Genomic DNA, 44,962 nt, shown 5'->3' on the forward strand with positions numbered 1-44,962 from the left:
GAAGCCGGATGGCTACACCCTGCTGATGGGCAACATCGGTACGCATTCGATCAACCCTACGCTGTACAAGACGGTCCCCTACAACGCCGTCAAGGACTTCGCCCCGGTGTCGCTGGTGGCGGAACTGCCACTGGTCATGGTGACCGCCAGCGGTAATGCCGCCAACACCGTGCCGCTGGCCATCGCGGCGGGCAAGCGCGAGCCGGGCAAGGTCACGTACGGCAGCTCCGGCAGCGGCAGCTCGATGCATCTTGCCGGCGCCGTCTTTGCCCGGCAGGCCGGCGTCGACATGCTGCACGTGGCCTACAAGGGGGGCGGCCCGGCCGTGGCGGACGTGATGGCGGGGCACGTGAACTATGCCTTTGCGACGCTCTACGAAACCATGGGCCTCATCAAAGGCGGCAAGCTCAGGCCCGTAGCCGTGACCAGCGACAAGCGCGCGCCACTCATGCCCGACGTGCCGACCGTGGCGGAAGCCGGGCTACCCGGCTACGACTCGATCTCGTGGATAGGCCTGTTGGCACCCGCCGGCACGTCGCCGGCGATCGTCGGCAAGATTGCGCAGGACGTGCGCACCGCATTGGCCGATCCGAAAGTAAAGCAAACACTCGCCGATCAGGGTGCGGTGCCGTCTGGCAGCACGCCAGAGGCGTTTGCCTCCGTGATGGCACGGGATACCACGCGCTATGCCAGGGTTATCCGCGAGCAGGGCATCAAGGCGGAATGATCAGCACAGGCAAAATCGAAGAGGAAACACCATGATCGCACTGCTTTCCCGGACCCTGAGTACGCTGCTGCCGGCCCTCGTCGTGGCGACATCGCCAGCGCTGTACGCTCAGACATTGGACGCCTCAGAGGAGCTCGCCGCCGCCAACGAAAGGCTTCACGCCGCCATGCTCGCACCCAACCCGGCACAGCTCGACGCCTTGCTGCATGCGCAGCTGACTTACGGCCACTCGTCGGCCAAGGTCGATACCAAGGACAGCCTCGTGAAGGCGCTCCTCACTGGCACCTCGAAATTCACACGCATTGACTTCACAGACCGAAAGATCGACGTGGTCGGCGAGGTCGCAACCATCCGATATACGTTCGACGCCGATACCCATCCCGCTGGCAAGCCCCCCACCACCGTGCATCTGCAAGTATTGTCGGTGTGGCTGCATCAGCCGTCGGGCTGGCAATTGCTCGCCAGGCAGGCGGTGAACCAGCCCAGGTAAAAGGTCGAAGCCGGTGACGCAAGGCGCAGCCAGGACGGACATTCCGCATCCGGCCCCGCCTGGCCGCACCGCCCTACCGCGACAGCGCTTCCGCCACCGCGCTGAATGCCCGGAACGTGATCGCGTTGTTGGCGGCGTTGCCGGCCACCGGATGCGAGGCGTAGCGCACGATCGTCAGTTCGGCTTGCGGGTCGATGTAGATGCGCTGGCCGTGGATGCCGGCGGCCTGGAACATGCCGTGGCTGTCGTGCGAGACCCACCACATGTCGCGGTAGCTCCAGCCCGGCAACACCGCTGCGCTGCCGGACCTGGCAAACAGCTCGCGGCTGCCGCCGCGGCGGATATCGGCCACCACCGATGCCGGGATGATCTGCTTGCCGTTGAAGCGCCCGTTGGCGCGGATGGTCTCGCCAAAGCGCGCGAGATCGCGCAGGGTGGTGTTCAGCCCGCCGCCGCCGGATTCGGTGCCGATGCTGTCGACGGTGAAATACGCGTCCTGCTCGGCGCCCATCGGCTGCCAGATCCGCTCGGACAGCAGCTTCGCCAGCGACTGGCCCGAGGCGCGGCGCACGATCCACGCCAGCACCTCGGCATTGACGGTCTTGTAGGCAAACGCGGCATCGTGGCTGCCGTCCTTCTGCAGCGTCTTCAGGAAGTCATAGAAGGTGCCGGGGCCGTTGTAGTTGGCCGGGCGCGCCAGCATGCCGCCGGCGCGCGCGTAGTCCCAGACCTCGGCCCTGGGATCGGCATAGTCCTCGGAGTAGCGCACGCCGATGGTCATGTCCATCACCTGACGCACCGTGGCATCGCCATACGCGGTACCGGCCATCTCCGGCAGGTAGCGCGTCACCGGCGCGGCCGGGTCTAGCTTGCCTTCCGCCGCCAGCATGGCGGCGAGCGTGCCGACGAACGACTTGGTCACCGACATCGCGATATGCGGCGTATGGCTGTCGAGCGCGCCGAAATAGCGCTCGTAGATGACCTTGCCCTGGTGCATCACCAGGATGCCGTCGGTATAGGTCAGCGCCAGCATCTCGTCGAAGGTGCGGCGGGTACCGTCGGCATCGGTGAACGGGATCGCGCCGATGGCCTGCTCAGCGCGCGGCAGCGTGCTGGCCGGGCCGGGTCCGCGCCATACCGATGCAGTCGGCCCCAGTTCGCGCACATGCGAAAACAGCCAGCGGTTGCGCGGAAACCGGTTGCCCCCCGGCACATGGGTGATGAGCTTGTCCGGCGGCGGCGGAAAGCCCTGCATCCAGCCCATGAGGTTCGGATCGGTGGCCAGCGCCGCCGCCACCGTCGTCGCCGGTACGGCGGCCGGAGGCGCTGCGCTGGCCGCGCTGGCGGCGGGCTGGCTCCACGCCGGCAGGCTTGCCGCGAACAGTGCCACGCCGGCCAGGCGGCACCATGGCCGCGGGGAATTGCGATGAGGCTTCAACGACATGCTGTCTCCTTGCATTTTTTTGGTCAGGGATCGCCGCCCTCGCCTCAGTCCACCGATGCCTGCGCGCCTTGCTGATGTGCGATCAGGGCCCTGGTGAGCTTGTCGATGCATAGATCCAGCGTCTTGACTTCGGCCTCGGTCAGCACCGACAGGAACATCTTCTCCAGCACGTCGCCACGCTGGTAGGTCTGCGCCACCAGGGCTTCGCCGGCCGGCGTCAGGTAAAGGTTCAGCTGCCGGGCATCGGCTTCGCCCACTTCACGACGCAGCAGGCCGCGCTTTGCCAGCGCGGTGACCAGCTTCGACGTCACCGTCTTTTCCAGCAGCACCAGTTCCATCAGCCGTGTCAGCGTCAAGCCCGGTTCCAGCCCGGCGAAACGGAGCACACGCAGTTCGCGCAGGCCGATGCCGAATTCCCGCTCGTAGAAGCCGGAGGCCGACTGTCTGGTCATGTCGCAGAGCCGGTTCAGGCGGAACGACATGAATTCGAGGATCGAATGGGTGGGGCTGGTTGCGTCGGGCATGGGGGCAATAGGCGGGGGCGGCCAAATGATTCTATGGGCAATAGTTTCCATTGGCAACTATATGAGCCAATAAATGCCCCTGCCGGGGCAACACGCGCGCAAGCGCGTTCAGTCGAGCAGATGTCCCATCCGCGTACGCTTGGTCGCCAGGTATTTCTCGTTTTCGGCGTTGGACGGCACGATGTGGCGCAGTTGCTCCGAGACGGTGATGCCGGCCTTCTCGAGCGCGGCTGCCTTCAGCGGGTTGTTGCTCATCAGGCGCACGGACTTGACGCCCCACTGGTGCAGCAGGTCGGCGGCAAAGGCATAGTTGCGGGCGTCGATGGCCTGGCCCAGGGCCAGGTTGGCGTCGACGGTGTCGAGGCCGCCGTCTTGCAGGCGGTAGGCCCGGATCTTTTCCGCCAGGCCGATGCCACGCCCTTCGTGGCCGCGCAGGTACAGCAGGATGCCGCGGCCCTCGGCGGCGATCTTTTCCATCGCGAGTTCGAGTTGCGGCCCGCAATCGCAGCGGCAGGAGCCAAACACGTCACCGGTAAGGCATTCGGAATGCATGCGGATCAGCACGTTGTCGCCCGCCACATCGCCCACGCTGAGGGCCAGGTGCTCGATGCCTGAATCGGCGCCCTTGAAGGCGTGCGCCGTGAAGTCGCCGAATCGCGTCGGCAGGCGCGCCGAGTCGATCAGCTCAATTTCTGTGTCGTTCATACCGGAATTCTTGGTCAAAAGGCGGGGGCGCAGCCCGGCACCGCCGACATTATGAGCGGAATCGGACATTCGCGCTGGAAATCCCCCGCCGGGCCTGGCTGCATGGGTGGTCGGCCAATTCCTACAAGCGCAAGCGCCGTCGACTTATGCAGCCGCTTCAAACGGGTCTCTAGACTCGGTTTACAGGACATGGGTCGTCCCCGGCGGGCACGGAAACAATGCGCAGCACCCGCCTCGCGGCACGGCCGCAGCAGGAGTTCGCCATGACAGCCAATCCATTGAGTGCCGAGGCCGCAGGCACCAAGCTCGCCGCATTGTTCGACACCAAGCTCGCGGCCAGCAGCGCCGCCGAGCGCGTTTGCTACGAGGCGCACCTGAAGCGGGGCCAAGTGCGGCTGGTGCACCCGTACGAGGCCCATTTCGGCCGCAAGCTCGAGCCCGAAAACGACGGCATCGTCCACACCGCGGTGCGCTCGCACCTGATCATGGCCGCGTTGGGCGCCATTGTCGGCCTCGCCGTGGTCGGCATCCTGCACCGGCAGGAAGTCGACGCGGTGATGCAGAGCCCGGGGCTGGCGGCCGGCGCCGCGATCTTCCTGGGAGTGATGTTCGGCATGCTGCTGGCGGGCCTGATGACCGCGCGGCCGGACCACCAGCTGGTGATCACGCCGGTACGCGAGGCCGTCCAGCATGGCCGCTGGGCGGTGCTGGTGCACCCCACCACGCCGCAGCAATGCAACGAGGCCCTGCGCGCGCTGCGCAACACCACCAGCGAAGTGCTCAGGACCGCCTGATCACGGCTCGACCGAGGTCTCGCGCTTGAGCGTGCGCAGCACGAAGGTCGAGTGGCTGTGGCGCAGCCCGGGCAGCTTGTACAGCTTGTGCCGCAGGAATTCCTCATAGCCCTGCGTGCCGGCCACCGCCACCTTGATCAGGTAGTCGTATTCGCCGGTCAGCAGGTAGGCCTCCATCACCTCCGGCAGTTCCGCCAGCGCCTTGCCGAAGCGGTACAGCATGTCGTCGTCGTGCCGCTCCAGCGTGACTTCGATCAGCACGGTATCGGGCAAGCCCAGCGCCTTCTGGTTCAGCAGCGCGGCGTAGCCCTCGATGACCCCACTTTCTTCCAGCGCGCGCACGCGGTTCCAGCACGGCGTGGCCGACAGGCCCACCTGCTCCGCCAGCCGCGCATTGGACAGGCGGCCGTCGCGCCGCAGTTCGCGCAGGATGCGGCGGTCGATGTCGTCGAGTTTGGGTGACTGTGCCATCAAGCACCATCCATTAGGAATAATCTTCCGCAGATTCTAGCAAATTAAGATGTATCAACTGACATTTGCCCGGATATGAAGAAAATCAGAAAGCCAATTCTTCGGCACCGCTGGTAAATTACCTGCATAGATCGACTGCCGGAAACGACACATGCCAGCCTCCCGCCCTCTCCCCACCCTGCGCCTGTCGCTGCGACTTGCCCCTGCCGACCTGTTCGGCGCCATGGAATGGGTGCTGGCCAATGCGCGCCGTACCGGACTGGCGCCGCAGCAGCTGAGCTTTGACGCCGCCCCGCAGGCCGTGATGCATGCCACGCTGACGGCAGATGATGCCGGCCTGCTGTGGCTGTTCCTGCGCCGCCTCGATAACGGCTTCGACGTGGAGTTGCTGGTGGCGGACGTCGAGGATCCGGACCATGACACGGTGGCGGAACCGGCGCCGCGCGCCGCCACTAGTCGCGACCGGCCCGCCGAACTGATGTTGACGGCTTGAATCGATCCGGGCGCCGCTACGCCGCCGGCGCCAGCAGCTCGATGCCGTCGAGTTGCGCCGCGCAGGTATCGCGCACGATCGCGACAAAATCCGCCACATAGGGCCGCCGCGCCATCGCCGTCGGCACGGTCGCATACAGTTCGCTCCATAGCCCCCTGGCGCCGATGCGCTTGGCCAGCACGTAGTCATGGTCGACGTAGTTCTTGACGCCCCAGTTGGGCAGCGCCGCCACGCCGCGGCGGCTCGCCACCAGTTGCAGCACCGCCACCGTCAGTTCGGCGGTGCGCCGCTCCAGGTGGATGCCGGCGGGTTCCAGCACCTCGCGGATCAGGTCGATGCGTGACTCGGGCACCGGGTAGGTAATCAGGGTTTCGCCGGCAAGATCCGCGGCTTCGATGCGGCGCTTGTTGCGCAGGCGGTGTTCGTTGGCGATCACCGCCAGGCTTTCAAAGCGGAACAGCGGCGCCACCTCCAGCCCGCGCCGCGCGGCCGGCTGCGAGCCGATCACCATGTCGGCGCGGCCGTTGCGCAGCAGCGCGATCGGATCGGCATGGAAGCCCGCGACCAGGTCCACTTCCACTTCGGGCCAGCGCCGGCGGAACTCGTCCATCACCGGCATCAGCCAGTCAAAGCACGTATGGCATTCCAGCACCACGCGCAGCTCGCCGCGGGTGTCGCCCTTGAGCCGTTCGATATCGCGCTCCGCCGCGCTGACCGCGGCCAGCACCTCGCGCGCCAGCGCCAGCAGGCGCTCGCCCGCCGGCGTAAAGCGCAGGCCCTGGCGCGTGCGGTCGAACAGCGGCAAGCCGTAGTGCGATTCGATCGCCTTGATCTGGTGCGACAGCGCTGACTGGCTGACATGCACGCGCTCGGCCGCGGTGGCCAGCTTGCCGGACTCGGCAATGGCAACCAGCGAACGCAAATGGCGGACTTCGATCATGCACGGCTCCCGCGTCGCCGTCGTTTGGTCCTGATATGAAATCGATTCATATATTGTTTAAAACTTGTCGCTTGATTCATTTTATGGGCAAACCGACACTGTGCGCCAGACTTCTACCGGAGCAACATCGATGGCACGCACCCATATCCTCGGCTTTCCCCGCATCGGCGAACGCCGTGAACTGAAATTCGCCCAGGAAGCGTTCTGGCGCGGCGAACGCTCGGAGGCCGAGCTGCGCACGGTGGCCGCCGAACTGCGCCGCCGCCACTGGCAGTTGCAGGCCGAGCGCGGCCTGGACACCGTCGCCACCGGCGACTTTGCCTGGTACGACCAGATGCTGAGCCTGACCGCGCTGCTGGGCGCGCTGCCGCGCCGCTTCGGCTTCGTTCCGGCGCAACTGACGCTGGCGCAGTATTTCGAGCTGGCCCGCGGCAACCGCGAGCAGCCGGCCATGGAAATGACCAAGTGGTTCGACACCAACTACCACTACCTGGTCCCGGAGCTGGACGCCGACACCACCTTCGACGGCGGACCACAATGGTTCTTCGAGGAAACCGATGAAGCGCTGGCGCTCGGGCTGCGCGCCCGCCCCGCGCTGATCGGCCCCGTGACCTACCTGTGGCTGTCGAAAAGCCATGTGCCCGGCTTCGACCGGCTGTCGCTGCTGCCGCGCCTGCTGCAGGCCTATCGCCGCATCCTGGGCCAGCTCAAGGCACGCGGCATCGAATGGGTGCAGATCGACGAGCCGGCGCTGTGCCTGGACCTGGAACCGGCCTGGCTCGATGCCTTCGACACGGCCTATGCCGCGCTGCATGAGGGTGGCCCGACGGCGCGCCCGAAGCTGCTGCTGGCGACTTACTTCGACACCGCCGCCGACCATGCGCAGCGCGCGGCCGCGCTGCCGGTCGACGGCTTCCATATCGACCTGGTGCGCGCCCCCGCGCAACTGGCGGCATGGCAGGCCGTGCTGCCCGCGCATGCGGTGCTGTCGCTGGGCGTGATCGACGGCCGCAATATCTGGCGCACAGACCTGCGCCGCGTGCTGGACCTGCTGCGCCCGCTGCACGGCGCGCTGGGCGAGCGCCTGTGGCTGGCGCCGTCGTGCTCGCTGCTGCATGTGCCCGTGTCGCTGGCGCAGGAAGCGCGGCTCGATGCCGAGCTGAAGTCGTGGCTCGCCTTCGCCACCGAAAAGCTGGACGAACTGTCGGTGCTGGCCTGCGCGCTGAACCAGGGCGACGGGGCCGTCGCCGACGCCCTGGCCGCCTCGGACGCGGCGCAGGCGTCGCGCCGGGCCTCGCGGCGCGTGGTCAATGCGCGCGTGCAGCAGCGCCTGGCTGGCGTGGATGATGCGATGGCGCACCGCGCCAGTCCCTTCGCCGAGCGCATCGAACGCCAGCGCAAGGCACTTGCGCTGCCGCTGCTGCCGACCACCACCATCGGCTCGTTCCCGCAGACCGCCGCGATCCGCCAGACCCGTGCGGCATTCAAGCGCGGCGAGATCGGCGCGCTGGAATACCTCGAGCGCATCCGCGCCGAGATCGCGCTGGCGGTGCGCAAGCAGGAAGCGCTGGGGCTGGACGTGCTGGTGCACGGCGAGGCCGAGCGCAACGACATGGTCGAATACTTCGGCGAGCAGTTGTGCGGCTATGGCTTCACCGAGAACGGCTGGGTGCAGAGCTACGGCTCGCGCTGCGTCAAGCCGCCGGTGATCTACGGCGACGTGTACCGCCCGGAACCGATGACGGTCGACACCGCCCGCTACGCCCAGTCGCTGACCGAGCGGCCGATGAAGGGCATGCTGACCGGTCCCATCACCATGCTGCAATGGTCCTTCGTGCGCGACGACCAGCCGCGCGCCACCACCGCGCGCCAGCTCGCATTGGCGATCCGCGACGAGGTCTGCGATCTCGAGCAGGCCGGCATCCGCGTGATCCAGATCGATGAACCGGCGCTGCGCGAAGGGCTGCCGCTGCGCCGCGCCGACTGGGACGCCTACCTGGACTGGGCCGTGACCGCGTTCCGCCTGTCGGCCAGCGGCGTGCGGGACCAGACCCAGATCCACACGCATATGTGCTATGCCGAATTCAACGACATCCTGCCCGCGATCGCGGCGATGGACGCCGACGTGATCACCATCGAGACCTCGCGCTCGGCGATGGAGCTGCTGGAAGGCTTTGGCGACTTCGACTATCCCAACGAGATCGGTCCGGGCGTCTATGACATCCACTCGCCGCGCGTGCCGTCGGTGCAGGCGATGGAACGGCTGCTGGACCGCGCCTGCGAAGTGGTGCCGCCGCAAAGGCTGTGGGTCAACCCTGATTGCGGGCTGAAGACGCGGGGCTGGGAGGAAACCGAAGCGGCGCTGGCCAACATGGTCAGCGCGGCCCGCGCCTTGCGCCAGCGCCTGTCGGCGCCGGAAATCGCGGCGTGGAAGCGCGTCGAGCGCACTGCCGCAGCCGGGACCGCTCCGGTTCCGCATACGGCCAGCACCTGCACTGCCTGCGCCACGCACGCACACTGACCGCCAGCCGCCCGCAGAACACCGCGGCGTAAAAAAACAGGCCGCATGCCCGTCGGGGCATGCGGCCTGTTTGCCTGCCGGCGTCCGGCGGATCAGTTCACGCGCATCACCGGCGGCGGCATCCAGCTGCCGTCCAGCAGCGCCTGTTCCGGCCAGTACGCGCGCAGCATCATGTTCAGGCCATCGGGCGGCGCCGGCAGCCAGTTGGCGGCTCGTGCGCCGGCCGGGCGCTCATGCTGGATGTAGATGTCGAGCGAGCCGTCGCGGTTGTAGCGCAGGCGGTCGCGGCTGCCGATGGCATAGCGCTGGATCGGGTTCGGCACAAAGGCCTGGCGCTCGTTGTACAGCGTCAGCGACCAGAACGCGCGCGCCGGAGGCAGCTGGTCCTTGTCGAAGTGCAGCACGTAGCGGGCCCCGCCCTGCAGCGGCTTGCCGTTGGCATCGGTGCGGGTGGAGGCGTAGATCGCGTCCTCCGGCAGGTTGGCACCCAGGCCCACCCACGCCGTGACCGCACGGCGGCCATAGCTGGTGCCGTAGGTGCCCAGGTCGCGATGCATGACCCAGCCATTGCCGGCATCGGCGTTGCCCTTGCGCGCCGCCTGCTCGATCGCCGCCAGCGCGGCCGTGGCCCCTTCCTGCACCGCCCGCGCGGTGGACGGCTCCATCACCGTGGTCTTGAACGGCACGCCCGGGCGGATGCCCATGCGGCGCATTTTCTCGACCATGGTGCTGTCGGCCGGCGCCGGCGGGTTGGCCGGCAGCAGCGCGGCGAAACGCGTGAAGAACGCCTGCGCGTCCATGGCCGCCACCTGCTCGACCGGGGCGCTGTCGGGGTCCAGCGCGGGCCGTGCGGCGGCCTTGTCCGGCACGCGGCGGCCGCCACCCCAGGCCGACAGCGGTGTCAGGCGGTACTGGTCCTGCAGCCGGTGCACCGCCGCGAAATCCTGCTTGCCGCTGGCCTGGGTGCGGCCGATCAGCCAGACCATCGACGTGGGCGAGCGGATCTCCTGCACGCCCCTGGGCAGCGTGCCGCGCCAGTCCGGACCGGTGATGGCGAAATTGCCGCGACGGGTGCCGGTGGTGCGCTTGCCAGGTGCGGCGAACACATTGGTCCAGGCATCCATCAGTGGCATCAGGTAATAGCGCCCGCGCGTATCCGGCACTGACAGGATCACCGGCTCGCGCGACAGGTCCAGCCACGCCGACGAGTACAGCGTGTCGGCATTGGGGCTGACCACATCGGTGAAGGTGGCGTCCGGGAAGGTGCGCTTATGGCTGAAGGTGTTGGGGGGCGTGCGCAGCGTCATCAACTCGCGCGTCACGTCCATCAGCACCATCGGATAGGCAAAGGTGAAGACCTCGGCGGACAAGGCCTTCATGGCCTGGTCGGAGGGCGGCTGCTCGGCCGCCGCCGGGTTGCCGGCATAGTCTGGCCCGGTGGCGCAGCCGGACAGCATGACGGCGAGCGTGACCGCGCCCGCCAATTGACGAAAGTTAGGCTTCATTACCCCGATTCCCAAAAGTTCTTGTGCGCTCAGCGGGCATTTCGGCTATGGCTGCCAGCATGTCGTCCCGGAGGCGCATCTGTCGGTCGCATCTTGTCCGCGTGCTACGACCCTGTCAATGACTCGGATGCGGGGATCCGAGACCGGGCGCACCAACGGCAGGACACTACGGAAAAGGGGTGCATGATAAGCCACGCGGCCTGGCTACGGAAAGGGCCGGCACGGCCGCTGCTCAGCGGGCGGTGTTGCGGGTCGGCGGCTCAGTTCTGCGCGATGGCGGAGCCGTGCCGGGCCAGTGGCGTGACCTTGATCTCCATGTACGGGTACAGCGGCAGCGCGATCAGCAAGGTGTGCAGTTCATCGTTGTCGCTGACGTCGAAGATGCTGACGTTGGCGTACTGGCCCACCACGCGCCACAGGTGGCGCCACTTGCCTTCGCGCTGCAGGCGCTGCGACATGGCCTTTTCATCGGCCTTGAGCTGCTCGACCAATTGCGGGTCGAGCGATGCGGGAATCCTGACGGTCATTTCGGCCATGAACAGCATGGAGTCTCCGGGTGTTGGGTGGCGGTGGGCAGCGTGCGCGGCCCGGTTCAGAGGCGGCAGGTGCCGTCGAGATAGGCCTTGCGCCAGCGCACGATGCGCACCTCGGCAAACAGGCCCGCCGCGGCGAACGGGTCGGCGTCGATAAAACGCTGCGCGGCCTCGCGGCTGTCGACATCGACGATATAGACGCCGCCGCCGGCGTCGGAGCCGTCATCGTTGAGCTTGGCGCCGCAGGCCAGCAGCAGCGCCTTGTTGGCTTCCAGGTAGTCCAGGTGGCTGGCGCGGGTGGCCTGGCGCACGTGCTGGTGGTCAGGCTTGTCTACGGTTTCGATCAGGTACGGCATGCGGTTCTCCTGTCAGCCTTGCGGCCGGGCGTCAAAGTCAGGCAATGTGCGCGCCCCACATCAGCGTCGCAGCGATATAGGTGGCGCGTAGCCGCGGCTCAGTACCGCATCTGGACATCGTCGACCTTGCCGGTGCGCGCGTTGTACAGGCAGGCGTAGTGGAAGCCGATCGCGGACGAGCTGTCGTCCGGTTCGAACACGCCTTCGCCGTTGACCGAGGTCTGCGCGTTGGGACGCTGGTAATACTGCTCGCGGTCGGCCATCAGCATGACGCTGCCGGGTTGCGGATAACGGCGCTGGAGCGCTTCCGCCACCGCCGGCTCGCAGGCCGCGGATGCCGCCCGGGACATGGCCTGGGGATCGACGGTGATGCGGGTAGTGGGTGGCGGCACCGGGCGCGGAGCCAGCTGCGGCGGCGTCTCGCAGGCCGCCACCAGGCACGCAACCGTCAGGCACAGGTAAGAAGCTCGGATCACGCGGACCTCCTCCGATGGGAGCGCCGGCGGTGGCGCTCCGGAAAGTGAAGCGGAGCTATCAGGTTACTGCCTGTGGCCGGAAAAGCCAAAGCCGGCCCGCGCCCGCCCTGCGGCTCGGAGCACCGCGGCAGCGGCCGGTGCGCCGGGATTCCCCGGACTTTCGAATCCGCGAACGCGGCTAAACTAGCGCACGCGGCCGCGCCCTGCCTGGCCTGCCTGGCCTGCCTGGCCTGCCTGGCCTGCCTGGCCTGCCTTGCCCGGCGCGCCGCGCATACAAACCACGATGCCGACCAATGACAACCACAGAGACAAACGGCAACCGCCCTGCCCATCCCGCCCCGCTGCTGCGCACGGCCGCCAGCCTGCTGGTGGTGCGCGACGCGCCCGCCGGCATGGAAGTGCTGCTGGTGCGCCGCGTCGAACGCGCCAACGACCGCAGCAGCGGCGCCTATGTTTTCCCCGGCGGCACCCTCGATGCGCAAGACCGGCACCTGCACGCGCACGCCCACGGCCTGGATGACGCGCTCGCCAGCGAGCGCCTGGGCCTGCCGGCCAGCGGCCTGGACTTCTACCTCGCCGCGGTGCGCGAATGCTTCGAAGAGGCGGGCCTGCTGTTCGCCTGCGATCATCAGGGGCGACTGCGGGGGCCGCATGAGCTGGACACTGCCCAGCAGGCGCTGCTGCGCGAGGCCGTGCAACGCGGCGGCCCCGGACTGGCCCACGCCTGCGAGCAGCTGGGCCTGCGCCTGGCGGCGGACCGGCTGGCCTATCACAGCTACTGGCTGACGCCGCCCGGCCTGCCCAAGCGCTTCGACACCCGCTTCTTTGTCGCCATCGCTCCGGAGGGCCAGCTGGCCGTGCCCGACGGCACCGAGATCGTCGAGCACCGCTGGGTGCGCCCGGCCGACGCCGCCGACCCGGCCAGCGGCCTGCCGATGATGCATGTCACGCGCCGCACGCTAAGTTCGATCGCGCAGTTCGAGACCGCCGCGGCCTGCTTTGCGTATTTCTCGCAGTTGCGCGGCATCGCCTGCATCATGCCGCGGCTTGCCACCGGCGCGGCGGGCGTGCGCCCGGTGATGCCGAACGAGCCCTGCTACGCCGAGATCGGCCGCATCGATCCCGACGGCAAGGTGCACGGCCGCTACGAACTGGCACCCGGCGTGCCGGTGCAGTTGTCGCAGCGGGTATGGCGCGTCACGGCCAACAACGGCAGCGTGATGACGGGCCCGGGCACCAACACCTACCTGGTCGGCGGCGGTGCGCGCAACGAATGGGCGGTGATCGATCCGGGCCCGGACGATGGCGAGCATGTGCGCGCGATCCTGGAAGCGGCGCCCGGCCCGATCCGCTGGATCCTGGCAACGCATACGCACCTGGACCATTCGCCCGCGGCGGCGGCATTGCAGGCCGCCACCGGCGCCACCGTGATGGGACGCGCGGCCCCCGCCGGCCCCTGGCAGGACGCCACCTTCGCGCCGCAGCGCGAACTGGTGCACGGCGAGCGCCTGGCCTTGTCCGAAGATTGCACGCTGCGGGTCTGCCACACCCCCGGCCATGCGTCCAACCACCTCTGCTACCTGCTCGAGGAAGAAAAGACGCTCTTCACCGGCGATCACGTGATGCAGGGATCGACGGTGGTGATCGGCCCGCCCGATGGCGACATGCGCGCCTACCTCGACTCGCTCGCCACGCTCCAGGAAGAAGACCTGGAGTGGCTGGCGCCGGGACATGGTTTCCTGATCGCGCGCCCGCAGGATGCCATCCGCATCCTGGTGCGGCACCGCCTGCAGCGCGAGGCCAAGGTCGCCGGCGCGCTGCGCGAACTTGGCCCGGCCGCGCTCGGCGAACTGGTGCTGCGCGTCTATGACGATGTGCCGGCGCGCATGCATCCGGTGGCGCAGCGCTCGCTGCTGGCGCACCTGATCAAGCTGCGCGACGAAGGCAAGGCGCGCGAGGCGGATGGCGTCTGGTCGGAAGCCGCAGGCTGACGCCGACGGAGGCGGTTAAAGATTTTTGGCAGGGGGGCTTGCGCAAATCGATAATTGCTATACAATTCCGCTTCTCGTGTGCGGCTGTAGCTCAGTTGGATAGAGTACTTGGCTACGAACCAAGGGGTCGTGGGTTCGAATCCTGCCAGCCGCGCCACCTATGCAGAAAGAAAAAGGGCTTCCGGAAACGGAAGCCCTTTTTTGTTGCCGCGCGCCTTGCGCGCGACTGCCCCCACCACCCCTACCATCGATAGCGCGCACCGACGGTGCCGCTCGGGTTGCGCCCCGCCCGGACCTTGAACCACAGCTTCACGCCGGTCTTGGTATTGCCATGCGCGCCGATATTGAACGAGAACAGTCCGCGCAGCAGGTCGGCATCGATCTTGGTGCCGTTGATATTGATGACCTGCTTGCGGCTTTCCTGCCACCAGTCGGCCTCGACGAACGGATAGATGCCGGCCAGCCGCGTCGGCTGCGCGCCGTACAGGCGCACGCCGATGCCGGTGGCGCTGGCATCGCCGGGCATCGCCTGCGCCAGCTTGTTCGGGTCCGCGCTGGTGCCGGGCTGGTAGGCCAGTTGCAGCCGCGGCTGGATGGTCAGTCCGCCGGCCCGCGGCACCACGGCATCGACCGCCAGCGCCATGGTGCGCACGCGATTGTCGACAAAGCCGCTGGCGGCGGTGATGTCATCGAGATGCAGCGTCACCCGGCGCGCACGCTCGGGCATGGCCGCGGTCTCGCGGTCCGCGGCGGCGAGGCCCGGGGCATCGTCATCGGGCCCGGCGCCGAGCGCGCGCGGCAAGGCGGAAGAAGATGGGGATGAGGATTGCGTCGGCACCGCCGCGTATTCGACGACCACCGGCTCCAGCGGCTGCACCATCCAGCCGCTCGCCTCGGAGCCGTCGTCCGGCTGGCCGGCAACCTGCGCCGGCTCCGCCGGAGCGGCTTGCGCCAGGCTTGCCTGCAGCGGCGGATCAGCGGCCGAAACGCCGTGGAAATCCGGCAAGGCTTCGTCTGCGTGGGCCAGCGCACACATCAGCATGGCCAGCAGGGCGCAGTAATGCAGGTGATGGTGGACGATGCCGGGATGCGCGGCACAGCTGTGCCATCCGGGGTTCGTCCCCGCCTCCCTCGCTCTCGATGATGACAAGACCACAGTCATGGCAACCACCTTCGGGACGTTATAAATGCCTGCCCGATGAGCTTGAGCATAGGTCAAATGCCCCGCCGGCGTTAGCCGCGTATGTTCGGCTGCGCGCGCACGTGAAAACCTTCCGGGCAGCGGCCGGCGCCGGGGTCCTCCGCGCGAATCGCGGAAGATTTGGACAGGCACCGCGGCCTTTTCGTCAATAATGTCGGGATTGACAGAAATTTCACGCATGGCCCGGCCACTGGCAGCCGGGTGGAGACAGCATGGCCCTGCGGCAACGCGCCCGACAGCTTGATCCCGGCAACCGCACTGCCCTGACCGCCGGCAACGGACCGCGCCGCAGCCTGCAGCGCAAGCTGGCGCTGGCGACCACGGTGGGCGGCCTGTGCACGGTGGTGCTGGCGGCGCTGGTGATCGCCGCCTCGTACGGCGAGTTCGCCGCGGCCCGGCAGAACCTGTACGACATCTCGGCGTACCGCGAGGTGCTCGACGCCGCCAACACGCTGTCCGCCGAACGCGGCCCGGCCAACAGCGTGCTGGGCGAACCGCCCTCGCCCCACAGCGCGGCGCGCGAGCGCCTGCAGGCGTTTCGCGCCCGCAGCGACGCGGCGCTGGCGCGGCTGTCGGCGCCGCCGCCGGCCCCCTTCGGCTTGCACAGCCATCACCCGCCACCGCTGATGGTCGAGCGCGTGCGCGAGCGCCTGGCGCGGGCGCGCGCCGAGATCGACGAACTTGCCGCGCGCGCGCCGCAGCAGCGCGACATGGACGAGATCCGCCACGCCATCGAAAGCATGTTCGAGGTCGTCGACGCGCTGCAGCCCGCCATCGCCTGGCAGGTGCGCGAGCTTTCCGTTTGCGATGGCGGCCTGGCCGCACCCGCGCTGACCGGCAAGATGCTGGGCGACCTGCGCGAGTACGCCGGGCGCATGGCATCGCAGATCATGGCGCCGGTGGCGGCGCGCCAACCGATGCCGGTGCAGAGCCTGGTCGACGCGACGCGCTCGCGCGGACGGCTGCTGGCGCTATGGCAACTGGCCGGGCCGGCGTACAACATGTTCGGCGCCGCGCCGGCGCTGGAACAGGCCTATGCCGACGCCGGCCACCAGTTCTTCGGCCGCGGCGTGGCCATGGTCGACAGCCTGGTCGCGCAGGGGCGCATCTCGGGCAACTACTCGATGACGCCCACCGAACTGACCAACCGCTACGTGCCTACGCTTGAGCCGCTGGAGCGGCTGCGCAGCGTGTTCCTGGACGAGGTGGTGGCGCATTTCACCAGCACGCGCGAGCGCGCGCTGCGCCGGCTCGCGGCCGCGTGCGGCACCTCGGCGCTGATCCTGGCGGTGCTGGGCTACATGCTGGTGTTCGCCCGGCGCGCGGTGTTCCTGCCGCTGCTGCGCGCGCGGGCCGAGGTGATCGCGCTGGCCGAGGGCCGCGGCCAGCGGCCCGAGACCGCGCCATCCGAGGCTGCCGCGCAGGCCAGGCGCATGGGCCAGGCGGCCGAGATGCGGCGCCTGTTCGATGCCATCGACATCCTGCGCCGCAAGTTGCGCGAGCGCGCCGCGCTGACCGCGCAGCTGGAGCAGCAGGCCCGCACCGACAGCCTCACCGGCCTGCTGAACCGGCGCGCGCTGGAACTGATGGCGGCCCGGTACGGCGCGCACGAGCACGCCAGCCTGGTGCTGATCGACGTCGACCGCTTCAAGCAGATCAATGACCGCCACGGCCATGCGGCCGGCGACCAGGTGTTGCGCAATATCGCCGCGCAGATGCGCGCGCTGGTGCCGGCCGAGGCCGTGCTGGCCCGCTTCGGCGGCGAGGAGTTTGCGCTGTGGCTGCCGCACGGCCGGCCCGGCGAAGCCGCGGCGCTGGCCGAAACGCTGCGCGCGGCCATTGCGTCGCGGCCGGTCTACCTGTCGGGCACCACGCGGCTTGGCGTAACCGCCAGCTTTGGCGTCGCCGTCGGCCATGGCGGCGCCAGCCACTGGCAGCGCCTGTTCGGCGCGGCCGACGCGGCCATGTACCGCGCCAAGGCGGAGGGACGCAACTGCGTGCGCGAGGCGCAGGACCTGGAGGGGATGCCGGCACGCTGAACTACTGCGCCAGCCAGATCAGAAACTCCGGACGAAAAAAAGCCCGCTGGCGCGGACGTGGTTGCCATGGAGCATGGCCTGAAACGAAAAAAGGCTCGCTTGCGCGAGCCTTTCCGAATTTTGGTGCCCAGAAGAGGACTCGAACCTCCACAGTGTTGCCACCGCTAGGACCTGAACCTAGTGCGTCTACCAATTCCGCCATCTGGGCTTCGTTTCGCTGCATTACTGCTGCGATGCGAAGAACGAAATTATGCCGAGTGCTGGCTGCACTGTCAACACCCGACCGCAAAAAACTTTGTGCGCGCTATGCCGCACCGCCGGCGCGCCGGAAATCCACCTCCGTCGGCCGTCCCGGCAGCGCCAGCGCCGCCGTCGCCGCCGGCATGGTGGCAATGGTCTTGCCGGCGCGCAGCACGCGCAGCCGCGTGGCGCGCAGCCGGATCGCCTCGACCGGATCGCGCGCCTGCAGCAGCACCAGGTCCGCGCGGCAGCCTGGCGCCAGGCCATAGCCGTCCAGCCCCAGGATGCGCGCCGGCGCGGCGGTGACCGCGTCGAAGCAGGCCCGCATCGCCTCCTGCCCGGTCATTTGCGCGACATGCAGCCCCATGTGCGCCACTTCCAGCATGTCGCCGGAACCCAGGCCATACCACGGATCCATCACGCAATCGTGGCCGAAAGCCACCGGCACGCCGGCCGCCATCAGCTCGGGCACACGCGTCATGCCGCGGCGCCGGGGGTAAGTATCATGCCGCCCCTGCAGGGTGATGTTGATCAGCGGATTGGCAATCGCCGCCACGCCGGCCTCGCGCATCAGCGGGATCAGCTTGGACACGTAGTAGTTGTCCATCGAATGCATCGAGGTCAGGTGCGATCCCGCCACCCTGCCCTGCAGGCCCAGCCGCACGGTTTCGCTGGCCAGCGTCTCGATATGGCGCGACAGCGGATCGTCGCTTTCGTCGCAATGCATGTCGACGCGCAGGCCGCGTTCGGCCGCCAGCTCGCACAGCAGCCGCACCGACTCCGCCCCCTGCGCCATGGTGCGCTCGAAATGCGGAATGCCGCCGACCACGTCGACTCCCAGCTCCAGCGCGCGCTTCAGGCTGGCCAGCGCGCCGGGCGCGCGCAGCACGCCGTCCTGCGGAAACGCCACCAGCTGCAGGTCCAGGTATGGCCGCACGCGTTCGCGCACGTGCAGCAGCGCCTCCACCGCCAGCAGGCGCGGATCGCATACATCCACATGCGAGCGGATCGCCAGCAGCCCGCGCGCCACGGCCCAGTCGCAATAGGCAAGCGCGCGCTCGACGATGGCCTCCTGCGTCAGCAGCGGCTTCAGTTCGCCCCACAGCGCAATGCCTTCCAGCAGCGTGCCCGACTGGTTCACGCGCGGCAGCCCGTACGACAGCGTCGAGTCCATATGGAAGTGCGCATCGACGAACGGAGGCGTGACCAGCTGGCCGGCGGCGTCGATCTCTTCGCCCGCGCGCGCCGCCAGGGCCGGCTCGACTGCGGCGATGTGCCCGTCGGCGATGCCGATGTCGATGCCGGTGCGCCCGTCGGGCAGGTTGCAATGCCGCAGGATCAGGTCGAGCATGGGTCGTGTCGTGGTATCCGGTATGGGTACGGGCGTGGGATCTCAGGCCAGCGGCACCGGCGCCAGGCCGCAGCCGCGCAGCAGCATCACCACCACGTGCTCGGTGGCGTGCGCATAATCCTGCGGCTTCAGCCGGCTGATCCCCAGCACCGCGCAGACCTGCGATTCAAAGTCCGCGTAGGTCTGGGTGGCGGCCCAGATGGTGAAGAACAGGTGCTGCGGATCGACCGGCGCCATCTGGCCGCGGTCGATCCACTGCTGCACCACCGCGGCCTTGCGCGACACCAGTTCACGCAGGGCATGGCGCAGCACCTCGCCGATCTCGGGCGCGCCGTGCAGCAACTCGTTGGCGAACACCCGCGATGCATCGGGATGGCTGGCCGAGAGCCGCATCTTGGCGCGGATGTACTGCTCCAGCGCCACCTGCGGCGGCAGCTCGGCGCGGATCACATCGGCCTCCGACAGCCACAGCTGCAGCGTGTGCGCCAGCACCGCGCGGTACAGCGCCTGCTTGGTGCGGAAGTAGTAATGCAGGTTCGACTTGGGCACGCCGGCGCGCATGGCGATCTCCGCCATGGTGGCGCCGGCAAACCCGGCGCGCGCGAACACGTGCTCGGCCGCGCGCAGGATCATGGCCTGGTTCTCCTGCCGGATGCGGCCGCACGCCGCCGCGCGCCGGGGCGGCGCGCGCAGTGTCGGCGCAAGGCCGGCGCGCGGGTCCATCAGCGCGTGCCGTACAGGCGGTCGCCGGCGTCGCCCAGGCCGGGCACGATATAGCCGTGCTCGTTGAGGGTGTCGTCGATGGCCGCGGTGACGATGCCGACGTCCGGATGCGCGCTGCGCAGCGCGCGCAGGCCCGGGCGCGAGGCGATCAGGCACACATACTTCATGGTGGTGACACCGGCCTCCTTCAGCCGGTTCAGCGCCGCGATGGCCGAATTGCCGGTGGCCAGCATCGGGTCGACCACGATTACCATGCGCTCCTGGATGTCCTCGGGCATCTTGAAGTAATACTCGATCGGCTCCAGCGTCTCGGGATCGCGGTACAGGCCGATATGGCCGACGCGCGCCGCCGGCAGCAGGTCGAGCATGCCATCGATAAAGCCGTTGCCCGCGCGCAGGATCGATACCAGGCACAGCTTCTTGCCGGACAGCACGCGCGACTGCGTGGCCGCGATCGGCGTGCGGATGGCGATGGTTTCCATGGCCAGGTCGCGCGTGGCCTCGTAGGTCAGCAGCTGGCTGATCTCCCGCACCAGGCGGCGGAAGTTGTCGGTGGTGGTCTCCTCGCTGCGCACCAGCGTGACCTTGTGCTGCACCAGCGGATGGTCGACCACCATCACGCCGGACAGGCTGGCAGGGTCGGCGGGGTCCGGCGCGCGCGCCTCGACTGCGGGAACAGCGGTCATGTCGTTCATGGTGACGCTCCTGAAGCCACGTTGCACAAGCCTTCCCTGCTTGCAACGCCGCCCGCGGCGCGGGCGGCGCGTTCAGAACACCGTGCCGTCGCTGGTGATGGCAAACGGCGGCGCGCCGCCGGGCCGGCGCTTGGCGGCGATGCGCCGCCCCGCCGCCCAGGTGCCGCCTTCCAGCACGCGCGCCAGCGGAAACTGCGCTTCCTCCAGCCCCAGCGCCTGGCGCACGCAATCGGCCACCAGGTCCAGGCCGCTGACGGTCAGCGCGCGCCATTCGACGATGACGGGCTCGTCGACCGCATGCGGTTCGGCGGCAAAGCCGGTATCGCGCGGCACCATCAGCTCGAAGTCGTACAGCAGCCCGCCGTTGCGGTACTCGGGCAGGCCGGTCAGCGCGTCGAGGCCGGACACGGTCAGGCCGGCGTCCTCGAGCGGCTCCAGCAGCGAATAGGTCAGCCACTGGGTCAGCTTGTGGAACGGCACCAGCCCGCCCGGGGCCGCCGGATGGCGCCAGCAGTCCCCCAGCGACACGCCCTCGACCACGATGCGCCCCGGCCACACCGGCCCGAGGCCCACCAGCAAGGTGCGCAGCAGGAAGCCGGCATCGAGCTGGCCGCCGACGGCATGCGCCTTCAGGTAGTCATAGAGGTTGCCCAGCCGCGCCGGCCGGCCGAACAGCGCCGGAGTCGCGTCCATCACCTCGCCCAGCCGGCGCAGCAGCCCGGCGCGGCCTTCCAGGCCCACCAGCGGGTTGTGCTGCGCGACCTGGAAGGCATGGGCAATGCTGTCGGCATCGATGCGCTGCAGGCGCTCGGCATCGGCGCGCAGCGGATCGCCCGGCGCCGCGGAAAAGCCGCCGCGCGCGAACAGGTCGAAGCTGGCCGCGCCCAGTCCTTCCGAACGCGTCAGCACCAGGTCGCTGGCCGGATCGCGGTAGCGCCATTCCGGGCCGGCGCCCGCATCCAGCAGCACGCTGGGGATCACCAGATCGATCCCGATGCGGGCGCGCTCCTCGCGGTGTTCGGGCCCGCTCAGCGCGGCGCGCTCGCACAGCACCTGCCAGCGGTCCGTGCGCTGGTCGCCCGCGCCGCTTTCGAAATGGCGCCAGCGGCTGTGATACGGCACCTGCAGGTCCGGATAGCGCTGCCGGATGGTGCTGGCGACGTAATCGGCAATCGCATGCACGCGGTCCGGGTGCCAGGTGAAGAGCTCGGACGCGCCGCTGGCCACGTGTTCGGTGATCGCCGCGCAATGGGTGCGCACCGCCTCGGCGCACAGCAGCGCCGCCGCGGGATGCCCTTCGGGCACCGGGCTCAGCCAGCCGTTGCCAGGGCGCTCGTTGGCACTGTCCTCGGGATACCTCGTCATTCGTTCAACCCCCTGCCCTTTGCCAGGGCCAGTTCGTTCGCATCCGGCGGCGTGTAGTGCGTGAAGTAGCCGGCGGCCACCTTGGCGTCGATCTCGACACGGGCGTCGGCGGGGATCAGCGCCTCGGGGATCGCCACCTGCTCGACCACCTCGATGCCCTGCGCCACCAGCGCGCCATGCTTCATGTTGCTCATCGACGCCCAGCGGTCGATGCGGCGGATTCCCAGCCAATGGAACACATCCGGCATCAGCTCCTGGAAACGCATGTCCTGCACGCCCGCCACGCATTCGGTACGGGCAAAATAAGTCTCGGCGCGGTCGCCGCCAACCTGGCGCTTGCGGGCGTTGTAGACCAGGAACTTGGTCACCTCGCCCAGCGCGCGGCCCTCCTTGCGGTTGTAGACCACCAGCCCGACACCGCCCTGCTGCGCCATCTCGATGCACACCTCGATGCCGTGTGCCAGGTACGGCCGGCAGGTACAGATGTCTGACCCGAACACATCCGATCCGTTGCATTCATCGTGCACGCGGCAGGCGACGCGGGTCTCGGGCTTGCCCAGCTGGCTGACATCGCCGAAGAAATACAGCGTCATGCCGCCGATCGGCGGCAAGAAAACCTTCAGGTCCGGCCGCGTCACCAGTTCCGGGAACATGCCGCCGGTCTGCTCGAACAGGCTGCGGCGCAGCACGCTTTCCTTGATGCCGAAGCGGGCCGCCATGCCGGGCAAGTACCACACCGGATCGACCGCCGCCTTGGTCACGCGCACGTCGCCATTGGCATGCAACAGGTCGCCGTCTGGCTTTAGCCGGCCCGCGGCGATGGCCGAAACCAGTTCCGGCATGTTGATGTGCGCGCGCGTCACCGCGATGGTCGGGCGGATATCGACGCCGGCGGCGATGCGGTCGGCAAAGACGGTGGAGACCAGGTGCCCCCACGGGTCGAGCGAGACGATCTTGTCCGGGTCGCCCCACTGCGGATGCGGGCCGATGGCCTCGGCGGGCGCGGTATCGGTCAGGTCGGGACGGTGGTCGCGCTGCAGTGTGCCGGAGGCGACCGCCAGCGCACGGTAGATGGCGTAGGCGCCGGCGTGGGTGCCGATCACATTGCGCTGCGCCGGATTGCCCAGGCTGGCAATCACCGGTCCGCGCTCCGCCGCCGTGGCGGCGCCCCAGTGGATCGGCTCCGCCGGCTTGTCGCGCCGCGCGTGCGAAGTCAGGACGATATGGTCGGACATGACACCCTCGGTTCCCGATGGAATCCTGACCAATCGGTCAGGTTTACGATTCCATACTAGGCAACCTTTGTGCCATCACCCAATGCCCGTTTACGCCAGCGTTGCGCCACTGTGTGTGGCGTCCAACGCAAGTCCACGGCAGGGCCATGCACGCCCGGCGTGCCGACGGCACCACGCCGGCCGCTTGCATGCACCGCCCCGATGCCGCGGGCGTCCACGTAACGCAAGCGCGCTACACGTACGGCACGCGGCTATGGTTGCAAGGGTTACATGGTCGGGCGGCTCGCCGAGCCCGGGCCCGAATCGCCTGCCGCGTCACCGCGGCCGCCCAGCAACGCCCGCAGTGCCGCGAGCGGCTGCGCGCTTTCGACGAAGCGGTAGAACAAGGCCCCCGCCACATTGCTCAGGGCCCAGGCCGCCGCCATGCCCAGAGCGTTCAGCACCGGCTGCCCCGGTGCCAGATGCGACACCAGCGCATTGACCACCAGGCACACCGGGAAATGAACCAGGAACACGGAATAGGAAATGCGCCCGAAGTAGCCCACCACGCGCGCGCGCGGCCAGCGTTCCAGCCATTCGCCGCGGCGCGCCAGCGCCAGCAGCAGCGCGGTGGCCAGCGCCACGGCAATGCGCAGCCGGAAGTCCAGCAGCAGCGCGCCCAGCGCCACCGCGCCGAGCAGCGCCAGCGGCAGCAGCGGCCGGCCGGGGGCGGACGCCCAGTAGGCCAGCGTGCCCAAGCCATAGGCACCGAAGAAATACACGGCCCAGATATCCCAAGCGGCATCGCGGTTGAACCAGAACAGCGATGCCACGCCCGCAAGCGCGACCAGGCCGATGCTGACCGCCACGCCCGCCGCCGCCCTGCCGCGCGACACCGCCCGCGCGGCCCACAGCGTGCCCAGCAGCAGCGCGAACAATTGCAGGTCGATGGCCACGTACCAGACCCCGGCCGACAAGGCGTCGACGTCGACGATGTCATGGAGCAGCGTCAGGTGCGCGAGCAACTGCCCCAGCGTGGGCGACGCCGGGATCGAGTCATGCGTCATCCAGTGCCGCGCCACGGCGGCGCCGGCAATGCTGAGCAGGATCGCCGCGGCAAACGGCACCACCAGTTTCTGGTAACGGCGCCACAGCAGCGACAGCGGGTGCTGGCGGATCTCCAGCCGTCCGTCGGGCGCCAGGCTGCGCGCCGCCAGGAAGCCGCTGATCACCAGGAACACCTGTACCGCGATGCGGGCGTAGTCATAGAGCCAGTCCACCAGCCCCGGCGCCAGTTGGTAGGCGGCGTCGGACATCGGTCCATAGAAGGCGAGGTGGTGCAGGACGATCAGTTGCGAACTGACGGCTTTGAGGGCGTCGATGCACGGCAGGCGCGACGGGCGGGAGCTCATTGTTATAGGGAGGATGCAAAGGGCACGGAAGGCGCGATTCTACCCGCTGCGCCACTCCTCAATGTGGCGCAATACATACATTGTGCGGGTTGGTTACACAGTGGCCCTGCTTGTTGCGAGTTCGACCTCCGCCGCGCCGTGGTAGCGGCGGTGGTCGGGGTTACTGGCACAACGCCAGCAGCGCGATCCACGCCTGGGCATGGGCCGGATCGAGCCACTCCGCCAGCGCCACGGCGCATACGACCGCGCCACCGAGTACCGACAGCCAGGCGGCGAGCGCGGTTGCGCCGGGCCGCCTCATGGCCGTGCCGGCGCCAGACCGGAGCGGACGATCTGGCGGTCGTCGATCGGCGAATGCAGCGCCGCGGCGACGATACCCAGCGCCATGGCGCCGTACCAGACCGCGTCGTACGAGCGGGTCAGCTCGAACACCAGCCCGCCGAGCCACACGCCCATGAACGAGCCGAGCTGATGGCCCAGGAACACGAAGCCGAACAGCGTGGCGAGATAGCGCACGCCGAACACCTGGGCCAGGATGCCGTTGGTCAACGGCACCGTGCCCAGCCACAGCAACCCCATCGCCGCACTGAAGGCGTACAGCGTCGCCGGGCTCAGCGGCAGCAGCAGGAACATTGCCATCGCCGCGGTGCGCGCGAGGTAGATGCCGGCGAGCAGGTACTTCTTGCTGTGACGCCCGCCCAGCAGCCCGCACACATAGACACCGGCCACGTTGGCCAGCGCGATGATGGCGAGTGCCGCCATGCCGTCGGCCGGGCGCATGCCGCGGTCCAGCAGATAGGCCGGCAGGTGGCTGGCGATGAAGGCAAGCTGGAAGCCGCACGCAAGAAAGCCCAGGTTGAGCAGCCAGAAGCCCGAATGGCCGAAGGCCTCGCGCACGGCGGCGCTCAGCGGCTGGCCCCCGGCCCCGTCCGCCGCGCGGTGGTCCGGCGCCGCCGCGCCGCGGTCCTGGAACGGAAGGGCCAGAGGCAACAGCACGGCCAGTGCCACGGCAAGCAGCAGCAGCGTACCCGCCCATCCTGTCCCCGCCAGCAGCGTCTGTACGCCCGGCACCAGCGCAAACTGGGCGACGCCGCCGACGGCGCCGGCCAGTCCAAGCGCGCGGCTGCGCTGGTTGGCCCCCGTCATCCGGCTGAGCGCGCCGTAGACCACGCCGAAGGTGCTGCCGGACAAGGCCACGCCGAGGCAAAGGCCCGCCGACCACACCAGCGCCGTCGACGTATGCGCCTGCGTCATCCCATAGAGCCCCACGGCATACAGCGCCAGCCCGCCCGCCATCACCTTCCACGAGCCGTAGCGGTCGGCCAGCATGCCGGTGAAGGGCTGCGCCAGCCCCCAGGCCAGGTTCTGCACCGCCATGGCGAACGCGAAGGTCTCGCGGGTCCAGCCGCGCTCGGCAATGATGGGCAGCATGAACAGCCCTTGCACATGGCGCACGCCCAGCGCCACCCCCATCAGCACGCCACCGGCCAGCACCAGCACCCACAGTTGCCGCCACCAGGGCGTGGCAAGCCCGGCCGAGTGGATGGAAGCGGACGAGCGTGGCGGGTGGATGGTCATGACAGCCTCTTTTCGATCAATGGTGCCCGCAGGCGCAATGGCTCTATTGCACGCGGCGCCAGATCTTCCTTCAACCGATCTTTAGGTCGTCCTGCCATGCGCACCTCGCATGGCAGGAGCATCCCGGATCGTGCTGTAATGCAGAATCGCGCGTCTGCCCGGAGTTCACTGCATGTCCATCCCGCTGGTTCGCCTGTTCTCGCTCGATCTGCTCAAGGGCTTCGTCGCCGTCGGCCGACGCATGAGCATTACGCAGGCGGCGGATGACCTGTGCCTGACCCAGTCGGCGGTAAGCCGCCAGATCCATGCGCTGGAGGCGCAGCTGAAGGTGCAGCTGTTCGTGCGCAAGCATCGCGGCGTCGCCTTCACCGCCGAGGGCGAGCGCCTGTTTCGCAGTGCCGACAGCGCACTGCAGCAGCTGCAGGACGTGGTGGCCGAGGTGCGCCGCAGCGAGGGCCGGCAGCCGGTCACCGTCACCGCCAGCATCGGCGTGACCGGCCTGTGGCTGCTGCCACGGCTGGGCAGCCTGCAGAAGGCCCACCCGCACCTGGATGTGCGCCTGTCAGCCAGCAACCGTATCAGCGACCTGCGCGAAGAGGGCATCGACCTTGCGGTGCGCTATTGCCGCGACGCCGCGGCGCCGCCCGATGCCGTGCGCCTGTTCGGCGAGCACATCGCCCCGATCGCGCATCCGTCGCTGCTGGCCGCGCTCGGGCCGCACAGCGATGCGCTGCTGCAGCTGCCGCTGCTGGAATTCGACGATCCGCGCCCGTGGCTGCAATGGCGCAGTTGGCTGGCCGCGCGCGACCTGCGCCAGGCCAGCCAGCGCGGCATGCTGCGCTTCAACCAGTATGACCAGGTCATCCAGGCGGCGCTGGCGGGGCAAGGCATCGCGCTGGGCCGGCTCGAACTGGTGCGGCCGCTGGTCGACGGCGGCCAGCTGGCGCTGGTGCCGACCGCGCGGCAAGCGCCGCCAAGCCCGAACGCCTACTGGCTGATCCAGGCGGCCGCGCAGCCGCGCGCCGACGTCAAACGCGTGGCGCAGTGGATCTGCCAGGAAGCCGCGCACACGATCAAGTCGCCCGCGCGCGCCGCAGCCAGCTGAACCGCAGCGGGCCGGCCCGGCGCGGTGGCGCTTCGATCCGGCACAGCGCCGGGCCCGCACCGTGCAGCGCCGCGACAAAGACCTCGGCGTCCGCTTGCAGCCGATGGCGCTCGCCCGGCGCCAGCAACACATCGGGCGACGGCCGCCCCGGCACCTCGAAGGTCAGCCACAGGTTGCCGCCGCGGCAGACCAGTTCCGTGCCGGCGCGCAGCCGCAGGCCAAGGCATTCCGATTCCAGGGAAAAAGTGCGTGACATGAAAGGCTCCGGTTAGGGCCTTTTCATTGTGCTGAGCGGCGGCGCACGCTGCCATGAGCAATGCGTCGGCCAGCCATCTGGCAGCGGCATGCGAGCCCCGCATGCTAGCGCTGCCCCGTGCGTGTCCCGCCCTGTGCCAGCGCCTCGCCGGGGGGCGCGACATTGAGTGTCGCCAGCAGCAGCCCCATGCCCGCCAGGATGCGGTACTGGCTGGCGAGTTCGGTGTACTGGCCCGTCACAAAGGCGGTGCGGGCGCTGAAGTACTCGTTCTCCGCATTGAGCAGGTCCAGCAGGCTGCGCTGCCCGATGCGGAATTGCCTGCCGTAGCTGAGCCGCGTGGCATCGCTTGCCTGCACATATTGCTGCAGACTGACCAGGCGGTCCTGCGCGGTACGGTTGGCGTTATAAGCCAGCGACACGTTTTCCTGCACCTGCCGCCGCAGCCGTTCCAGGTTCTGCTCGGCTTCCTGGATCTGAAAGCCAGCCTCGCTGATGCGCGCCTTGTCGGCATTGCCGCGGAACACGTTATAGCGCACACGCAGCATCACCCGGCGCTCGTCGGTGGTGCCCAGCACACGGTCGCGGTCGCGTGCCCCGCCCACCTCGAGCTCCAGCCTTGGCCACAAGGCCGAGCGCGCCAGCGCGCGTGCGGCCTCGGCTTCGGCGATATCGGCCTGGCCCGCGCCCAGTGCAGGGTGGCTGGCACCGGCTACTTGCTGCGCCTCGCGCTCGGTTGCGGGCAGGACGGCGGCCAGCGATTCCGGCCGGGACAAGCGCTGCGGTGTCGTCCCGACCACGCGCACGAACGCCGCCTCGGCATCCTGCAGCGCGCCTTGTTCCGCCCGCAGGCTGGCCTTGGCCAGCGCCAGCCGGCTTTCGGCCTGGTAGAGGTCGGCCCGGCGCAGCACGCCGTTATCGGCGCCAAGCCTGATCTGGTCATGGATATGCTGGTGCGCCTCGAGGTTGGCGATGCCGATCGCCACCGTCTCCTGCCGGCGCAGCACCTCGACATAGACCCCGACGGTGCGCAACGCGATGTCTTCCGCGCTGGCGCCGACCCGGTAGGCCGCGCCGTCGATCCGGGCGCCCTGGCGCTCGACATCGCTGCTCACGCCGAAACCGTCGAACAGCATCTGCGTGATGGTGACGTCGGCGGCATGGCGGCCATACGAGGCGTCCGACATTCCAGCCACGCGGCTGCTTTGGCTGTCCAGCCGCACGCGGCCGGTGGCGCCGCCGATATCGATCCGCGGCAGGTAGCCGGCACGCGCCTGCTTCAGCCCCTCGTCGGCAGCCAGGCGGCGGCTGCCCGCGGCCAGCACTTCGGGATTGCTGTGCACGGCCAGGTCGACCGCCTGGGGCAGCGCCTGGCCGCCCGCGTGCCGCGGCAGCGCCAGCGCCAGCGCCAGCCATGGCAGCACGGGTGCCAGCCGGCACCATGTCGTCGTCATGCTTCCCCCTGCCGGGTACACCGCGCTCGTGCGCTGCACGCGTCCGAACGCGGCGCCCTACCCGCTTATTATGGTTTTGATACTGCCGGCAGCGTTGCCGCCGTCCTGCGTTGCCGCGTGTTGCCGTCTCTCTTGCCCTCTCCCCCCTGCCCCGCCTCCTGCCGGTGGCTGGCTCAGGCCGTATGGATGTTGCCGTTGCTCAGCAGCGTATTCAGGTCCAGTCCCACCACCCCCTGCAGCACGGCGACATCCTGGAACGCGGCGGCGCTGCCGCCGCCGTCCCGGTCCAGGCTGACCACGGTATTGCCATCGACTTCGGCCAGACGCACGAATTGCGCCACATTGGCGCCGGTCACGCTGACGCCCGACAGCAGCTCCGACAGGTCCAGCACGTCACCCCCTGCCGACGCCGGCGCGAGGTCGAAGTCAGCGATCGTATCGACCGAAGCGGCCTCGGCGCGCAGGAAGCGGAAGGTATCGCTGCCTGCGCCGCCCGCGAGCGTGTCGCTCCCGGCACCGCCGACCAGCAGGTCATTGCCCGCGCCGCCGGCCAAATGGTCATCGCCGGCGCCACCCCGCAGCACATCGTTGCCGGCCGAGCCCGTGATGCTGTCGTTGAAGGCCGATCCAATCACGCCTTCCATGCCCTTGTAGCTGTCGGTGCCCAGATTGACGCTGCCAAGATTGACCGAGGTCGCGCTGCTGCTCTGGACCAGGGTGAAATCGATCGCGCCGGTAGCATCGGAGAAATCCAGCAGGTCGATGCCCGCGCCGCCATCGAGGGTGTCGTTGCCCGCGCCGCCGCGCAGGATGTCATTGGCGCCGCTGCCGGTCAGCGTATCGTTGAACCGCGACCCGATCACGCCCTCCATGTTGCTGTAGGTATCGTTCCCAAGGTTGACGCTGCCAAGATTGACCGACGTCGCGCTGGTGCTCTGGACCAACGTGAAGGCCAGCCCGCTGCCGGCATCGGACAGGTCCAGCATGTCGATGCCGGCGCCGCCATCGAGCGTATCGTCCCCGGCGCCGCCTCGCAGCACGTCATCGCCCGCGCCGCCGCGCAATGTGTCACTCGCCAAGCCGCCGATGAAGACGTCGCTGGCCGCGGCTCCGGTCAGCGCATCGGTGTTGCTGCCACCGTCGAGGTAGGAAGCCTGGTAGGTCTGGCTTGCCAGCGTCACCGTGGCTGCGCCGTTCGTCGACGAGACCTTGACCGACACCGTCGCCGTGCTGCTGCCGCCCGCGCCATCGGAAACGGTATAGCTGAAGCTGCCCGCGGCCGAGTTGTCGGAGTCGAACATGATGTAGCTGTTATTGGTGCCGGGCGCGAACCCCAGGTTGCTGACCGCGCCCGTGGCGCCGCTCAGGCCGGTGATCGACAGTGCCCGGCCATCGACATCGCCGTCATTGGCGAGCAGCGCACTGACCGGTATCAGGATGCTGCCGGTGTTGTTCGAGACATAGACCACGTCCGCGGCTGCCACCGGCGCATCGTTGACCGGCTGGATCGCGATCGCCACGGTATCGATGTCGGCCGTGGCCCCGTCGCTGGTCTGCACCTGCAGCGACGCGGCGCCGGCATAGTCCTTGTCGCCGGCAAACTGCAGGCCATCCAGCGCGGCGCGAATGGCCGCGTCACTGCCAGTGAAGGTCATGGTGCCGTCGGCGCTGCCATCGCCGGCAAGAAACTGCAATCCCGCCGTGCCGTTCAGCGTAATCGTGCCCCGGCTCGCCGTCAGCGTCACCGTGTGGCTGCTGCCGTCCGCATCGAAGAAGCCGAGCGCATTGCCGGTGGCGGTGCTGAATAGCAGCGGCGCGTCTTCACTGACCGACTGCGCCCCCGGAACGCTGTTGATGACGGCATCGTTGGCGCCCACGATATTGACCGTGATGGTCTGCTGCGCGCTCTGGTCGGCCGATGACACCGTGAGCGCATCGCTCACCTGCTGCCCGGCGATCAGCGCATCGGCCTTGCTGTTATCCAGCGTGTAAGTCCAGGCGCCGGTGGTGGTGTTGAACGTGAATGTGCCGTATTGCCCGACCAGGCTGTCCGGCGGAACGGCCGAGAAGTGAGCCTCGCCGTTGTCGACATCGGCCACGGTCAGCGTGCCGCTGGCCGAGGCATCGCCCGCCGTGGCGTTCGCCACGCCACCGGCTTCCGTCACGGCCGTGTCTTCGCTCGCCGATGCGGTGATGGTCGCCGTATCGTTGGTGCCGGTGATATTGACCGTGATGGTCTGCTGCGCGGTCTGGTCGGCCGACCACACCGTGAGCGCATCGCTGACCTGCTGCCCGGCGATCAGCGCATCGGCCTTGCTGTTATCCAGCGTGTAAGTCCAGGCGCCCGTGGTGCTGTTGAACGTGAACGTGCCGTATTGCCCGACCAGGCTGTCCGGCGGCACGGCCGCGAAGTGAGCCTCGCCGCTGTCGACATCGACCACGGTCAGCGTGCCGCTGGCCGAGGCATCGCCCGCCGTGGCGTTCGCCACGCCACCGGCTTCCGTCACGGCGGTGTCTTCGCTGGCTGATGCGGCGATAGTGGCCGCATCGTTGGTGCCGGTGATATTGACCGTGATGGTCTGGTTCGCCGTCTGGTCCACCGACCACACCGTGAGCGCATCGCTGACCTGCTGCCCGGCGATCAGCGCATCGGCCTTGCTGTTATCCAGCGTGTAAGTCCAGGCGCCGGTGGTGCTGTTGAACGTGAACGTGCCGTATTGCCCGACCAGGCTGTCCGGCGGCACGGCCGCGAAGTGCGCCTCGCCGCTGTCGACATCGGCCACGGTCAGCGTGCCGCTGGCCGAGGCATCGCCCGCCGTGGCGTTCGCCACGCCACCGGCTTCCGTCACGGCCGTGTCTTCGCTCGCCGATGCGGTGATGGTCGCCGCATCGTTGGTGCCGGTGATCCGGATGCTCAGCGTCGACGCCGCCGAGGCCTGGCCATCCGTTACGCTGTAGCCGAACGACTCATCGACATGGTCGCCAAGGCGCAGCGACTGGACCAGCGGATTGCCGTTGTCCAGGGTGTAGCTGTAGCTGCCGTCGGCGTTGATCTGCAGCGTGCCGTACTGGCCGACATAGGTGCCGGGACTGGCTACGGCCAGCACATTGCCGGCGTCGACGTCGCTGTCATTGGCCAGCACGTTGCCGGTTACCGGGTTCGGATGGTTATCTTCGCCGATGGCGTTGGCATCGGCCGCGGCGGTAGGGGCATGGTTGTCGTAGCCGGCAAAATCGGATTTGGTCAGGTCGTGCAGGCCGTCAAGGCGAATCACCATTTCGGCCGCGGCGGGATTGCCATCGATATCGACGTAGACATAGGTGTTGCCGCCCGATTGCTGGTACCAGGCACCATGGGCCGTCGGCGTCAGGCCGCCCCACTGGAAGCCGGTGTCGCCCAGCACCGGGCGCAAGTCCAGGCGATCCGTGCCGCGCTGGAAGTCGGCGATGACGTCCATGGCGGCCGCGGTGGAATCGGCGACAGCGTTGTAGACGAAGGTGTCGCGGCCGCTACCGCCCCTCAGCGCGTCGCCGCCGCCCCCGCCGGCGATGGTGTCGTTGCCGCCTTCGCCGTAGACGCTGTCCCTGCCATTGCCACCGGCGATGATGTCGTCGCCGCCGACGACCGCGCCGTCGCCATTGTCGCCAAAGATCAGGTCGTCGCCGTTGCCGCCCTGGATGCGGTCATTGCCGGGCTGGGCCGACTCATGTCCGCGCCCGAGCAGATAGTCGGCATGGCTGTCGTAGCCGTCGCCATACAGCGTATCGCCGCCGTTGTCGCCGCTGTAGAGCGTCGACGCGCCGTCGGCGCTGCCAATCACGTCGTCGCCGCTGCCGCCATAGACCGCGTCGGTGCCGTTGCCGCCGGACAGGCTGTCGTTGCCGCGCCCGCCGAACACGCGATCCTTGCCGTTGGCCCCCAGCAGCGTGTCGTTGCCATCGCCACCCTCGACTATGTCGTCGCCATTGCCGGCGTCGACATAGTCGCTGCCATCGCCGGCGCTGACATAGTCGTTGCCGTTGCCGCTCAGAATGGTGTCGCTGCTTGCGGTGCCGGTGAGGCTGTCGCTGCCGTTGGTGCCAGTCACGGTTGCCATGGTCGTTCTCTCTCCGTCCTCAATGCAGGCCTGGTGGCCGTGCCTTGCTTGTTATGGTTGCAAAAGGCTCGCGTGCGAGCGCGGGCCCTATCTTTCACGGAACGCCATGTCCCGGGTCTTGATGATGGGCTTGAGCAGGTAATGGAGCACCGTCTTCTGGCCCGTCAGTACATCCACCGTGGCGACCATGCCGGGCAGGATCGGCACCTGCACCGCACTTCCCGCCGGCCGGTTGTCGCGGGTGCGCACGCGCACCAGGTAATAGCTCTCGGGACGCTCGCCGGGCCGTTCCGGCGTGAGCGTATCGGCGCTGATATGTTCGACGGTGCCGGCAAAGCCACCATAGATGGAGAAGTCATAGGCCGACAGCTTGACCACGGCGGGCTGGCCCGGCCGCAGGAAGGCGATGTCGGCCGGACGCACGCGCGCCTCGACCAGCAAGGTGTCTTCGAGCGGCACGATTTCCACCAGGTCCATGCCGGGCTGGACCACGCCACCCACGGTGTTGACCTTGAGCTGCTTGACAATCCCGGCCAGCGGCGAGCGCACCAGGGTGCGATCGACCCGGTCCTGCAAGGCCGTGTTGGTCGCGCTCAGCGCTGCCTGCTCGGCCTTGGCCTGGTTGAGTTCGCGCATGGCCTCGGCGCGGAAATGCGCACTCGCTTCGTCGAGCTTCTGCTGGCTCTCGCGATAGGCCGCTTCGAGGCGCGGCATCGCCAGCCGCGACGCGTCGAGCTCCCCTTTGAGGTCATTGGTCTGCCGCTCCAGCCGCAGCACGTCGACATCGGAGACCACGCCCTGCGCCACCATCGGCCGCATCATCGCCAACTCCTGCGCCACCAGGCGATGGCTCTGCCGCAGTTGCTGCTCGCGCGAGCGCTTTTCGGCCAGCTCCTGCCGGCGCTGCTCCGACTGCTGGCGCAGCACGGCCAGGTTCGCTTCCAGCGCATGCTTGCGCGAGTCGAACAGCGCGCGTTCCTCGGCCACGAAACGGCGCGCATCGCCGTCGCCGCCGCCCGCACCGGCGCCGAAATCGGTGCCAGCGGCCTCGGCACTCAGGCGCGCGATGCGCGCCACCAGCGCATCGTCCTTGGTACGGCCTTCCTGGTACGAGGCGGTGAAGCGCGTATCGTCGATGCGCATCAGCGGCTGGTCCTTGTCGACCACCTGTCCGGGCCGGACCAGGATCTGCGCCACGATCCCGCCTTCCAGGTTCTGCACCACCTGCACCTGGCTCGACGGAATCACCTTGCCCTCGCCCACTGCCACCTCATCGACCCGCGCCAGCGCCGCCCAGCTCAGCGCCACGATGACGAAGACCACGGCGCACCACAGGATCCAGTGCGCGAACCAGCGTGGCCGCGCCAGCGCCGCTTCGTCGCGAGGATCCATGAATGCGGAGTCGTCGGCGTGCGGCCGCAGCGCGGCGGCCACGCGGCGCGCAAGGGTGCGGGGCTCAGGCCGAGGCGACATGGAGCATTCTCCCCGCGAGCGCGTTCAGCACCTCGGCCTTGGGCCCGTCCGCGACGATACGGCCCTGGTCCATCACGATCAGGCGATCGACCAGGCTCAGCAGCGAGCCGCGATGGGTCACCAGCAACAGCGTGCGCTCGCCTAGCGCTGCCGCGAGCCGCGCCTTGAACTGCTCTTCGGTGCGGTTGTCCATGGCACTGCTGGGTTCGTCGAACAGCAGCACCGGCGGCTGCAACAGCTCCGCGCGCGCGATGGCGATGGCCTGCCGCTGTCCGCCAGAAAGCCCCTCGCCGCGCTCGCCCAGGCGCAGGTCATAGCCCTGTGGCAGGCGCTCGATGAAATCGCTGACGCCGCCCAGGCGCGCGGCGCGCAGCACGGCGGCATCGTCGGCGTAGGGCGCGCCGATCACGATGTTGTCGCGCACCGTGCCGCTGAACAGCATCACGTCCTGCGGCACATAACCGATATCGCGCCGCAGCGCCGCCGGGTCGAGCTGGCGCACCTCGGCGCCGTCGATCAGCACCGCGCCGGCATCGGGCGGATACAGGCCCAGGATCAGCTTTTCGATGGTGGTCTTGCCCGAGCCGATGCGGCCGATCAGCCCGACCCGCTCGCCGCTGGCAATGCGGAATGACACACCGTCGAGCGCGGCACCGTCGCGGCCGGGATAGCGGAAGCTGACCGCGCGGAATTCGATCTCGCCGCGCAAGGGCGGGCGGTGCAGGAAATGCCTGCCGGGCGGGCGCTCGACCGGCAACGCCATGGTCCGGTCGAGGGCGGCCAGCGCGGTGCGCGCCTGGTGATAGCGCGTGGTCAGCCCGGCCATCTGCGACAGCGGCGCCAGCGCACGCCCCGCCAGGAGGGTGCAGGCGATCAGCCCGCCCATGGTGAGGCGGTCGTCGGCGATCTGGTAGACGCCAATGACGACCACCCCGAGCGTGGCGGCCTGCTGCGCGAACAGCGCAGCGTTGATGACGCACGCCGACAACCAGCGCGCGCGCAGCGCCAGCCTTGCCATCTGCCCGACCACCTGCTCCCACTGTCGCTGCGCGACACCTTCCGCTCCGGTGGTCTTGATGGTCTCCAGCCCCACCAGTGTCTCCACCAGCGCCGCCTGCCGCTGTGCCGCGCAGGCACTGCTGGCGCGCACCGCGCGCGACAGCGGCCCCTGCAGCGCCAGGCTGAGGCCCAGCACCAGGGGCACCGTCAGCAGCGGCACCCATGCGAGCGGGCCGCCCACCCAGAACATCGCGGCGATGAAAACCGCGGCAAACGGCAGGTCGATCAGCGTGGTGATGGTGGCGGAGGTCAGGAAATCGCGCACCGATTCGAATTCCTGCAACTGGCTGCTGAGGCTGCCGACCGAGGCGGGCCGTGACTTCATCTCGATGCCCAGCACTTTCTCGAACAGCGTGGCGGATACCGTCACGTCGATGCGCTTGCCGGCCACGTCGACAAAGTAGCCGCGCAGCATGCGCATGGCGAGTTCGAACAGCAGCACCAGGCCGACGCCCACCGCAAGCGCCCACAGGGTCTCGAGCGCATGGTTCGGCACCACGCGGTCATAAACGTTCATGGTGAACAGCGGCATCACCAGCGCAAACAGGCTCAGCAGCCAGGAAGCCACCAACACCTCGCCATAGACCGGCCAGGCCTGCCGCATCACGCCCCAGAACCATGCCTGCGGTGCGCGATCAGGCGCGTGATCAGGCGCGTGAGCGGGCGCGGCATCGATACCTGCCCGGGCGCCCTCCGGCCGGTACGCGGGCCGCGCAAAGATGGCGTAGCCGGTGTAGCGCGCCAGCAGTTCTTCGCCACGCACGGCCTGTTCGCCGTCACCGAACTCGGGCAGCACCACCACCAGCATGCCTGCCTCTTCGCGGCGCACCAGGATGCAGGCCCCGCCCTGGTCCAGCAGCAGGATCGCCGGCAGGACGCGGTCAGGAATCTCGTCGGGCTTGCGCCGTACCAGCCGCGCGCAAAGGCCGGCTCGCGCGGCGGCACGCGCGCACAACGCGGGGGTCAGGCGATGGTCCTCCAGTGGCAGCCCGGCCACCACGGCTTGCGCCGAGGCCGGCTGGTGGAAGTGCCGGGCCAGCCAGAGCACGCAGTCCAGCAGCGCATCGTCGGGACGCGCGTCGCGGGACCGACCCGCGGCATCATCCCGGATCTCGCGCGCCGGCGTGGCCGCTGCGTGCATGGCACAGGCCCCGGTGTCAGCGCGACAGTGGACCGGGCTGCAGCCGGGCGATGGCACCTGCCGCCATCGACGTGCGCCCGCGATTGCTTGCTGCCATCGTGCCCCCCTGTCCCGTTGCCATGTCGTTTTTCGCAAGCGTAGGTGAGCCGGACGCCGGCGCCCATCGTCCGAATGGCGCTACCGGCGCTTCCAATGCCCGGGAACGCCTCATCCGTTTGGCGTTTCACGCGTGCAACCAAGGCGGGAAACCGCAGCCGTGCCTGGGAATTTGCTTATGACGACAATGTCCTTCGCCTTGGGCGGACCGGGGTATACCCTAACGTCTTCGCCGGATTGCCGGCTGCTTCTCAGTTTCCCCGCATGACCGCCTTCGCCTTGCCTGCCCTGGCCGCCCGCCTTCCCCGCGCCCTCCGCCCGCTCGCGGCAATCCTGCTCGCCGCCGGCGCCGCCGCCATGCTGGCCCCGGCCGCGGCGCACGCCCAAAGCCCGGTGCTCGACAAGATCCGCGACGCCGGCACCATCGTGCTGGGCTACCGCGAATCGGCGCTGCCGTTCTCGTTTGCCGACGACAAGGGCCAGCCGGCCGGCTATGCCGTCGACCTGTGCCTGCGCGCGGCCGAGGCGGCGCGCCAGAAGCTGGGCCTGAAGGACCTGAAGGTGCGCTGGATGCCGCTGACGCCGCAGAACCGCATTCCGGCGGTGGTGAACGGGCTGGTCGACCTGGATTGCGCCCCCAACACCAACTCGCTCGAGCGCCAGAAGCAGGTTGCGTTCAGCGTCTCGCACTATGTGTCGACGGTGCGCATGCTGGTCCGCGCCGACTCGGGCATCCGCTCGTTCGGCGACCTGCGCGGCAAGACCGTGGTCACCAGCGCGGGCTCGACCGGCGACCGCCACGTGCGCCGCTTCAAGGGCCAGTACGGCTATCACGACGTCTACGCCAAGGACCACGGCGAATCGTTCCTGCTGCTGGAATCGGGCCGGGCCCAGGCCTTCGTGATGGACGATGTGCTGCTGGCCGGACTGCGCGCGCGCGCCAAGGATCCTTCGCAATACGTCATCGTCGGCCCGGCGCTGTCGGTCGAGCAGAACGCGCTGATGCTGTCCAAGGCCGATCCGGAATGGAAGCGACTGGTCGACCAGACCCTCACCACCACCTTCGCCGGCCCCGAAGTCAAGACGCTGCAGCAGCGCTGGTTCCAGCAGCCCATCGGCAGCCGCGGCATCAACCTGGCGCTGGCGCCTTCGGGCGAGGTGCGCGCGGCCTGGAAGCATCCGTCCGACGCGGTCACCGAATAAGGCGCGCCGGCGGCGCCATGCGCAATCGCGCTGGCGCCGCAATTCAGGGTTTCCATGAGGTTGTCGCGCCGGGCAAGCCCCAAGTTGACAGTCGTGAAGGATGTTGGCGACACTGGCCCGAGCCATCCCTGTGCAGGGCAGGCCAAAGACACGACCGCCCGACGGCGGCATATCTCAGGAGAATCCATGAACAAGTTCGTCGCGACCGCGATCGCACTCTGCCTTGGCGCCGCTTCGCTGGCCGTGCAGGCACAAACCGGCGGCAAGCAGCAGTTCGATCCGTATTCCCAGGGTGCCAAGTCGGGCGAGAAGTTCGACCCGTACAGCCAGGGCGCCAAGGCCGGCGACAAGTTCGATCCGTACAGCCAGGGCGCGAACAAGAGCACCCGCACCGACCTGACCGACCCGTCCGCCGCCGACAAGAAGCCGGCCAAGCAAGGCACCAAGAAAAAGAACAACAAGAGCAGCAAGAAGAAAGCCACCCCCGCTCCGGCTGCCAGCTGAACCACGGCTGCCCCGGATACAAGAAAACCCGCCGCGGCGGGTTTTTTTGTGCCCTCGCGGGCTAGGTGGCCATGGCGCCGGCCACGGCAACTGCTAAGGAGCCTGCGTGTCGCGCTCCAGCGCGGTGACATCGACGCGCTGCACCTTGTCGTCCTGGCGCACCTCGGTGCGCAGCACGAAAGCCTCGGCCGGGCAGTACCAGTCGGTGACGTGCATCACGGTGGGCTCGACCTGCACCAGTTCGCCACCGATCATCAGCGGCCCCAGCGAGGTGCGCTTGTCGTAGGAAATCGGCTGGCATTCCTTGCGGCCCATCAGGGTGTCGAGCATCTGCAGCCTGCCCACGTGGCGCGAACCGATATGGATGGTGGCCCGCTGCGCGTCCATGGTGCTGACCGCTTCATCGGAGCCCAGCGGATAGACCTTCAGCGAGACGCTGGAACTAAATACTTCGCCCTCCAGCGTGGTGCCTTCGCGCAGGTCCAGGCCGGCGTAGTTGAACACCCCCTTGCCGCGGAACGCCGCCTCGCCATACATGCGGGCATAGCGGGCGCGCGCGTTGATGATGGCATGCTGGCTTTCGATGCTGGTTTGCGCCTCGGGCGCACTGCGCTCGATCACCACCTCATGGACCTGGTTGGTGATCACCGGCGGCCCCATCAGCGCCGACAGCGCCGACTTGGAATTGACCTCGAGCTGGGCGCGGCACCCGGTCGGGCTGCGCTTTACATCGCGCAGGGTCATGCGGATCGACATCGGCATCACGCCGTCGCCTTCCATCTGCACATGAGAGCCGGAGCGGAACCACGGCGCGTTGCACAGCACCGCCGCGGCGGCGGCCTGCGCCTGGCTGGCCGCTGCCTGGGCGATGCCGCCGGTGCCGGGCAGCACCGCCATGCCCTGGGCGCCGGCGGGTTGGGCGGAGAGCGTCCCAAACAACGCCACGAACGCCGCCGCGCACGCCAACAGGCCGGCCTGCCGGATTTGCTGAACCCCTGTCTTCACGTCGATCCCCGTCTGGATTGTCCCGCGCCCGGAATCGGCGCCCGTCCCGCTGATATCTGACTGCATCACCTCGGAATTATGGCGTTTTTGTTGCGCATGTAACTGGTCATTTCACGCCGTCGTCGGTCTAACAGCCATGCCGACGACGATGCCGGGGCTCCTTCACCGGTTCGGTCGGCCACATATGCTTTATACATCTCATTTCTCAAACAACGGGCGCCGCCGCCACTTCCGGCATCCGTCCGGAGTGACTTGGCCGCCGTGCTACCATTGCGCGCCTCGCGTATTCCAGCGGTTGTGGCGTTCCGGGCGCCTCGCGGTCACGGCGCGCCTGCAGTGCGCTCGCGCGGACATTCCGGTCCGGTGTCCACCGCCAGGCCCGGCTCTGCGTTGTGATGGCTTCCTCATCGCCACGCGACGCCTGAGACCTGGTTCGCCGCGCTTTTCCAGGAGATCCATGCGTAGTTCATCGACCTCGCGGTTTGTCGCCGCGCCGTCCATCGGAGCCACCGCAAGTACCGTCATGCTGGTTGGCCTGCTGATCCTGCTGGTCTGGTTCGGTACCCTGGACATGCGCCACCTGCTGCGTTCCGATGAAGGCCGCTACGCCGAGATTGCCCGCGAGATGGTCGCCACCGGCGACTGGGTCACGATCCGCTACCACGAACTCAAGTATTTCGAGAAACCGCCCTTCCACATGTGGGTGACGGCGCTGGCCTACACCCTGTTTGGCGTCGGCGACTGGCAGGCGCGCCTGTGCGTGGCGTTGTCCGGCATGCTCGGCATCGGCGTGTCGATGCTGGCCGCGGCCCGCTGGTACGGCTGCCGCGTGGCGATGCTGACCGGGCTGGTGCTGGTGTCGACGCCGATGTGGAATGTCGCCGGCCACTTCAATTCGCTCGACATGACGCTGTCCGCTGCCATGGCATGCGTGCTCGCCTGCATGCTGCTGGCCCAGCATCCGGCGGCCACGCCGGCCGTGCGGCGCAACTGGATGCTGGCGTGCTGGGCGGCGATGGGGGTGGCGGTGCTGGTCAAGGGCCTGGTCGGCCTGGCCTTGCCCGGCCTGGTGCTGGTGGTCTATACGCTGGCGACGCGCGACTGGAAGCTGTGGGGCCGCCTGCATCTGCTGGCCGGCATCGCGGTGCTGCTGGCGGTCACGGTGCCGTGGTTCTGGCTGGTGTCCGAACGCAACCCGGAGTTCCTGCGCTTCTTCTTTATCCACGAGCACTGGCAGCGCTACACCTCCAACGTGCACCACCGCGAGGGCGCGCTCTGGTTCTTCGTGCCGCTGCTGCTGGGCGGCTTCCTCCCCTGGCTGGGCCTGGTGCCGCAGATGTGGCAGGCGGTGCGCGAACGCGCCGGGGTGGCGCGCGGCAATGCGCCGCGCCCGTTCCAGCCGGCGCTGCTGGCCGGGCTGTGGGCGGTGGCGATCTTCGTTTTCTTCAGCCTGTCCGGCTCCAAGCTGCCGGGCTATATCGTGCCGGTGTTCCCGGCGCTGGCGCTGCTTGCCGGCGTGGCGCTGGATACCACCACGGAACGCGCGTGGCGCTGGCAGGTCAATGCCATGGTTGCGCTCGGCGTGATCGGGCTGATCGCGATCCCGTTCGTCGGCATGATGGAAAAGCCGGGCACGCCCAATGCGGTGTATCGTGAGTTTGCCGCATGGCTCGCAGTCGCCTTTGCCGTGATGCTGGGCGGCGCGCTGCTGGCTCGCCGGCTGCTGCGCACCCGCGGCGTGCTCCCCAGCGTAGTGGCCTATGCGCTGGCCATGTTGGTCTGCGCCACGGTCGGACTGCGCGCCCACGAAGTGATGGGCCGGCCGAGTTCCGGCGCTGACCTGGTGCCCGCGATCAATGCCGTGCTGGCGCCGGACATGCCGCTGTACAGCGTGCGGCTGCTGGACCACACGCTGCCGTTTTACCTGCGCCGCACGACGATCCTGGTCGAGCATCCGGACGAACTCGAATTCGGCATCAGACGAGAGCCGCAGAAGTGGATCCCGAGCGTCGACCAGTTCCTCGCGCGCTGGCAGGACGGCCAGCGCGCGGTGGCGATCATGGCGCCGCAGACCTACGCCGCGCTGGCCGCGCGCGGCGTGCCGATGCACAAGATCGCCGGCGACCGCCGGCGCGTGGCGGTCGCCAATTTCGCCCTGCCCGGACAGCCAGCACAGACGCAAGCACCGTAATCCGCCAACCGCCTTGCCATGACGCTTTCCACCTTTGCTTTCATCCTGACCGGCGTGCTGCTGAATGCGGCGGCGCAGCTGCTGCTCAAGGCCGGCGTCAACGCCGTCGGCGCCATCACGCTGGATCGCGGCACGCTGCTGGTCACGGCCGTGCGCGTGCTGACGCAATGGCCGGTGCTGGCCGGGCTCACGCTGTACGTGGTCAGCGTGGGCGTCTGGATCGTGGGCCTGTCGCGCGTCGATGTGTCGATCGCCTATCCGATGCTGTCGCTGGGCTATGTGGTCAATGCGCTCGCGGCCTGGTGGCTGTTCGGCGAGATCATCGGCCCCTTGCGCGTGGCCGGCATCCTGCTGATACTGGCGGGCGTCTTCCTGATCGCCCGCTCCTGAAGGCTGTACGCACCTTCGCCTGGTTGACCGCCGCCGCCTCCTTCGCCTGCCATGACCGCTTCCGCTCCCGCCTTCCTGCCGTTTGTGCGGCCCGAGATCGACGCCGCCGCCATTGCCGAGGTCGGCAAGGTGCTGGCCTCGGGCTGGATCACCTCCGGACCGAAGATGCAGGCCTTCGAGGCCGCGCTGTCCGACCTGTTCGGCGGGCGCCCGGTGCGCACCTTCGCCAACGGCTCGGCAACGATGGAAATCGCGCTGCGCATCGCCGCCATCGGCCCCGGCGATGAAGTCATCACCACGCCGATCACGTGGGTCGCCACCGCCAACGTGGTGGTGGCCGTGGGGGCGAAACCGGTGTTCGTCGACATCGACCCGCGCACGCGCAACCTGGACCTCGATGCGGTCGAGGCCGCCATCACGCCGCGCACGCGCGCCATCATGCCGGTCTACCTGTCCGGCCTGCCGGTCGACATGGAGCGCCTGTACGCGATCGCCGCCAGGCACGGGCTGCGCGTGATCGAAGACGCGGCCCAGGCGATCGACTCGCGCTGGCGCGGCCAGCGCATCGGCGCCTTCGGCGACCTGGTCAGCTTCAGCTTCCAGGCCAACAAGAACATCACCACCATCGAAGGCGGCTGCCTGGTGATGAACACGCCCGAGGAAGCCGTGCGCGCCGAGCGCCTGCGGCTGCAGGGCGTGATCCGCACCGGCCTGGACGGCATGGATGTCGAAGAGCCCGGCGGCAAGTTCAACCTGACCGATGTCAACGCCGCGGTCGGCCTGGCCCAGCTGGAGCGGCTCGATGCCATCACCGCTCGCCGCGCCGAACTGGCCGACACCTATTTCCGCTGCGCCGCCGACAGCGGCCTGCAGGCCCTCGGCATCGAACTGCCGCAGGAGCTGGACCCGCAGGCGGCCACCACCAACTGGCACATGTTCCAGGTGGTGCTGCCGACCGAGCGCATGCGGGGCGGGCCGGCACAGGCGCGGCAGAAGCTCATGGAAGCCATGCGCGAGCGCGGCATCGGCACCGGCGTGCACTACCCGCCGGTCCATCTTTTCACTTACTACCGCTCACTCGGCTGGCGCGAAGGCATGCTGCCGCACGCCGAGCGCATCGGGCGCGGCATCGTCACGCTGCCGCTGTTCCCGGCGATGCAAGCCTCGGACGTGGAGCGGGTCTGCGCAATCCTCAGCGAAACATGCAAACGTCTTTCCCAATGAGCCCGGTCCAGGTCTCGGTCGTCATTCCGGTCTACAACGAAGAAGACGGGCTGCAAGCCCTGTTCGATCGCCTCTATCCGGCGCTGGATGGTCTCGGCGAATTCTACGAGATCATCTTCATCAACGACGGCAGCGTCGACCGCTCGGCGCAGCTGCTGGCGGCGCAGTTCCACAAGCGCCCGGACGTGACCCGGGTGGTGCTGTTCAATGGCAACTTCGGCCAGCACATGGCGATCCTGGCGGGCTTCGAGCACACCCGCGGCAAGATCGTGATCACGCTCGACGCCGACCTGCAGAATCCCCCCGAGGAAATCCCGCGCCTGGTCGAGACCATGCGCGCCGGCCATGACTACGTCGGCACCATCCGCCGCCAGCGCAACGACACCGCGTTCCGCCGCTATGCCTCGCGTGCGATGAACCGGCTGCGCGAGCGCATCACCAGGATCCGCATGACGGACCAGGGCTGCATGCTGCGCGCCTATGACCGCAGCGTGATCGACACCATCAATGCGTGCCGCGAGGTCAATACCTTCATCCCGGCGCTGGCATACACCTTTGCCTCGAACCCGGTCGAGATCGAAGTCGGACACGAGCAGCGCCACGCGGGTGAATCGAAATACTCGCTGTACCAGCTGATCCGCCTGAATTTCGACCTGGTCACCGGTTTCTCGATCGTGCCGCTGCAGTGGTTCTCGGCCATCGGCACCTTGCTGTCGCTGCTGTCCGGGGTGCTGTTCGTGGTGCTGCTGGTGCGGCGCTTCGTGCTGGGTTCCGAAGTACAGGGGCTGTTCACGCTGTTCGCCATGAACTTCTTCCTGATCGGCATCCTGCTGTTCGGCGTGGGCCTGCTGGGCGAATACGTCGGCCGCATCTACCAGGAAGTGCGCGACCGCCCGCGCTACCGCATCAAGGCCATTCTCGAGGCCGACCCGGCCCGCACCGTGGAGCCGTGATGCGCGCCGTCGTCTTTGCCTACCACAATGTCGGCGACCGCTGCCTGCGCGTGCTGCATGCGCGCGGCGTGGAGGTGGCGCTGGTGATCACCCACCGCGACCGGCCCGACGAGAACATCTGGTTCCGCCACGTGGCGGACACCGCCGCCGAGTTGGGCATGCCGTTCCTCTATGGCGAGGACCCGACCGATCCCGCCATCGCCCAGGCCGTGCGCGACGCGCGCCCGGATGTCATCTTCTCGTTCTACTATCGCGCCATGATCCCCGCCGGCGTGCTGGCGCTGGCACCGGGCGGCGCGTTCAACATGCACGGCTCGCTGCTGCCGAAGTACCGCGGCCGCGTGCCGGTCAACTGGGCGGTGCTGCACGGCGAAACCGAGACCGGCGCCACGCTGCACGTGATGGAAGCCAGGCCCGACGCGGGCGATATCGTCGACCAGACCGCCGTGCCGATCCTGCCCGACGATACCGCCGGCGAAGTGTTCGCGAAGGTCACCGTGGCGGCCGAGCAGACGCTGTGGCGCGCGCTGCCCGCGATGATGGCAGGACAGACGCCGCGCCGCCCGAACCGGCTGGCCGAAGGCAGCTATTACTCGGGGCGCAAGCCCGAGGACGGCCGCATCGACTGGAACCGGCCCGCCGCCGAGGTCTACAACCTGATCCGCGCGGTCGCACCGCCCTACCCCGGCGCGTTCACGGAAGTTGGCGGGCAGCGCTTCATCGTGGCGCAGGCACGCCGGCCGCTGCCGGGTGCGGTGCCGTCGACTCCCGCCGGCACGCCAACCGGCCTGCAGGTGCGCGACGGCCAGGTCATCGGCGTGTGCGGCGACGGCGGCCTGGTCATCGTCACGCGGCTAGCGGCACCGGACGGCGCTGCCGTCACGCCGCAGGCGCTTGCCCTGCATCTCCATACCGAACAGTCCGACGAGGGAAACCGATGAAAAAGGTCCTGATTCTCGGCGTCAACGGCTTCATCGGCCACCACCTGACGCGCCGCATCCTGGAAACCACGCCGTGGGAGGTCTA

38 protein-coding genes, 2 tRNA genes and 2 pseudogenes (1 of these 42 only partly in view) are annotated in these 44,962 nt (G+C 68.6%); 17 read left to right on the forward strand and 25 right to left on the reverse strand.

Features of this window, described 5'->3' with window-relative positions:
- Window positions 1–727 carry the 3' portion of a Bug family tripartite tricarboxylate transporter substrate binding protein gene (locus U9J39_RS16255; protein ID WP_116314534.1) on the forward strand. 278 nt of this gene lie to the left of the window's left edge, so 727 of the gene's 1,005 nt are visible here — the last part of the coding sequence; the start codon falls outside the window, past its left edge; the stop codon is at window positions 725–727.
- Window positions 728–758: 31 nt separating this feature from the next.
- Window positions 759–1,217, forward strand: a complete 459-nt coding sequence (locus U9J39_RS16260) for a nuclear transport factor 2 family protein (protein ID WP_326347526.1) — start codon at window positions 759–761, stop codon at window positions 1,215–1,217.
- 73 nt (window positions 1,218–1,290) lie between these two features.
- Here the strand turns inward: U9J39_RS16260 and U9J39_RS16265 are convergent, their stop codons facing one another.
- The 3 genes from U9J39_RS16265 to ribA form a co-directional block, all read right to left on the reverse strand.
- On the reverse strand, window positions 1,291–2,661 hold the full coding sequence (locus U9J39_RS16265) for a serine hydrolase domain-containing protein (protein WP_326347527.1): 1,371 nt from the start codon (window positions 2,659–2,661) through the stop codon (window positions 1,291–1,293).
- A gap of 44 nt (window positions 2,662–2,705) precedes the next feature.
- Window positions 2,706–3,185: a MarR family winged helix-turn-helix transcriptional regulator gene (locus U9J39_RS16270; RefSeq protein ID WP_116314537.1), complete on the reverse strand. Its 480-nt coding sequence runs from the start codon at window positions 3,183–3,185 to the stop codon at window positions 2,706–2,708.
- Between the two features lie 108 nt (window positions 3,186–3,293).
- On the reverse strand, window positions 3,294–3,890 hold the full coding sequence (gene ribA, locus U9J39_RS16275) for a GTP cyclohydrolase II (protein ID WP_062802974.1): 597 nt from the start codon (window positions 3,888–3,890) through the stop codon (window positions 3,294–3,296).
- Between the two features lie 263 nt (window positions 3,891–4,153).
- Between ribA and U9J39_RS16280 the strand changes: the two genes are divergently transcribed.
- Window positions 4,154–4,684, forward strand: a complete 531-nt coding sequence (locus tag U9J39_RS16280; protein WP_115682631.1) for a riboflavin biosynthesis protein RibA — start codon at window positions 4,154–4,156, stop codon at window positions 4,682–4,684.
- Here U9J39_RS16280 and U9J39_RS16285 read toward each other — a convergent pair whose 3' ends face one another.
- Complete coding sequence (locus U9J39_RS16285; RefSeq protein WP_326347528.1) at window positions 4,685–5,155, reverse strand: Lrp/AsnC family transcriptional regulator; 471 nt, start codon at window positions 5,153–5,155, stop codon at window positions 4,685–4,687.
- A gap of 151 nt (window positions 5,156–5,306) precedes the next feature.
- Here U9J39_RS16285 and U9J39_RS16290 point away from each other — a divergent pair, with 151 nt between their 5' ends.
- Window positions 5,307–5,648, forward strand: coding sequence for an AsnC family transcriptional regulator (locus U9J39_RS16290; RefSeq protein ID WP_116314538.1), 342 nt, complete (start codon window positions 5,307–5,309; stop codon window positions 5,646–5,648).
- Window positions 5,649–5,664: 16 nt separating this feature from the next.
- On the opposite strand, the gene U9J39_RS16295 is transcribed toward U9J39_RS16290, so the two are convergent.
- Window positions 5,665–6,588 carry a LysR family transcriptional regulator gene (locus U9J39_RS16295; RefSeq protein WP_326347529.1) on the reverse strand — a complete coding sequence of 308 codons (924 nt, stop codon included), beginning with the start codon at window positions 6,586–6,588 and terminating at the stop codon, window positions 5,665–5,667.
- A gap of 130 nt (window positions 6,589–6,718) precedes the next feature.
- Here U9J39_RS16295 and metE point away from each other — a divergent pair, with 130 nt between their 5' ends.
- A complete protein-coding gene (gene metE, locus U9J39_RS16300) occupies window positions 6,719–9,109 on the forward strand; it encodes a 5-methyltetrahydropteroyltriglutamate--homocysteine S-methyltransferase (protein ID WP_326347530.1) in 2,391 nt (796 codons plus the stop codon).
- A 92-nt stretch (window positions 9,110–9,201) separates the two neighbouring features.
- On the opposite strand, the gene U9J39_RS16305 is transcribed toward metE, so the two are convergent.
- The 4 genes from U9J39_RS16305 to U9J39_RS16320 all read right to left on the reverse strand — a co-directional run bounded on the left by U9J39_RS16305 (window position 9,202) and on the right by U9J39_RS16320 (window position 11,979).
- Window positions 9,202–10,614 carry a DUF1254 domain-containing protein gene (locus U9J39_RS16305; RefSeq protein ID WP_326347531.1) on the reverse strand — a complete coding sequence of 471 codons (1,413 nt, stop codon included), beginning with the start codon at window positions 10,612–10,614 and terminating at the stop codon, window positions 9,202–9,204.
- A gap of 260 nt (window positions 10,615–10,874) precedes the next feature.
- A complete protein-coding gene (gene catC / locus U9J39_RS16310; RefSeq protein ID WP_115713092.1) occupies window positions 10,875–11,159 on the reverse strand; it encodes a muconolactone Delta-isomerase in 285 nt (94 codons plus the stop codon).
- 47 nt (window positions 11,160–11,206) lie between these two features.
- Entirely contained in the window at window positions 11,207–11,503 is a 297-nt protein-coding gene (locus U9J39_RS16315; RefSeq protein ID WP_115713091.1) for a YciI family protein, read from the reverse strand.
- 98 nt (window positions 11,504–11,601) lie between these two features.
- Window positions 11,602–11,979, reverse strand: coding sequence for a short-chain fatty acid transporter (locus U9J39_RS16320; protein ID WP_115713090.1), 378 nt, complete (start codon window positions 11,977–11,979; stop codon window positions 11,602–11,604).
- A 293-nt stretch (window positions 11,980–12,272) separates the two neighbouring features.
- On the opposite strand from U9J39_RS16320, the gene U9J39_RS16325 reads away from it, so the two are divergent.
- Together U9J39_RS16325 and U9J39_RS16330 are read left to right on the forward strand one after the other, a co-directional pair.
- Window positions 12,273–13,970, forward strand: coding sequence for an MBL fold metallo-hydrolase (locus U9J39_RS16325; protein ID WP_116314543.1), 1,698 nt, complete (start codon window positions 12,273–12,275; stop codon window positions 13,968–13,970).
- An 80-nt stretch (window positions 13,971–14,050) separates the two neighbouring features.
- Window positions 14,051–14,127: transfer RNA gene (locus tag U9J39_RS16330), tRNA-Arg, on the forward strand.
- Window positions 14,128–14,211: 84 nt separating this feature from the next.
- Here U9J39_RS16330 and U9J39_RS16335 read toward each other — a convergent pair.
- Entirely contained in the window at window positions 14,212–15,132 is a 921-nt protein-coding gene (locus U9J39_RS16335) for a hydrolase (protein WP_326347532.1), read from the reverse strand.
- Window positions 15,133–15,383: 251 nt separating this feature from the next.
- Here U9J39_RS16335 and U9J39_RS16340 point away from each other — a divergent pair, with 251 nt between their 5' ends.
- A complete protein-coding gene (locus U9J39_RS16340; RefSeq protein WP_326347533.1) occupies window positions 15,384–17,210 on the forward strand; it encodes a GGDEF domain-containing protein in 1,827 nt (608 codons plus the stop codon).
- Between the two features lie 121 nt (window positions 17,211–17,331).
- On the opposite strand, the gene U9J39_RS16345 is transcribed toward U9J39_RS16340, so the two are convergent.
- The 9 genes from U9J39_RS16345 to U9J39_RS16385 all read right to left on the reverse strand — a co-directional run bounded on the left by U9J39_RS16345 (window position 17,332) and on the right by U9J39_RS16385 (window position 25,788).
- Window positions 17,332–17,418: transfer RNA gene (locus U9J39_RS16345), tRNA-Leu, on the reverse strand.
- Window positions 17,419–17,514: 96 nt separating this feature from the next.
- Window positions 17,515–18,801 carry an amidohydrolase family protein gene (locus U9J39_RS16350; protein WP_326347534.1) on the reverse strand — a complete coding sequence of 429 codons (1,287 nt, stop codon included), beginning with the start codon at window positions 18,799–18,801 and terminating at the stop codon, window positions 17,515–17,517.
- Between the two features lie 42 nt (window positions 18,802–18,843).
- Window positions 18,844–19,524, reverse strand: coding sequence for a TetR/AcrR family transcriptional regulator (locus tag U9J39_RS16355; protein ID WP_326347535.1), 681 nt, complete (start codon window positions 19,522–19,524; stop codon window positions 18,844–18,846).
- Complete coding sequence (upp, locus tag U9J39_RS16360) at window positions 19,524–20,219, reverse strand: uracil phosphoribosyltransferase (RefSeq protein ID WP_115701066.1); 696 nt, start codon at window positions 20,217–20,219, stop codon at window positions 19,524–19,526. Before upp ends, U9J39_RS16355 begins: the two co-directional genes overlap by 1 nt.
- A gap of 72 nt (window positions 20,220–20,291) precedes the next feature.
- Window positions 20,292–21,584 (reverse strand): URC4/urg3 family protein, encoded by a 1,293-nt coding sequence (locus U9J39_RS16365; protein ID WP_116314546.1) that lies wholly within the window; start codon window positions 21,582–21,584, stop codon window positions 20,292–20,294.
- A complete protein-coding gene (locus U9J39_RS16370) occupies window positions 21,581–22,819 on the reverse strand; it encodes a GTP cyclohydrolase II (protein ID WP_115682646.1) in 1,239 nt (412 codons plus the stop codon). Before U9J39_RS16370 ends, U9J39_RS16365 begins: the two co-directional genes overlap by 4 nt.
- Window positions 22,820–23,085: 266 nt before the next feature.
- Entirely contained in the window at window positions 23,086–24,210 is a 1,125-nt protein-coding gene (locus U9J39_RS16375; protein ID WP_326347536.1) for an acyltransferase family protein, read from the reverse strand.
- Between the two features lie 160 nt (window positions 24,211–24,370).
- Complete coding sequence (locus tag U9J39_RS16380; protein WP_326347537.1) at window positions 24,371–24,511, reverse strand: hypothetical protein; 141 nt, start codon at window positions 24,509–24,511, stop codon at window positions 24,371–24,373.
- Window positions 24,508–25,788 (reverse strand): MFS transporter, encoded by a 1,281-nt coding sequence (locus tag U9J39_RS16385; RefSeq protein ID WP_326347538.1) that lies wholly within the window; start codon window positions 25,786–25,788, stop codon window positions 24,508–24,510. The genes U9J39_RS16380 and U9J39_RS16385 overlap by 4 nt, the downstream gene beginning before the upstream one ends.
- Window positions 25,789–25,960: 172 nt before the next feature.
- Between U9J39_RS16385 and U9J39_RS16390 the strand changes: the two genes are divergently transcribed.
- Window positions 25,961–26,893 carry a LysR substrate-binding domain-containing protein gene (locus U9J39_RS16390; RefSeq protein WP_326347539.1) on the forward strand — a complete coding sequence of 311 codons (933 nt, stop codon included), beginning with the start codon at window positions 25,961–25,963 and terminating at the stop codon, window positions 26,891–26,893.
- On the opposite strand, the gene U9J39_RS16395 is transcribed toward U9J39_RS16390, so the two are convergent.
- From U9J39_RS16395 to U9J39_RS16415, 5 genes are all read right to left on the reverse strand, one after another.
- The gene (locus tag U9J39_RS16395; RefSeq protein ID WP_115713081.1) at window positions 26,862–27,149 is read right to left on the reverse strand and encodes a DUF2917 domain-containing protein; all 288 of its coding nucleotides are present in this window, start codon (window positions 27,147–27,149) and stop codon (window positions 26,862–26,864) included. The two genes, U9J39_RS16390 and U9J39_RS16395, sit on opposite strands and share 32 nt — an antisense overlap.
- A gap of 104 nt (window positions 27,150–27,253) precedes the next feature.
- The gene (locus U9J39_RS16400; protein WP_326347540.1) at window positions 27,254–28,600 is read right to left on the reverse strand and encodes a TolC family outer membrane protein; all 1,347 of its coding nucleotides are present in this window, start codon (window positions 28,598–28,600) and stop codon (window positions 27,254–27,256) included.
- Between the two features lie 173 nt (window positions 28,601–28,773).
- The gene (locus U9J39_RS16405; RefSeq protein WP_326347541.1) at window positions 28,774–32,697 is read right to left on the reverse strand and encodes a beta strand repeat-containing protein; all 3,924 of its coding nucleotides are present in this window, start codon (window positions 32,695–32,697) and stop codon (window positions 28,774–28,776) included.
- An 87-nt stretch (window positions 32,698–32,784) separates the two neighbouring features.
- Complete coding sequence (locus tag U9J39_RS16410) at window positions 32,785–34,170, reverse strand: HlyD family type I secretion periplasmic adaptor subunit (protein WP_326347542.1); 1,386 nt, start codon at window positions 34,168–34,170, stop codon at window positions 32,785–32,787.
- A complete protein-coding gene (locus U9J39_RS16415) occupies window positions 34,154–36,370 on the reverse strand; it encodes a type I secretion system permease/ATPase (protein ID WP_326347543.1) in 2,217 nt (738 codons plus the stop codon). Before U9J39_RS16415 ends, U9J39_RS16410 begins: the two co-directional genes overlap by 17 nt.
- Window positions 36,371–36,730: 360 nt before the next feature.
- Here U9J39_RS16415 and U9J39_RS16420 point away from each other — a divergent pair, with 360 nt between their 5' ends.
- Window positions 36,731–37,669 carry an amino acid ABC transporter substrate-binding protein gene (locus U9J39_RS16420; RefSeq protein WP_116314551.1) on the forward strand — a complete coding sequence of 313 codons (939 nt, stop codon included), beginning with the start codon at window positions 36,731–36,733 and terminating at the stop codon, window positions 37,667–37,669.
- A gap of 186 nt (window positions 37,670–37,855) precedes the next feature.
- Window positions 37,856–38,173 (forward strand): amino acid ABC transporter permease, encoded by a 318-nt coding sequence (locus tag U9J39_RS16425; protein WP_115682652.1) that lies wholly within the window; start codon window positions 37,856–37,858, stop codon window positions 38,171–38,173.
- Between the two features lie 93 nt (window positions 38,174–38,266).
- Here the strand turns inward: U9J39_RS16425 and U9J39_RS16430 are convergent, their stop codons facing one another.
- Window positions 38,267–39,178 (reverse strand): hypothetical protein, encoded by a 912-nt coding sequence (locus tag U9J39_RS16430; RefSeq protein WP_116314804.1) that lies wholly within the window; start codon window positions 39,176–39,178, stop codon window positions 38,267–38,269.
- Window positions 39,179–39,635: 457 nt separating this feature from the next.
- Here U9J39_RS16430 and U9J39_RS16435 point away from each other — a divergent pair, with 457 nt between their 5' ends.
- The 6 genes and pseudogenes from U9J39_RS16435 to U9J39_RS16460 all read left to right on the forward strand — a co-directional run.
- The gene (locus U9J39_RS16435) at window positions 39,636–41,369 is read left to right on the forward strand and encodes a glycosyltransferase family 39 protein (RefSeq protein WP_116314552.1); all 1,734 of its coding nucleotides are present in this window, start codon (window positions 39,636–39,638) and stop codon (window positions 41,367–41,369) included.
- 18 nt (window positions 41,370–41,387) lie between these two features.
- On the forward strand, window positions 41,388–41,759 hold the full coding sequence (locus tag U9J39_RS16440) for an EamA family transporter (protein WP_115713074.1): 372 nt from the start codon (window positions 41,388–41,390) through the stop codon (window positions 41,757–41,759).
- A 51-nt stretch (window positions 41,760–41,810) separates the two neighbouring features.
- Window positions 41,811–42,983, forward strand: a complete 1,173-nt coding sequence (locus U9J39_RS16445) for a DegT/DnrJ/EryC1/StrS family aminotransferase (protein ID WP_326347544.1) — start codon at window positions 41,811–41,813, stop codon at window positions 42,981–42,983.
- The gene (locus U9J39_RS16450; protein WP_442784900.1) at window positions 42,980–43,936 is read left to right on the forward strand and encodes a glycosyltransferase; all 957 of its coding nucleotides are present in this window, start codon (window positions 42,980–42,982) and stop codon (window positions 43,934–43,936) included. Before U9J39_RS16445 ends, U9J39_RS16450 begins: the two co-directional genes overlap by 4 nt.
- Window positions 43,936–44,796: pseudogene (locus U9J39_RS16455) on the forward strand (formyltransferase); the annotation flags it as partial. The gene U9J39_RS16450 and the pseudogene U9J39_RS16455, both read left to right, overlap by 1 nt.
- Window positions 44,757–44,962: pseudogene (locus U9J39_RS16460) on the forward strand (hypothetical protein); the annotation flags it as partial. The pseudogenes U9J39_RS16455 and U9J39_RS16460, both read left to right, overlap by 40 nt.

The organism is Cupriavidus sp. SS-3 (assembly GCF_035818815.1).
Classification (GTDB): domain Bacteria; phylum Pseudomonadota; class Gammaproteobacteria; order Burkholderiales; family Burkholderiaceae; genus Cupriavidus; species Cupriavidus taiwanensis_C.

Coding starts and splice junctions, on each gene's coding strand:
- U9J39_RS16260 (WP_326347526.1), top strand. CDS start 759: ATGATCGCACTGCTTTCCCGGACCCTGAGTACGCTGCTGCCGGCCCTC.
- U9J39_RS16265 (WP_326347527.1), bottom strand. CDS start 2,661: ATGTCGTTGAAGCCTCATCGCAATTCCCCGCGGCCATGGTGCCGCCTG.
- U9J39_RS16270 (WP_116314537.1), bottom strand. CDS start 3,185: ATGCCCGACGCAACCAGCCCCACCCATTCGATCCTCGAATTCATGTCG.
- ribA (WP_062802974.1), bottom strand. CDS start 3,890: ATGAACGACACAGAAATTGAGCTGATCGACTCGGCGCGCCTGCCGACG.
- U9J39_RS16280 (WP_115682631.1), top strand. CDS start 4,154: ATGACAGCCAATCCATTGAGTGCCGAGGCCGCAGGCACCAAGCTCGCC.
- U9J39_RS16285 (WP_326347528.1), bottom strand. CDS start 5,155: ATGGCACAGTCACCCAAACTCGACGACATCGACCGCCGCATCCTGCGC.
- U9J39_RS16290 (WP_116314538.1), top strand. CDS start 5,307: ATGCCAGCCTCCCGCCCTCTCCCCACCCTGCGCCTGTCGCTGCGACTT.
- U9J39_RS16295 (WP_326347529.1), bottom strand. CDS start 6,588: ATGATCGAAGTCCGCCATTTGCGTTCGCTGGTTGCCATTGCCGAGTCC.
- metE (WP_326347530.1), top strand. CDS start 6,719: ATGGCACGCACCCATATCCTCGGCTTTCCCCGCATCGGCGAACGCCGT.
- U9J39_RS16305 (WP_326347531.1), bottom strand. CDS start 10,614: ATGAAGCCTAACTTTCGTCAATTGGCGGGCGCGGTCACGCTCGCCGTC.
- catC (WP_115713092.1), bottom strand. CDS start 11,159: ATGCTGTTCATGGCCGAAATGACCGTCAGGATTCCCGCATCGCTCGAC.
- U9J39_RS16315 (WP_115713091.1), bottom strand. CDS start 11,503: ATGCCGTACCTGATCGAAACCGTAGACAAGCCTGACCACCAGCACGTG.
- U9J39_RS16325 (WP_116314543.1), top strand. CDS start 12,273: ATGACAACCACAGAGACAAACGGCAACCGCCCTGCCCATCCCGCCCCG.
- U9J39_RS16335 (WP_326347532.1), bottom strand. CDS start 15,132: ATGACTGTGGTCTTGTCATCATCGAGAGCGAGGGAGGCGGGGACGAAC.
- U9J39_RS16340 (WP_326347533.1), top strand. CDS start 15,384: ATGGCCCTGCGGCAACGCGCCCGACAGCTTGATCCCGGCAACCGCACT.
- U9J39_RS16350 (WP_326347534.1), bottom strand. CDS start 18,801: ATGCTCGACCTGATCCTGCGGCATTGCAACCTGCCCGACGGGCGCACC.
- U9J39_RS16355 (WP_326347535.1), bottom strand. CDS start 19,524: ATGGACCCGCGCGCCGGCCTTGCGCCGACACTGCGCGCGCCGCCCCGG.
- upp (WP_115701066.1), bottom strand. CDS start 20,219: ATGAACGACATGACCGCTGTTCCCGCAGTCGAGGCGCGCGCGCCGGAC.
- U9J39_RS16365 (WP_116314546.1), bottom strand. CDS start 21,584: ATGACGAGGTATCCCGAGGACAGTGCCAACGAGCGCCCTGGCAACGGC.
- U9J39_RS16370 (WP_115682646.1), bottom strand. CDS start 22,819: ATGTCCGACCATATCGTCCTGACTTCGCACGCGCGGCGCGACAAGCCG.
- U9J39_RS16375 (WP_326347536.1), bottom strand. CDS start 24,210: ATGAGCTCCCGCCCGTCGCGCCTGCCGTGCATCGACGCCCTCAAAGCC.
- U9J39_RS16380 (WP_326347537.1), bottom strand. CDS start 24,511: ATGAGGCGGCCCGGCGCAACCGCGCTCGCCGCCTGGCTGTCGGTACTC.
- U9J39_RS16385 (WP_326347538.1), bottom strand. CDS start 25,788: ATGACCATCCACCCGCCACGCTCGTCCGCTTCCATCCACTCGGCCGGG.
- U9J39_RS16390 (WP_326347539.1), top strand. CDS start 25,961: ATGTCCATCCCGCTGGTTCGCCTGTTCTCGCTCGATCTGCTCAAGGGC.
- U9J39_RS16395 (WP_115713081.1), bottom strand. CDS start 27,149: ATGTCACGCACTTTTTCCCTGGAATCGGAATGCCTTGGCCTGCGGCTG.
- U9J39_RS16400 (WP_326347540.1), bottom strand. CDS start 28,600: ATGACGACGACATGGTGCCGGCTGGCACCCGTGCTGCCATGGCTGGCG.
- U9J39_RS16405 (WP_326347541.1), bottom strand. CDS start 32,697: ATGGCAACCGTGACTGGCACCAACGGCAGCGACAGCCTCACCGGCACC.
- U9J39_RS16410 (WP_326347542.1), bottom strand. CDS start 34,170: ATGTCGCCTCGGCCTGAGCCCCGCACCCTTGCGCGCCGCGTGGCCGCC.
- U9J39_RS16415 (WP_326347543.1), bottom strand. CDS start 36,370: ATGCACGCAGCGGCCACGCCGGCGCGCGAGATCCGGGATGATGCCGCG.
- U9J39_RS16420 (WP_116314551.1), top strand. CDS start 36,731: ATGACCGCCTTCGCCTTGCCTGCCCTGGCCGCCCGCCTTCCCCGCGCC.
- U9J39_RS16425 (WP_115682652.1), top strand. CDS start 37,856: ATGAACAAGTTCGTCGCGACCGCGATCGCACTCTGCCTTGGCGCCGCT.
- U9J39_RS16435 (WP_116314552.1), top strand. CDS start 39,636: ATGCGTAGTTCATCGACCTCGCGGTTTGTCGCCGCGCCGTCCATCGGA.
- U9J39_RS16440 (WP_115713074.1), top strand. CDS start 41,388: ATGACGCTTTCCACCTTTGCTTTCATCCTGACCGGCGTGCTGCTGAAT.
- U9J39_RS16445 (WP_326347544.1), top strand. CDS start 41,811: ATGACCGCTTCCGCTCCCGCCTTCCTGCCGTTTGTGCGGCCCGAGATC.
- U9J39_RS16450 (WP_442784900.1), top strand. CDS start 42,980: ATGAGCCCGGTCCAGGTCTCGGTCGTCATTCCGGTCTACAACGAAGAA.